Origin of the sequence: Corynebacterium sp. HMSC055D05, from assembly GCF_001810365.1 — a bacterium.
Lineage (GTDB): Bacteria > Actinomycetota > Actinomycetes > Mycobacteriales > Mycobacteriaceae > Corynebacterium > Corynebacterium coyleae.
Window position 1 is genome coordinate 1 of sequence record NZ_KV801024.1, and the last position, 55510, is coordinate 55510.

Consider the following 55510-nt stretch of genomic DNA (forward strand, 5'->3'; position numbering starts at 1 on the left):
GCCGATAGCAGACACACTTTTTGAGCCTTAACCCTCGAAAGTTCATCTAAGAAACTTGGACACGAGAAAGGCCCCACACAGTTTGTGCAGGGCCTTCCCAAAATTGGTGCGCCCGGAGGGATTCGAACCCCCAACCTTCTGATCCGTAGTCAGATGCTCTATCCGTTGAGCTACGGGCGCAGTGCCTGTTGGCAACGAAGAAGAACATTACACCCGGCAAGGCGCACCACCAAAACGGCAGTTCAGGACACCATTACAGGCCAAGGACACTCTTGGCGATGAGGAAGTAAATGACCAAACCGGTCGCGTCGCAGAAGGTAGAGATGAACGGGTTGGAGAACACCGCCGGGTCGGCGCCGACTGCGCGAGCGATGATCGGCATGATGCCGCCGACGGTCGCGGACATGGCGCACACACAAAAAAGTGTGGAACCGATCACAATGCCTATTTCTTGCCCGAAAACGGCCCACGCGATACCCAAACCGAGGATGCCAAGCACCGAACCAAGGGTCGCGCCGACGCGCAGTTCGCGCCACATGACTTTAAAGATGTCGCCCTTGGTCACGTCGTGAAGCGCTAGCGCACGCGTCACCGTTGTCGCGGCCTGGTTACCGGTGTTGCCGCCGGTGCCGGTCAGCAGCGGAATAAATAGGGACAGCACGGTCACTTGGGCGAGCGTGTCCTCAAAGATGCCGAGCACCTGCACGGTCAGAATCGCGGAAACCGCCAACACGAGCAGCCACACGATGCGGGAGCGCACCAGGTTGAGCACCGGCGTGGACAGATACGGCTGCTTCAGCGACTCGGAACCACCCTGACGTGCGGAGTCCTCGCTGTCGGCGAACTCGACGATGTCCTGGGCCTCGTCGTAAGTAAAAATGCCCACAAGGTGCTGGCCGTTATCCACCACCGGGTACGCGAGGTGACCAGACGCGAGCAGGCGACGCGCCGCATACTCGGCGTCTTCGCTCTCCACGACGGTGGGGGTTTCGCGCATGATGGTGCCCACCTCGTCATCCGCACGCGCCTTGAACAGGTCCTTCAGGCTGAGTACGCCGGTGACGTGGTGCATGTCGTCGATAACTGGCACGGTGTAGATCGTCTCCAGGTCATCAACATGCGCGCGCAGCTTATCGACGACCTCCTGCGCCGTCTCCGTCGCACCAACCGCCTCCACATTCGGCGACATGACACGGCCGACCGACCCCTTCTCGTAGGCGAGAATCAGGTCTGTGTAGGCGCGGTCGTCCTCATCCAACTCGTTGAGAACCCGCTCCGCCACCTCCGGATCCATGTGATCGAGCAGCATGACCAAGTCCTCGGTGCCGAGGGCATCGAACAGGCCGGGGATCTGATGATCACCTAAGGCTTCGACGATTTCGGCCTGGTGGGCGGGCGCGAGGGCGTCGAAAAGCACAGCGGCTCGAGGCGCTGGCAGCAGTCGCACCAGCTCCGCACCGCGTCTCGACGGCTGCCGCTCCACCAAACGGACGATGTCACGCAAGTCCATCCCCGCGAGTTTGTGCTGCATAGCAGCCAAATCGCGCGGGGATAGACGGCGGCGCCGCAACTTCCGTTCAATATTGGCCAAATCAGCCGTTTGCATAGCTCTCACACCGCGAGCGTACCTGGCTTCATATTCACCCGAGCGGGGGCTATTCCCAGATAGCTATTCCGCATTTATTACGCATGTGTAAAACTTTACGAACGTTTTGCGATACATCTCGCGGAAACACCCAGGAATCGGCGTTATCGCCCAGACCCAAGGAGCCCCCATGGCAAAAACTGTACGTTCCCGACGCGTATCCATCGCGGCGGGCGCGCTCTCCCTGGCGCTGGTGGCGCCATTCGTATCCCCCGTCAGCATCACCCCGGTGGCGGCAGCTGTCGACGCCAGCGCGTTCGACACCACCTACACCACCACTAACTTCTGGGACGTCGACGAAGCAGTCGTGGAAGGGCTTGTGCTTGAGCCCGGCGACAAGGTCGAAGCAACGGCACTCCTTCTCGCCCGCAATAAATGGCGCTTCCGCACCAGCGGCTGCAACCTGATTCTCATCCGTCCAGAGGCTGCGATCTCCTTCGGGAAGGGCAACCAGAACATTGCGATCAAGGTAACCAAGGCCGACGGCTCTTCCTTCGACACCACGCTGAAGGTCAACGTCGTGGATAAGAAGGCCGAGGGAAACACGTTCACCGAGCCTGCCGACGCCTGCCCGACCCCTGAGGAGCCAACGCCTGAGGCTCCTACCTCGGAGGAGCCGACACCTGAGGCCCCAACGTCTGAGGCCCCAACCTCGGAGGAGCCCGCTCCGACCACGACCGCTCCTGCAGAAGAGCCCACCTCTGAGCCGGCTCCGACGACGGCTACCCCGCCGGCGGAGGAGTCGTCGACAAGCAATGCTCCGAAGACAACCGCAAACGCCTTCAACGGTCGCTTCAACACCGCCAACTTCTGGAACAAGAAGGAAGCAGTGGTCGAAGGCCTGAAACTGCAGCCGGGTGACACCGTCGCACCGACGACGAACACGATCTTCAACTGGAACTTCCGTAACGACAACGGCACCCTCACCGTGATTCGCCCGCAGTCCGCGACTGCTTTTGGTACCGGCAACAAGGACATCGCTGTGAAGGTGACCCCCGCCGAGGGCGAGGCGTTCACGACCACGCTGCGTCTGAACGTTATCGACGAGCGCCCCGTCGGCGATTGGGAAAAGGAGCTGGAGAAGACCTACCCGGTCGACTTTGAGAAGTCCACCTCCGCCAAGACGCTGGATGCGCTCAAGCTGCCGAAGGGCGTGACCCTGAGCAAGGGTGGCGTGAGCCTGCCGACCGGCTGGAGCGTCACCACCGACGCCGACGGCGTCCGCATCACCCCGCCGGCCACCTTCACGGAAGGCGACATTGAACTGCCTGTCTCCGTCGAGCAGGTCCACGCCGACGGCACGAAGGACACGTTCAAGGCAACGCTGAAGATTGCTGCGAAGAACCCGTCCAAGACCCCGGCTGAAGTAGCAGGTACCGCAGCAGACATTCTCGGCCCGCTGCTCGGAAGCATCATCGGCGGTGCGACCGGTGGCACCGGCCTGGGCAGCCTCATTGGCAACCTGATCGGTGGCGGCAAGGGCGAAGGCTCCGAAGGCGGCAGCGGCGGTAACGGCAGCGGCGCCGGCGGCCTCCTCGGCAACCTTCTCGGCGGTCTGCTCGGTGGCGGTAAGGACGGCAAGAGCCCGCTGGAGGGCATCGTCAAGGTTGAGGTGCAGCCGAGCGGCATCATCGTCACCGGCAACGCGAACCCGACGGTGGAGATCCGTGACAACGGCTCCAACAATGGTTCCGGCAACTCGGTCGTCGTGACGAACAATGCGAACCCGACGGTGGACATTCGCGACAACGGCTCCAACAACTCGGTTGTTGTGACCGGCAACGCCAACCCGACGGTGGACATCCGCGACAACTTCAACAACAACGGCAACCCGTCCGTTGTCATTACGGATAACCTGAACCCGGTTATCACCGGCAACATGAACGACAACGGGTCCAACAACGGCTCGAACAACTCCGTTGTGGTCACCAACAACGCGAACCCTGTTGTCACCGGCAACGCGAACAACAACGGTTCTGGTAACTCGGTCGTCGTCACGGACAATGCAAACCCGCGCGACAACCTGAACAACAACGGTTCCAACAACTCGGTCGTGGCGACCAACAACGCCAACCCGACCGTTGTCATCACCGGCAACGCGAACGACAACGGCTCGAACAACTCCGTTGTGGTCACGAACAACGCCAACCCGGACATCCGCGACAACGCCAACGGTGGTCTGTTCGGCAGCTCGGGTGGCTCCTCGAAGAAGGGTGGCAACGGCGACCAGCAGGGCGGCGACAAGCTCGTCGGCGCCAAGGTCAACGCCACCGGTGGGTCCTCCGACCCGCGCTGCATCGCTTCCCTCGTCGGCCTTGGCGTGCCGCTGGTCCTGATGCTGCCGCTCGCGCTGGCTAACCAGGCGGGCCTCCCGGGCCTGGGTCAGGCAAACGGCCAGGCTGGCGACATCTTCACCGCGGCCGCCCGCAACGCTGGCCTCGATCCTGCCCAGGCGATGGCAATCGGCGGCGGTATCGTCGGCCTGGTTTCCGCGCTGCTGATCGCTACCGCGGTACGCACCTGTGTCCCGGACGTGCAGAGCGTTGACATCAACGTCAACGGCTCGTCCCGCAAGGATAAGGAGGAGGCGCCGACTACGGTTGCGCCGGTCGTCGAGACGCAGTAGCCCCTCAATGCGAAAACCCCCGCTGAGCGGGGGTTTTTCTTGTGCGCCCGGAGGGATTCGAACCCCCAACCTTCTGATCCGTAGTCAGATGCTCTATCCGTTGAGCTACGGGCGCAATGGCGGAGATGACAGGATTTGAACCTGCGGCCCCCGTCAAGGGGGCAACTCCTTAGCAGGGAGCCCCATTCGGCCACTCTGGCACATCTCCAGCGCTGCGTACACATTACCTGTATCCGGGCGAGCAGCCAAATATCACCGAAATCCGTCCGTATACTCGGCCGCATGAAAATCCACACGTGGCTCAATTCCGGACTGGCAGCACGCGACAATTCCGGCGACACCGCGGATTACCTCGTCTGGTTCCCCGCGGCGCTGGACACCCTCGGCACCGGTCCGCTCACCGGCTCGCTGCACTTCACGCCGAAAACATCGGTGCTGCGCGACGCGCCCGAAGGCACTGTGCTGCTCGGCATCCCAGCGGGCGATCTTCAGGGCATTCTGCCTATCGACGACACCACCACCCCCGTACACCTCACCAACCCCCTCCCCCTCGAGCAGATCCAGGTCGTCGCCGGCCAGAACCGCCCGGACACCAAGCGCGCCATCGAAATCCTGCGTGACGTTCCCGGCGAACGCCAGTTCCACACCATGCCGGAACTCTTCCCATAAGAAGTAATTGGCGGAGACGAGGGGATTTGAACCCCTGGAGGGATAAACCTCGCCGGTTTTCAAGACCGGTGCATTCGGCCGCTCTGCCACGTCTCCTCGTCGCAAAGCAAGTGCGACGCACATACTCTACAACACGTCGCGCGTCGCTCAATCTCGGTAGCCTAGCCGCATGAAAGCGATCACACTTATCGACGACACCAACCCCCGCTCCCTCGAACTCACCGAAGTGGACACCCCGCAACTGCAGGACGGGGAGGTGCTGGTCAGGGTCACGGCGGCGGGCGTGAACCGTGGCGACATCGTGCAGGCCGAAGGCAAGTATCCACCACCGAGGGGCGAGTCGGAAATTATTGGCCTGGAGTGCGCCGGCGTGATCGAGGACCCGGGCACCACCGGCCGCGAAAAGGGCGAAGAGGTCGGCTGCCTGCTGGCGGGCGGTGGCTACGCCGAGTACGTCGCAGTGCCGGAAGGGCAGCTCACGCCGAAGCCTGCGAACCTCACGTTGGAGGAAACCGCCGGTGTGGTGGAGGCGGCCTGCACGGTGTGGTCGAACCTGGGCATGCTCGCCGGCATCCAAAAGGGCGACAACGTGCTCATCCACGGCGGCGCGGGCGGCATCGGCTCGTTTGCCATCCAACTGTGCAAGGCGCTGGGCTGCACCGTCGCCGTCACCGCGGGCAGCCAGGAGAAGCTCGACTACTGCAAGGGCCTCGGCGCGGACGTCCTTATTAACTACAAGGAGCAGGACTTCGACGAGGAACTCAAGGCCTGGGCGGACGTGATCCTCGACGTGGTTGGTGGACCGTACCTGGAGCAGAACATCAAAACGCTGAACACCGACGGCCGCCTCGTGGTCATCGCGGTGCAGGGCGGGCCGAAGGGCACGCTATCCCTTGGCCGGATGATGCCGCGGCGCCTGTCGGTCCACGCCACCACCCTGCGTGCCCGTCCGCGTCCGATGAAGGCGGAGATTGTCGCCTCGACGGTGAAGAACGTCTGGCCGCTCATCGAATCGGGCCAGATCAAGCCCAACATCACCGCCACGTTCCCCCTCGCCGACGCCGCCAAGGCCCACGACCACATGGATTCCGGCGACAACACCGGAAAAATCCTTTTGATCGCGTAACCGAGCGCAGCGAGGCTACGCCAGTGAGGCGACTGTGCGCACCAACTGCTCGATGTCGTTCTGGGTATTAAAGGGCGACATGGCGATGGTGACGGCGCCGCCCATGTCGGCGACGCCCATGTCGTCGAGAAGCTGTGTCTGCGTCGTCTGAGCAGCCACAATACCGTGCGCCACCAGACGGTCCAGCACGGTCTCCGACGGCACGCCTCGCACACCGAACGCCAGGCGCGGGATGCGCTCCACACGCGCGTCCTCCGCCGCCTCGCCCGTCACACCAACAATGTGCACCGCAGGCAGCGTGCCCAAAAACGTATGCAGATCATCCCGCAGCCCGTTCAGGTACGCGGTGGTCTCCCCCATCGAGTACTTCAAGCGATTGCGTCTCGACGACCTCCCCGCCGCCCCCTCAACCAACGACGCATAATGCTCCACCACAGCCGGCACACCACCAGCAAGACCAGGCGACACCTCCAACTCGAGAGCCTCACGGTCCAAACGCTTAAACATCGCCGCGTCACGGAAAATCAGGGCCGCGATCTCCGGGCCGCCGAACTGGGCCATGTCCACCGCAGCGATATCGGCACCCCACGCATCCAAATCCAACGGACGGTACGGGGCGTACGCCGACGCATCCACAAGCACCCACGCCCGGGACTTCTCACGCACCGCCTCCACAATGTCCGCAACGCCCACAACGTTGCCCAACTCCGGATGCGCCGCCGGCACCGACACCAAACGCGTCGACCCGTCCGCAATGTCGCGGTACTGCCACGCCGGCAAATCGCCGGTAGCCAGATCGGCCTGCGCCCAAGTCGTCGCTACGCCAGCGCGCTGCAAACGCCCCGACAACACCGGACGATCCACCGGATTCAGCACCATCGACGAGTTATGCCGCAACATCGGACGCATCGCCGACACCAACGCCGAATACAACGCCGGAACACTCGGCCCCAACACCACCTGCTCCGGCATCACCCCAGCCAAATCCGCAATAGCGACCCGCGCCGCCATCGGATACTCCGCCCCCTCCGGCAAACCAACATCCGACCGCGAATGCGACCCCAACACCGGCTCCGGCGGCGGCACCGACGCAGCATTACGGAAACTGCGCGCAACCGCCCCCGCAACCTTCTCCGGCACCTGCGGCGACACATGCGCATTCAGATACGTCCAACCGCCACCCAACGACCCGTACAGCCCACGGACCCCCCACACGTCATAAGCCACGGCAGACCTCCTTCACGCAAGAACGCCCCTAATTATGCACGTGCGTCCGACACAGCGCACACCACCAGCTCGGGAGCACGAAACATGTGCACTAGGGTGAACTGCGTGCATAACGTAGAACAACTGCGCGATGACGTCGCCCGGATGACCAGCGCCCCTGGCGAAAACACCCCGCCGTCAACATCTAAAACATTCCGGCGGGCATTCGACGACCTCATCCGCGGCTGGGGCCAACACGAGCTCTGGCTCCAACTCGGCTGGCAGGACATCAAACAGCGCTACCGACGCTCCACGCTCGGCCCCCTCTGGATCACCATCGCCACCGGCGTCATGTCGCTCGCCCTCGGCCTGCTGTACTCCATGCTGTTCCAAATCGACGTCGCCGAATTCCTCCCCCACGTCACCGTCGGCTTCATCGTCTGGGGCTTCATCTCCGGCTGCATCAAAGACGGCGCGAACGTCTTCATCGAAAACGAAGGCCTGATCAAACAGCTCCCCTCCGCCCTGTCGGTCCACATCTACCGGCTCGTGTGGCGCCAAACCCTGTTCCTGGCCCACAACATGGTCATCTGGGTGCTGCTCGCCCTGATCTTCCGCATCCCCATCACCCTGAACACACTCCTGTTCATCCCGGGTATGGCCCTGCTGCTGGTCAACGGCGTGTGGGTCGCCATGTTCTTCGGCATGGTGGCCACCCGCTTCCGCGACGTCGCCCCACTGCTCGAAGCCCTCGTCCAACTCCTCTTCTACGTCACCCCGATCGTATGGACGACGAGGACGCTGAAGGACCAGGGTGGTGTCGTCGAAAAGCGTGCAATGCTCGCTGAGATCAACCCCCTGTTCCACTACCTCGAAATCGTCAGAGCACCGCTTATCGACGACCCCGTCGCCACCTACCACTGGCTCATCGTCATCGCCTGCACCATCGTCGGCGTACTCATCACCCTGCTGGCCATGAAACAGTGGCGCTTCCGCGTGCCGTACTGGGTCTAGGAGTTACACATGGTTTCCATCGACACCTACAACGCCTGCGTCGACTTCCCCATCTTCGACGCCAAATCCCGCTCCCTGAAGAAGGCCGTGATGTCCTCGGCCGGCGGCAAAATCGGCCAGAACGCCTCCAACACCGTCGTCGTCGAAGCACTCCGCGACATCAACCTCCACCTGCGGGAAGGCGACCGCGTCGGCCTCGTCGGCCACAACGGCGCAGGTAAAACCACCCTGCTGCGACTGCTGTCCGGCATCTACGAACCGACCCGCGGCGTCGCCGACGTGCGCGGCCGCGTCGCCCCCGTCTTCGACCTCGGCGTCGGCATGGACCCCGAAATCTCCGGCTACGAAAACATCATCATCCGCGGCCTCTTCCTCGGACAGAGCCGCAAACAAATGAAAACCAAAATGGACGACATCGCCGAATTCTCCGAGCTCGGCGACTACCTCTCCATGCCGCTTCGCACCTACTCCACCGGCATGCGCGTCCGCCTGGCGTTGGGCGTGGTCACCTCCATCGAACCCGAGATCCTGCTACTCGACGAAGGCATCGGCGCCGTCGACGCCGCCTTCATGTCCAAAGCCCGCGTGAGGTTGGCCGAAATGGTCGAGCGCTCCGGCATCCTCGTGTTCGCCTCCCACTCCAACGACTTCCTGGCGCAGCTCTGCAACACCGCGCTGTGGGTGGACAAGGGCGAAATTAGGGAGGCCGGCCTGGTTGCCGACGTCGTCCGCGCCTACGAAGGCCCCGAAGCCGGCGACCACGTCGCAGAACTGGTGCAGCGCTTCCACGGGTAGGTGTTGGTTGGGCCCTCCAGCCTCCCGCTCGGCCGGTCGGCTGACAAAGTCCGGCGGAATCTGTCAGTCAGCCGCATACTTGCAGGTCAGAAATCGCCCCTGACAGATTTTGTAAAATTTGTCAGGGACGTCCGTCTCCAGATCCCTCAACGCCCGGCGAGCACCTCAGTGATCAACGCCGTCAGTAGGTCAACGAATTTGTGCACGTTGGCGGAGGTGAACCGGAGCACCCTCCAACCGGCGATGGTGAGCCCCGAGTTGATGTCAGCATCCTTGTGCCATTGAGTGGCGGAGTTGTGGTGGGCCCCGTCGTACATAATGCCGATCTTCAGCTCTGGAATGGCCAGGTCAAACCTCGTGAGGATCTTCTTACCCCTGTAGACAGCCACCTGTTCTTCTAGCTCGAGCCCCAGCTTGGAACACACCATTTGGGCAAGTAGGCGGATTTCGGTTTCCTTCGGAGAATCCGCCAGACTGCTTGATTCCGCTAGGGCCCGCGCAACCCACCTTTGGTCGATGATTCCAGGGCTGGCTTGGAGGATCGATAGTGGTTCAACACCGAGGTAACGCTGCACGCAGTCGAGGAGCGTGATTGCTTCAACTATGTCGAGGCTGTGCCCGGCTAACGTCCTCGGCTGCTGCGCCTTAGCCATTTTGCGAATCTCTTTCAGCGCCTGGACTGTGGCAGCCGCGGGGCTGGCAACGCGTAGCGGATAGCTGCCGTTTTTGACGTCCCACACTTCAGTTTTTCTACATCCGCGTCGGACGATTGAGGGGCGGTGGATGTTGCCTTGTCGGTTGCGTTCGGCGGAAGGGTTCATTAGCACGGTGTCTTTCCCTTCGACCAGGTAGGGCAGCCCATATAGGGCCAACGCGCTGTATCCAAGCACCACCGAGCTTGGGTTCTCGATTCCATGGGCAGCCGCGCGGTAAGCAATGGGTGTTTGATAAATGATGCCTTTAGGGTGGCGGCGGGCGTCGGATTGAGCGGTGTCGAATGGGCGTTGGAGGCCGGCTTGGATGTGGAAGTGTTGGCTGATGCGGACGGTTTTCAGCCCTTGTGGGAGGTGTGCCACGTAGAAGAGGCCGTGGGTTGGTCCGACACTCATGCCGTTTCGTAGGTTGGTCATGGTTATTAGACGCAAGAACGACGGTTTGGGATCCCTCGGGCACAATAAATGTATGACTGCCTTGAATCGCAACGGTACGACTGCTGCCGTGATTGTGACCCATAAGCGTGTTGACCTGCTGCGGCACTCGTTGGAGCAGGTGGTGTCGCAGACGCATCCGGTGGATTGGGTCATTGTGGTGGATAACGGTGATGAGGATGCGGTGCGTGTGCTTGTCGACGAGCTCGCCAACGACAAGGGCATCTACCTACCAAGCAAGACCAATCTGGGCGGGGCGGGCGGCTTCGCGTATGGGTTCTTGCACGCACTGGCTTTGGGGGCGGATGCGATTTGGTGCGCGGATGATGATGGTCGCCCGCGGGATCACACCGTCCTCGAAGAGCTCTACCGAACCGCAGAGAAGCATCAGTTGTCGGAGGTGTCGCCGGTGGTGGCGAACATCAACGACCCGGAGAAGCTGGCGTTTCCGCTGCGGCAGGGCACGACGTGGCACCGGCGTGTTGATGAGCTGCAGGGCGATTTTTTGCCGCAGTACGCCAGTCTGTTTAATGGCGCGTTGATTTCGGCGAAGGCAATGGAACGCATTGGCGTGCCGGATTACCGTCTGTTTATCAGGGGCGATGAGGTGGAGTACCACCGTCGTCTGGCGCAGTCGGGCCTGAAGTATGGCACGGCGTTGACGGCGTTTTATCTGCACCCGGATGGGTCGGACGAGTTCCATCCGATTATGGGCGGGCGGGCGCACGCGCAATTCCCGGATAATGAGACGAAGCGGTATTTCACGTACCGCAACCGTGGCTACATCATCAATCAGCGCGGCATGAGGAAAATGCAGTTGCAGGAGGTTGTCCGGTTCGGGTGGTTCTTCCTGGTGGAGAAGAAGGATCCGAAGGGCTTCCTCGATTGGCTGAAGTTGCTTAGGCGGGGGGCACGAGAGGACTTTCGCCGCCCTTAGCGCCTTTAAAGATCCAGTAGCGCTGGAGGAGGAAGTTGGTAGTCGTCGCTACGCCTTGTGCGATGACGAAGGACACGGCGTTCTTCCACGAATCTTGCAAGCCTAGCGACGACAACGGCTCGTCCGTCACCCTCCACAGCAGCATCTGCACCGCGAAGGTGGTGGCGTAGAGGATGAACACGGCGCTGGCTTTTTTGGCGTCGATTTTGGCGTTGAAGGCGAACTTGGAGTTCAGCACGTAGGCGGAGATGGTGCCGAAGACCCAGCCCACGGCCTTGGCAAGGTCGCGCTGGACGTCGAGGGCTTGGTCGAGGGTGTTGGTGATGCCGAAGTCGATGACAGCGCAGCCGATACCGATGACCAAAAACGGGATGAGCTGCTGTTTTAGGGAAGCGTTCGAGGACACGGGCGTTTACCCTACTAGGCTCGTGTGCCATGAGGAAGCATTACAAAGGTGATGACCCGGACGCGATCCACGAGGCAGCACAGCGTGTCGACGTCCCCCTGTCCGACTTCATGGTGCGGCTGATGGCCGAGGAGCTGCCGTTTGTGGACTCCAAAGGCCGCACACGTATCTATGAGATTCTTCGCGAACACGACGGACCTGTGATTTCGAGCCAAGAAGAACTGCCCGCGGAGATTCGTAGCATTATGGATCTCTAGTCCGGCGGTAGGGTTGTGGGCATGGAACTGACAACCCAATCCCTCTACGGATGGGGCCGTACCGCCCCGTCCACCGCCCAGGTCCTGTCCACCCCTGACGTGGACACGATTGCGGAGGCAGTCAAGCGGGTCGCGGATGAGAACGCGGACCTGCCCGAGCACAAGCGCCGCGGCATCATCGCCCGCGGCCTGGGCCGCTCCTATGGTGACCCCGCCCAGAATGGTGGCGGTTTGGTCGTCGATATGACGCCGCTGAACCGGATCCACTCCATCGACCCGGATTCCGGCATTGTCGACGTCGACGCCGGCGTAAGCCTCGACCAACTCATGAAGGCCGCCCTGCCGTATGGCCTGTGGGTTCCGGTGCTGCCGGGTACCCGCCAGGTCACCATCGGTGGCGCGATCGGCCCGGATATTCACGGTAAGAACCACCACTCGGCGGGTTCCTTTGGCAACCACGTGTTGTCCATGGAGCTGCTGGTGGCGGACGGTCGCGTGCTGCACTTGGAGCCGACCGGCGAGACCGCCGAGCTGTTCTGGGCCACTGTTGGCGGCATGGGCCTGACCGGCATCATCCTGCGCGCCCGGATCCAGATGACCAAGACGGAGACCGCCTACTTCATCGCAGACACCGACCGCACCAACACGCTCGACGAGACGATCGCGGTGCACTCCGACGGCTCCGAGGTGAACTACACCTACTCGTCTGCCTGGTTCGACGCGATCTCCGCTCCGCCGAAGACGGGCCGCTCCACCATCTCCCGCGGCTCGCTGGCCACCTTGGATCAGTTGAAGGAGTTCGCCCCGAAGCTGGCTAAGGACCCGTTGAAGTTCAACGCCCCGCAGTTGATGACGGTGCCGGACATTTTCCCGTCCTGGACCATGAACAAGCTCTCCCTGATGGCGATCGGCGAGGCGTACTACATGATGGGCTCCCCCGCCCGGAACCAGGTGCTGAACCTGACGCAGTTTTACCAGCCGCTGGACCTCATCGGGAAGTGGAACCGCGGCTACGGCAAGGCTGGCTTCCTGCAGTACCAGTTCGTCGTCCCGACCGACGCTGTGGAGCCGTTCAAGGACATCATTTACGACATCCAGTCCTCCGGCCACTACACCGCCCTGAACGTGTTCAAGCTGTTCGGCGAAGGCAACCAGGCACCGTTGTCCTACCCGATGAAGGGCTGGAACGTGTGCGTGGACTTCCCAATCCGTCCGGGCCTCAACGAGTTCCTCGACCGCCTGGATGACCAGGTCATGCAGTTCGGCGGCCGCCTCTACCTGGCTAAGGAATCGCGCACGAGCGCAGAGAAGTTCCACAAGATGTATCCGGAACTGCCAGGCTGGTTGAAGACCCGCCGCGACATCGACCCGACCGGCGTGTTCGCATCCGACATGTCCCGCCGTCTTGAGCTCAACTAAGGAGTACCCATGCTGAACGCAGTAGGCCAAGCCCAACACATCCTCCTCCTCGGCGGCACGAGTGAGATCGGGCTCGCGATTGTCAGCGAGCTCGTCTCCCGCGGCGGCAGCCCCACCGTCACCCTGTGTGCGCGCAAGAACTCCCCGCGTATCGACGACGCCATCGCCCAAGTCCAGAACGCCGGCGCAGGCCACGTACGCCTGGTCGATTTCGACGCCCTGGATTTCGCCTCCCACCCTGCCGTGATCGATGCGGCGTTTGAGGACGGCGAGGTCGACGTCGCTGTCGTCGCCTTCGGCACGCTCGGCGACCAGGAGCAGCTCTGGCAGGACCAGGCTGCCGCCGTCGCTTCGGCGCAGACCAACTTCACCGCCCCGATGTCGGTCGGTGTGCTGTTGGGCCAGGAGATGAAGCGTCAGGGCCGCGGCAACATCATCGCCCTGTCGTCCGTGGCGGGCCAGCGCGTGCGCCGTTCCAACTTTGTCTACGGTGCTGCAAAGGCCGGCATCGACGGCTTCTACCTGCAGCTCGGTGAAGCTTTGAAGGACAGCGGCGTGAAGGTCACCGTGGTCCGCCCGGGCCAGGTGCGCACCAAGATGACCGATGGTCTCGACGAGGCCCCGCTGACCGTGAACAAGGAGGACGTCGCCGAGGCTGCCGTGGAGGCCGCCCTGGCCGGCAAGTCCTCCGTGTTCGTGCACAAGCTCTTCGGGCCGATCTCCCTGGTGCTGAAGGCGATCCCGGCGCCGATCATGAGCAAGCTGAACTTCTAGCGCCAAAATAGTTCCCAGCCGGGGAACTTTCTTCAAAAACGACCTGCAAATGATTCACTCCCTGCAGGTCGTTTTCGTCTTGGTGGAAGATAGTTCACACCCCGGGAACTATTTTCTAGTCCTTGGCGCGGCCCATCCCCATCAGCACCTGTTCGCGCAGCCGGCCGGTCCCCACCACCGCCAGGACACAACCAACCAGCGCGACGGCGACGAGGGCGCCGAACAGAGCCACCTTGTCCAGCACGTTGACGTGGAACAAGACCATGACGGTGCCCATCAGGCCACCCATGCCGAACCCCAGCAGGGCCACCACGAGCATGGGAATCCCAACCTCGCGCACGGCCACTTTGGTGTGAAAGGCGGCGGGAGCTCCGATGAAGTAGAGCGATTTGGTCAGTTGCTTCTGCTCCACCACGGAAAGTGCCTGGGTGAGCAGGGTGGACGAGACCAGGAGGACTGCCGCGAAGACGGCGGTGATAGCCACACCGGGGGGAGTATCACCCGTGATCATCTTCAGGACGGGCTCTTCCTCGACTTCCGGTACTGCGGAGATCCAGGCGCCAATACCGCCAATGAACGCCACGAAGTACAGGGCGGTCACTCGCTTCCAGGTGGTTTTCGCGCCTCGGCCGACCCGACGCGTGGCAACGTAGTTTGCGGCCCCGGGGACCCGGTAGCTCAGGCGTGCGAGGAGTTGGATCACGCCGACGGCGATCAGTGCGTTGACGTTGAGAATGCCGCCGGCTACGACCAGCACCACCACGAACTCCAACGCGTCTGCCTGCGGAGCGATGCTCAGCGAGCTTAGGTAGCGGTACAGCACCACCGCACCAACCAGTGAGAGCACCAGCGTGATCATGTTCTGTCCCTTTGGTGGGATTTTCTTGGTGACGCCGAGTGGGGTGACGGAGACTCGTCGCAAAGCAAGCCACACTGAGCACGCAGCCAACACCAGCACGACGATCCAGGCGATGGGGATGACCCACCAGGTGAGCATTTCCCAGGTGTCGACGCGCTTTTCCTGGAAAGTCAGCAGCGACCACGCGGGACTCGTGACCACATAGAGCACCGACCCGAGCACCAACCCGACAAGCGCCTGGCGCAGCGACTCCAGGATCATCATTCCGCGCACCTCGCCGGCGGTCGCGCCGATGAGGCGAAGCACCGCCAGGTGCTCCTCGCGCCCGCCGAGGTTCGCCCGCGCGGCTTGGGTGAGCAGCCCCAACAGGCTTGGCACGAGGAGCACGCACGCGAATAGCGCGAGGAAGATATACGCGATGGAGATCGGCCCGCCCATCGACTCTGCGATTTCCACCAGCGCCTCGTGCGGGTGCAGGTCACGCGCGAGGAACATCCAGGTGCCGCCCATGAGGGTGCACAGCATCCATGTCGCCACCGTCACCGCGACCAGCGACAGCGCGCGGACCCAGCGTTCGCCGATCTGCCGTTGCGAGCGCCCTTCGCTTGTCTGCGACACCGCCGAGCGCATCAACGTCACCGCACTCATCGCGCCACCTCCGAGTGGATCAGGCCGTCGCGGATTTCGACGCGGCGGCTGCACCAGTCGGCGATCTTCGGGTCGTGCGTAACCAGCACCAGGGTCACACCAAACTTCTGCGCGATTGCCACGATCTGCTGCATGACCTCGTGCCCGGTGGCCTGGTCCAACGCCGCCGTCGGTTCGTCGGCAAACACCACCGATGGCGGCCCGGCCAAGGCGCGGGCGATGGCCACGCGCTGCACCTGGCCGCCGGAGAGTTGCCCCGGGTACCGGTCCACAAAGGCACCCAAACCCAACCGGGTGAGCATGTCCACGGCCTCCTTGTGTGCCTCCGCACGCGGCACCCCGCGCATGATCTGTGGCAGGGCGACGTTTTCGGTGGCGGTCAGTTCCGGCAGCAGCTGGCCGTCTTGGAAGATGAAGCCAAAGTTTTCCAGGCGCAGGCGAGACCTTTCGGCGTCGCTCATTGCGGCCACATCGCGGCCGTCGAAAAGCACCTGGCCGTCGTCGGGCACGAGCACGCCAGACATGCAGTGCAGCAGGGTCGATTTGCCAGAGCCAGAGGGTCCCATGATCGCGACGGATTCGCCGCCGCCAACCGTCAGGCTGATGCCTTCGAGGACCCGTTGTTGGGTGAAGGACTTCGTGATGTCGTTGAGTTCAAGCATGGTTTCTATTCCACAGGTGGTCGTCGATAAGCACTATGGCCCTGGGTCCCGAATATGGGTAGTGCTAGCTCTACCTGGCTACGCTCGGGGCCATGCGGCGACATAAACACGAGGAGCGCGCGGCCGCCAAAATCCACCAGCTGACGGTTTCGCGGCGCAGGATCGCGGAGGCATATGAGGTGGAGCGGCTGCGCATCGAGCGAGACCTGCACGACGGCGCGCAGCAATATTTTGTGGCTGCCGCGATGAAGTTGGGCGAGGCAAGGTTGGACATTGCATCGCAGCTTCTCGACGACGCCGCCCGCGACCTCCACAACGGCCTCGACGCACTCAGAAGAACCGTACGGGGCATCCACCCGCGGGAACTATCGGACCACGGGCTGGTTGCCGCGATCGAGACCGCCGCCGCACAGCACGGCCCGCATGTCACGGTCCGTGCCCCGCACGAGCTGCCGCGTATCGACGCCTCCGTCACCGCCGCCGCCTACTTCTTCACCACCGAAGCCTTAACCAACGCCGCGAAGCACGCACCACATGTACCGGTCAGCGTGCTGGTCACCTGCGACCACACCCTGAATGTTTCCGTCACTGACCAGGGCGGCGGCAACGCTCGCATCACGCCCGGCGGCGGGCTGGAGGGTATGCGAGAACGCATCGCGGCGTTCGGCGGTGAGATGGAGCTGCACTCGCCGGACGGTGGCCCGACCACTGTCACCGCACGTATTCCGTTGCTGTTGTTCCGAGGAGAAAGTGGGATTGCGCCATGAGGATCGTTATCGCGGACGACTCCGCGCTGCTGCGGGAGGGTGTTGCAGGGTTGCTCACCCGGCGCGGCCACGAGGTTGTGGCGCAGGTGGAGTGTGCGGATGGGTTGCTGGGGGTCGTCGATAAGTATGGGCCCGACCTGGTGATCACGGACGTGCGCATGCCGCCGAACATGCGTGACGACGGCCTCCAAGCCGCCCTGGAACTACGCAAACGCGGCCCGGTGAATGTGCTGGTGCTGTCGCAATACGTCGCGCCTGCTTATGCCCGTGAGTTGTTTGCGGACGGCGACGGCGGCACCGGCTACCTGCTCAAGGACCGCGTCGCTGAGGTGAAGGACTTCATCCAGGCCTGCGAAACCGTGGCAGGCGGCGGCGTGGTCATCGACCCGGACGTGGCAGGCGCACTCATGGCGGCGAGCTCACGCTGGCTAACCACACTTACCCCTCGCGAGGTGGAGGTGCTCGAACTTATGGCAGAAGGCCTGTCCAACAGTGAGATCGCGGGCAAGCTCTACCTCTCCGGCGCGGCGGTGGCGAAGCACGTGTCCAGCATTTTCTCCAAACTGGGGCTCACCCCAGACGAGGACAACCGTCGCGTCCGCGCCATCCTCATGTACCTGGCGGAACGAGGCGTGGGGTGAGTGTCGGCAGCGTATGCGACACTATTACGCATGACTACCGCTTATCATCCCGACGAGCTGTCACCGGGGCAGGCAGCCGTCCGTACCGTCGCGGCGGGGCTCGCAGGCGGCATTCTCGCGCTTGCTGCGTGGTTTGTGCTGCACCAGATCTCGCTGCCGGCGTTCAATACCTCCATGGTGACCAGGTCGTTGGCCACCGGTGTGTCGTTCGTCCTGTTGGGCATTGCTGCTGTGTTGGCGGTGCTGTGGACGCGCGGGAAGCAGCACTGGATTATTTCTGCGGTGATGGCGTTGGTGCCGGCGGGGTTGGTCGTCGCAACGCTTGGCATTCCGCTGTCTGCCACCAAGCTGTATCTCGACGGCATCCAGGTTGACCAGGGGTTTAGGACGCAGTTCCTGTCCCGCATGACTGAAAACCTGGGCCACGCGGACATGGCCTACAAGGACCTGCCCACCTTCTACCCGATGGGTTGGTTCTGGGTCGGCGGACGCGTGGCCAACGTGCTGGGTATGGACGGTTGGGAGGTGTACCAGCCGTACGCGATTGCCACCCTGGCGGCGGGTGCGGCGATGCTGACGCCGATCTGGCGCAGGCTCGTCGGTTCCCTGCCGGTTGCTACCGCGATTGCCGTGGTGACCACCGCGATCGTGCTGACGGAAGTCCCAGAGGAGCCTTACGCGGCAATCGTGGCGATGTTCCTCCCGGCCGCGGCGGTGTGGGCCCACAGGGCGCTGAGTGGCTCGTGGGCAGCCACCGCCGCGTTGACGATCTACCTGGGCATTTCCGCGTCGTTCTACACGCTGTTCACCGCCATTGGCGCGCTGACGGTCGTGGTGATCGCGGTGGTGATGTTCTTCACCGGCGAGCGCACCTTGACCCCGCTGAAGCACCTGTTCATCGTCGGGTTCGCCTCCATGGCCATCGCTGCGATCTCGTGGGGTCCGTACATCTGGCGTGTAGTCACCGGTGACGAGGCGCTGAAATCTACCGCGAACCACTTCCTGCCCATCGAGGGCACCTACTTCGCCCTCCCGTTCCTGTCGTTGTCCCTGGTAGGCCTGCTGTGCCTGTTCGGCCTCATTGGACTTATCGTGCGGTTCCGCGACCCGGAGATCGCCTCCCTGGGCGCGGCGATTGGCGTGAGCTACGTGTGGGCGCTCGCCTCCATGGCAATCACGCTGCTGGGTACCTCCCTGCTGGGCTTCCGCCTCGAGGTGCTGGTTGTGTTGCTGTTTGCCACCCTCGGCGTGATTGCGGTAGCGAACTTCCGCCTGACCTGGCTGGAGCAGCAGGTGAAGAACAAGACCGCCCTGAACGTGGTGGCGATCGTTTTTGTGGCTGTGGCGTCGCTGCAGATGGTGCAGCACATTGCGGTGAAGAACGAGGCGTACATCGACCAGGCCTACGCCGATACCGACGGCTACGGCGAGCGCGCGGACCGCTTCCCGCCGGATGCGGGCCAGTACTACAACGAGATCGCCGACTACATCGAAGAGCACGGCCACATGAAGAACGACGCGGTGATCTACACCGACGAGATCAACTTCATGGCCTTCCAGCCATTCTTCGGCTTCAACGCGTTTACCAGCCACTACGCTAACCCGCTCGGCGAGTTCGAGCAGCGCAACGGTGAGCTGGAGTCGTGGTCGCAGATTTCTTACGACGACCCGAAGAAGTTCACGGAGGCTATCGACAACAGTCAGTGGGAGCCGCCGACTGCCTTCATTTTCCGCGGCAGTGAGGATTCTGACTTTAAGACCCACATCGCCCACGACATTTACCCAAGCCAGCCAAACGTGCGCTACCAGGGGTTGTTCTTCAACCCGGAGGCGTTTGACAAGGCGAATTGGGACGTGAAGTTCATCGGACCGTTTGCTGTCGCGGTGAGGAAGTAAGGTGACCGGAGTGAAAACTGGATCTACTCGTCTTATTGCGACCGTTTCTGGTCTCATCGCGTTTGTGCTTCTGCTGCTCACCCCGTTTTTGCCGGTGAAGCAGACGGAGGCGAGCGTGTCGTGGCCGCAGAACGACACGGTTGGTTCGATCAACGCGCCGCTGATTTCGTTGGCTCCGCAGGACCTTGAGGTCACGGTGCCGGCCAACAGCGTCGGCGAACTGCGTGAGGGCCAGAGTCTGATCTTCGGTACGTTGCCGGAGTCGTCGAATAAGGCGACGGACCGTGGCCTGTTCATCACCGCTCCCGACGGCGGTTTGGTGGTGACTTCCCTCAACGACGTCCTTTTCGAGCTCACCCCAGCCGAAGTCCGCAACCTCCCCGACGATGCGAAGCTGCACGTCAGCGTGACGCACGAGGAGACCACGGTTGAGATCCCGGGCACGTCCCACTCGGAGACCAGCGAGGATGATTACCGCCCGCAGGTCACGGGTATGTACACGGAGTTGGAAAATAAGCAGTCGCTTATCGACGACGGCCTTGCCGCCCACATGAACATCAACTCCCGCTTCACGTCCTCCCCGACGCTGATCAAAAACATTGCGATGTGGGGCGGCCTGCTGAGCGCCCTGGTCAGTTTGTGGGCGTTGAGGAAGTTGGATGGTCCGGCGCGCTATCGTCGTCGTCAAGCAAAGGGCTTGAAGCCTCTCGACGGCGTCGTGGCCGGTGTCCTTGGCTTTTGGCACATCTTCGGCGCGAACACCTCCGATGATGGCTTCCTGCTGACCATGGCGCGCGTGGCCGCGAACACGGACTACATGGCCAACTACTACCGCTGGTACGGCGTGCCGGAGGCCCCGTTCGGCTCCCCGTTCTACGACGTGTTGTCGTTGCTGTCGGAGGTCACCACCGCCTCGATGTGGATGCGCCTGCCGGCCCTGTTTGCAGCGCTTGGCACGTGGTGGTTGCTGTCGCGCGAGATCCTGCCGAAGTTGGGCCCGGAGGTCGCCGAGCGCAGGGTCGCCCACTGGACGGCGGCGTTTGTGTTCCTGGCGTTCTGGCTGCCGTACAACAACGGCACCCGCCCCGAGCCGATTATTGCGGTTGGCCTGATGGCTACCTGGGCGCTGTTCGAGCGCGCGATTGCCACGAACCGTCTCACCCCGGCAGCGTGGGGCACCGTGACCGCCGCCTTCACCCTGGCGTGCGGCCCAACCGGCCTCGCCGCCGTTGGTGTGTTCCTGATTTCGCTGCCTGCGGTGCTGCGCATGATCGGTTCGCGCCCGCAGCCCCGAATTTCTTACGTCGCGCCGTTTATGGGCGCGGGCCTGGCCGTGCTGGTGCCGGTGTTCCACGACCAAACCCTGGCCACCGTGCTGGAGGCGACGAAGGTGCGCTCCGAGGTCGGCCCGGCGTTGAGCTGGTTTGAGGAGTGGACCCGTTACGCAACGCTTCTCGAGCAGACCGTCGACGGCTCCATGTCGCGCCGCTTCCCCATGTTCGTGCTGCTGCTGTGCACCGGCCTGATCCTGTGGGCGCTGGCGAAGGGCGACAAGACGACCGGCACGACCAAGCGCATGATGCTGATCCTGGGCATGGCGACGTTCTTCCTGCTGTTCACCCCGACGAAGTGGACGCACCACTTCGGCATCTACGCGGGCCTCGGCGGCGCGATTGCGGCTGTGGGTGCGGTGGTGCTCTCTCGGATTGCGATGAAGTCGGACCGCAACCGCACGTTCGCTATGGCTGCGGTGCTGTTCCTCATGGCGTTTACCTTGGCGGGTTGGAACGCGTGGTGGTACGTGTCCTCGTTCGCGGTGCCGTGGTGGGACCGCACTGTGCAGTTCAAGGCCATCGAGGCCAACACCGTGGTGCTTGCGATTGCCCTGGTGGTGTTCGCAATTGGTGTGGTGCAGTCGATGCGCGGCCCGCGCGCGATCAGCACCCGTTGGTCGGGCGTGATGGCTGCGCCGATCGCCGTGTTTGCGATCCTCATGGTGACGTTCTCGTGCCTGACGTTTGTGAAGTCGTTCGTCTCCCAGGCCCCGGCGTATTCGGTGGGTATGGGCAACGTGAAGTCGTTCAAGGGCGACGTGTGTGCCCTCGGCGGCGACGTGCTTCTGGAGGACGACACGAACGAGTCCTTCCTCACCCCCGTCGGCGGCGTTCCACTGGGCAAGTCCCTGGATGCGGGCAAGAACATCGGCTTCACTCCGGACGGCGTGCCGGCGTTCATCGCTTCGGAGACGGCCGATACTTCGGACCGCACGCTGAGCGACACACAGTCTGACGACGACACCGCCGACGTCGATCCCGCTTCCGACGAAGCCCAGTCCACCTCTCGTGTGAACACCCAGGGCAACCGTCCGAAGTCGATGCGCGGCGTGAACGGCTCGACCGTGCGCCTGCCGTTCGGCCTGGACTACAACCGCATTCCGGTTGCCGGCACCTTCGATGATGAGCCGAAGCAGTCCGCGTCGCTCGAGACCACGTGGTACGAGTTGCCGCAGCTTAGCGACGACCGCCCTCTCCTGGTCACCTCCGTCGCCGGCCGCATCGCCCACCACGACATCAATGGCGTGGAGCAGGAAGGCACCGAGCTGAAGCTGGAGTACGGCACCAACAAGGACGGTGTGGTGCGCAAGCTCGGCGAGGTAGAGATGCTGGACCAGGGCCCAACCCCGCTGTGGCGTAACCTGCGCTTCCCGCTGGCGGACCTGCCGGAGGAGGCGAACGTGGTGCGTCTCGTCGGCGAGGACACCTCCCTTGCGGAGAAGGACTGGCTGGCGGTCACGCCACTGCGCAACCCGAAGCTGATCCCACTGTCTGAGCGTTTCGATTCCGACACCCCGGGCCTGCTCGACTGGACCGTCGCGTTCCAATACCCCTGCCAGCGCCCGTTCTTCCACGCCAACGGTGTCACCGAGATTCCGGAGTTCCGCGTCATGCCGGACGGCCCGGGCAAGCAGCAGCTCTCTGGCTTCATGGACTTCCTCGGCGGCGGCGCGCTCGCCCCTGCGGAGGCCGTGAACACCTCGTATGAGATCCCGGGCTACCTCAAGGACGATTGGCAGCGCGACTGGGGTTCGGTGGCGCAGTACGAGCCGCGCCGTAATTCTGCGGGCGACGTTCCCGAGTTGGCGCACGTGGATACCGAGGTGACCACGCGTTCCGGCCTGTATACCCCCGGGCCGATGAAGGTGCGAAACCCTGACGAGCAGGGTTAGGATGCACATGTCATGAAACTCAGAAATGTTCTCGCAGCCTGCGTCGCTGCCCTTAGCGTCATCGCCACCGCAACCACCACTGCGGAAGCACAGCCCTTCAAGCAGCAGGGGTGCTCCGCGCATTACCTGGTTGCGGTGCCGGGCGGGGCGAACACCGCTGAGGGGATCCCGGATTACGTGCCGCACGGTGGCAACGTGTTCATGACGGGCGTCCTGACCAAGCTCGGCACTGCCGGCGAGATCGATCCGGTCTGGGTTTCGTACCGCTCCACCCCGTTCGCGGCTACCCCGTACAAGCAGGCGTCCGCCACTGGCTACAACAAGGCGCGTGCAACTGTCACCCGCCTAGCCAATGCGTGCCCGGACGCCCGCTTCTCCTTCACCGGTTACTCCCTCGGCGCCGACATCGCCGCCCGCCTGACCAGTGATATTGCGCACGGTCGCGGCCCGATCGCGCCGGAGAAGGTCTCGGGTGTGGCACTGTTTGCCAACCCGTACCAGGGTGACAACGGTGCGGTGCTGTCCCACGGCACCTCCCCCCACGCACGCGGGTCCCTCGGCCCGCTCCCGGAGGGCTACGGCGAGCTCGGCCCCCGCGTGCTGGAGATCTGCAACGCCGGTGACCTGGTGTGCAACATGAACGAGGCACACCGCGGACTCGTCTCCCCGGCGATGCGCACCAACCTGGCGGCGGGCCAGATCCCGTTTGCGGAGTTCAATAACCTATTCCGCTCCCTTGGGCTGGGTACGTTCACCGTGTTCCACGACATCCGCCTGCACGGCAGCTACACCCTCGACCAGCAGCGGGAAGCTTCAAACTGGATTATTGAGCAATCTTTGGCCCCGATCCAGGTGCCAATTCCGTAGCATGGTGGCATGCATGACCTCTTTGAAGTAGTAAACGGCGAATGGGTCGCCAACCACGAAATCCCCGCTGACCGCGGCATTGACGGCGCGTTTTACGCCCTGCGCGATAAGGCGGAGGAAGATGTCCACGCCATTCTTGCGGACGGCAACGCCCTCTACACCTCCTTTATGGACGTGGATGCGGTCAACGCTGCAGGCATCGACGCCCTCAACGCCGACTTGGAGTTGATTGAGGTGGCGAGCGTTGAGGAGTTCGTCGAAAAGTTAGGGCTCTTGGAGCGCACAGGCATTGGCGCACCGCTGACCTACTGGGTGGAGAAGGATTCCCAGGGCGAGGATTCCGTCCCGTACCTCGTGCAATCGGGGCTTGGGCTTCCCGACGAGGCCTACTACCACGAGAAACAACACGCACAGACGCTCGCGGACTATGAGAACCACGTCGCGCGCATGCTCGAGTTCCTCGCCCCGAAGTACCTGCTGGGCCTGAGCCCGGAGATCGCCGCACAGCGCATTATCAACGTGGAGAAGGCGCTGGCAGACTCCCACTGGGATGTGGTGAAGTCGCGCGACGCGATCGCCACCTACAACCCGACCGAACTTTCCGAGGTACCGCCGCTGGTGCAGAAGATGCTTCGCGCCTCCGGCCTCCCCGACGGCCGCGTCATCGACATGATGCCCTCCTACACCGCGGATCTGGATGCAATGCTGCGCCGCGAAACGCTCGCCGACTGGCAGCTGTGGGCTGCGTGGAGCATCCTGCGTTCCCGCGCCGGCGTGCTCAGCGAGGAGATCGGAAAAGCAAACTTCGAGTTCTACGGCAAGAAGCTTTCCGGCGCGACCCAGCAGCGCGACCGCTGGAAGCGCGGCGTGGCCCTCGCAGAATCTCTCATCGGCGAGGACATCGGACGCGAATACGTCAAGCGCCACTTCCCGCCGCAGTCCAAGGAGCAGATGCTGGAATTGGTGCAGTACCTTATCGACGCCTACCGCACCCGCATCGCCGACCTCCCCTGGATGAGCGAAGAAACCAAGAAGAAGGCCGCGGAGAAGCTTTCCCAGTTCAACTCCAAGATCGGCTACCCCGACAAGTGGCGCAGCTACGAAGGCCTGGAGTTCACGGACAACCTTGTCGAGAACGTGCGCCGCGGTGCCGCGTTTGAGCACGACTACCAGCTGGGCAAGATCGGCAAGCCATCCGACCGCGACGAGTGGGTGTCCAGCCCGCAGACCGTCAACGCGTTCTACAACCCGGTAGTCAACGACATCACCTTCCCGGCCGCGATCCTGCAGCCGCCGTTCTTCGACCCCGATGCCGACGCCGCCCAGAACTTCGGCGCGATCGGCGCGGTGATCGGCCACGAGATCGGCCACGGTTTCGACGACCAGGGCTCGCGTTACGACGGCCAGGGCAACCTCAACTCCTGGTGGACCGAACAGGACCGCGCCAACTTCGAGAAACTCACCTCCAAACTGGTCGATCAGTTCAACGGTCTCGTCCCGTCCGTCTTGGAGGGCACCGACACCTCTGGAGTGAAGGGCGAGTTCACCCTCGGCGAGAACATCGGTGACCTTGGCGGACTCGGCATCGCCGTCGTGGCGTACAAGAAATACCTCGCCGACAAGGGCCTCGAAGAAACCCGCGAAGGCTTCCAGAACCTGTTCTACGCGTGGGCTCGCGTGTGGCGTTCCAAGGCCCGTCCGGAGATGGCGGCACAGCTGCTGGCCATTGACCCGCACGCCCCGAACGAGTTCCGCTGCAACGTCATCGCTGCGAATATCGACGAGTTCTACGACGCCTTCGACGTAGAGAAGGGCTCCAAGATGTGGATCGAGCCCGAGGACAGGGTGACGATTTGGTAGAGGAATACCCGCTCAACGAACAGGGTGACCCGAACTTCAACGTCGGTGGCGTCAAGCGCGACCTGCCGCCGGAACTGCAGTTGGAGCAGCTCGCCTCCTACATCGAGGCGACCTACGAGGACGGCCCGAACTACCTGGCACTCCTTCCAGACAGGATCACACACGCCGCCATGCTCATGCTTGGCAGTGCGGTGGATCATGCGATGCCGGCGACGAAGTGGTCGGGTGAGGTGGTCGTCGAGAAGCATGAGCTCGGTGTTGTGTTCAAACCGAGCAACCCGACCGGCGCGTGGGCCGTCTCCGTGTGGGACGGGCCCGACAATGCCAAAGAGATGCTGTGGCGCCCCGACGTGGCCGCCGCCGCTGAACTCTCCGGCACGACGATCCTCGACGTCGACCGCGCAGAAGACGCCCAACGCGCCGTCGACCAACTGCCCGGCCCCGTCACCGCCTGGGTGCTTGGGGATACCCCAGCCCCCACCGCCGACGACTACGTCTTCACCTTCCCCACCACCAACCGAGAGGGATTCGTGCAGGTGCCGGCAGGTTCAGGGCTCGAAGGCACCGAGTACTACGCCAAGGGGTTCATTTCCACACCGGCAGAAATCCGCCGTCGAGTGCAGGATGTCGCGGAGCATCTCCGTCGTTGACCTGGTTGATACCCACGTTGGTATCCACCGTGTTTTCATAGGCGGTGCCGTACGTCAGTGCGGCCACCGCCCACGTTTCCTTGCCGATCTCACCCCAGGACACCGAGCCCGTCGCACTCTCCCGGTCGTCTGACCAACCCATCTTCGAGCCCTTCACCCGCTTCAGGCGTGCCGTGCCAAAACCTTGGATGAACCCGTCCGACGCCACCGCGGTCTGCTTCTCCATACCCGCGAACAGGGGTTTTGCTGCCGGATCCCACACAATCGACGCGATAAACGTGGCCAAATCACGCGCCGAAGTTTGCGACTTCCCCCACGACACACCCCGTGCCGTCTGCTTCAGGTCAAAGTCCTTGGCAATCTCATCAATCGCCTCCGGATACTTCGCGTCCAGCCGGCTAGCAATCCCGTCGTCGGACGACGCGATCATCTCCTCCACCTGCTTCTTCTCAGCCTTCGTGCCGTTGTACAGCACGTAGTAGCCCAGGTAGAGCTTCGCCAACGACAACGCCGGCCGGGCCTCCTCCGCCTTCGGCGAAATGGACACGCGCCCGTCCGGATGCACCACCGCAAGCCCCGTCCGATCCCTGTTATACGACGGGTCCACGTGGTACGCACTCAGCGGAAAACTTAACGACGCCACCAGCAACGCCGCCCCTACACGTTTCACAGCACAGAGTCCGCTTCGCTGATCTCCTCGAACGTCGGTGCTTCCACCTCAACGATGAAGCACTGCGCCCCATTCGGGTCCGCAATGCCCGCCATCAGCCCAAACGCGCCCTGGCCAGGCCCGACGAGCACCGTGCCGCCGTGCGCCTCCACCGCCTTGCAGGCCGCCTCGAGGTCTTCCACACCGAAGTAACTCACCCACGACGCCGCCTCGCCGACGTACATGCCCAAGAACGGCGCACCGTCCTCAAACGCCAGGAAGTAACCGTCTTCCTCACGGATCTCCCAGTCGAACAGGTCGCCGTAGAAATCGATGGTGGCCTGGTCCGTGGTCACCAACTCGTACCACACCGGCACCCCCGGCTCACCGGCCGCAACGAAGCGTTCCTCCGGATCCATCAGGCCAAACAGACCGCCGGACGGGTCCTCACACAGCGTCAACTCCTCGTCGGCGCTCAGGACACGGCCACCGAGCTTCTCCACCTCGCCGCCGCCCATAAACGACGTCACCCAGCCATCAGCCTTACCCGACACCAGACCCGCCACCGGCAACCCATCCTTGCGAGCAGTGCCGTCAACGATCTCCCAGCCGAACACGTTGCTGTAGAAGTGCGTGGACTTCAACACATTCGTGGTCATCAGGTCTTGCCAAAACGGCATCCCGTCTTTGCCTTCGAATGCAGGCATTACATGTTCCTCCACTTCTCCGGGTCGAAATCATCGTTGGCGGTGCGTTCGTCGAAGTAATCGTCACCGTCCGAGTCCGCCATCACTGTTGCGGAGGCGTCGCCGATCGAGACGGTGTCTTCGTCGTAAAGCAAATGCCCCCTCGAGGTGACCACATCACCGTTGACCAGCACGTCTCCCCCAGCGATCGCTTCCTTCGCGTGACCACCGGATTCCACCAGGTTGGCCAGTTTCAAGAACTGCCCGAGCTTGATTGATTCGCCCGATATCGACACGTCCATATGCATGTAGGGCAGTCTAGCGGTCTGCCTGGTCGACCGGCATGATGCTCATCGTGTCGATGTTCACCCGCTTCGGCAGACTCGCCACCCACCGCACCGCTTCCGCAATGTCCTCTGCAGTCAGGTTGACGTTGCCCTCGTAGACCTTCCGCGCACGTTCCTCGTCGCCGCCGAACCTGTTGAGCGCGAAGTCCGTCTCCACCCGGCCCGGGTCAAGCTCACACACGCGGATGTTGTTTTCCGCCTCCTCCCTGCGCATCGCCCTGGTCATACCCCGCAGGCCGTACTTCGCCGCGTTGTAGCCGGACCCGCCCTTGTACGCGTCCGTGCCCGCGACCGATCCAATGTTGACCACCAGCCCCTCCGATGCCTTGAGCTGCGGATACAGCGCACGAGTGACGCGCATGGTGCCCATCACGTTGGTTTGGAACATCCACTCCCAGTCCGCGTCGTCCGCGTCGCGCAGGTAGTCAGTCTCCTTCGCGCCACCCGCGTTGTTGACCAGCAAGTCCACGCGCTCAAGGCGCGCAAGCTTATCGACGCTCCCCGGGTCCGTCACGTCCAACTCCACCGCAACGCCGCCGATGTCGTCGGCAATCGCCTGGCACTTCTCCAGACGCCGAGCCGCCACGATGACCTTCCAGCCGTCGGCGGCAAGGGCCCGACACGTCGCCTCGCCGATACCCGCGGAACCACCTGTAACTACTGCAACCTTTTGTTCGCTCATGTGCCGAAGTGTAGGCCCTCCCACAGCATCCATGTGGCCAGAAGGATAAAGATGATGCCCGTGACCACGTCGATCCACCTGCCGTAACGCTCAATCTTGGACGCCATCGCACGGACTGCCAGTGCGAACCCGACGAACCAGATGATGCCCGTGACAACCAGCAGCGGCACCGCCCACCAACCCACGTGCGCGAACTGGGCGAAGATCGCTCCGAAGAACAGGACGGCCTTCGGGTTGGACAGGTTCGTCGCCACACCGGTGAGGAACGGTCTGCTCACCTGCTGCGCTTCCGGCAACTCCGGGTCGCTCGCCCGAATCGCGCCTATGCCCATCCACAACAAGTAGGCGCCACCGACGATCTGCAGCACCGACAGGATCTCCGGGAACGCTTGAATCAACGCACTCAGACCCGCCAGCGACGCGACGATCCACACCGTGTTGCCCAGCATGATGCCGAGCGCGCACAGGATGCCATCCCGTCGATTCTTCGCGCCAACCCGGATGATCTGAAACAGGTCCGGACCTGGGCTGACGATTGCCGCGAACCAGACTCCAAGCAGTGCGATCATCACTTCTCCATCTGTCGCATAGTGATGTTGAGTCTTCCTTCTAGCAGCGTCGACGTCCCCTTCTTTGCCCCCAGCACGCCGTGTCTCGCGCGGCGGGCTGGGCCACCGAACACGAGGGCATCCCCGGACATCAGGAGAATATCGTGCCCCTCGATGCGGAACACACAGTCCTGACCGAACGACAGGCTGACCACCGCGTTCTCAGATGCCTCTTCTGCATCCACATGCATGCCAATTCCTTTGCCCGGCGGGTAGAAATTCACTAACGCCGTTTCCACACGTGGAGTCTCACCAGCCCGCGGGTCGATCTCACGTGCCCGATCCATCACCTCCCCTGCGATCCGCTGGAAATTCTCCGGCACCGGCGGTACCGGGTATCCATCAACTTCTTGCAGCATGCGGTACGGGTTCGTCGCCCAGAACCACCCGAGCGACAGCATCCACGCTTCCATCTGCCCTTTGCCTACCCGTGGTTGGCGCATTGCCACCGGCGTGCCGGCAACCGACCTCGCTAATTCGCGCGCTTGTTCGATAATTTCCCGCTGCTCATCAGAGGTGAAAAACGCAGGTAAATACACCACGCCAGGCATCACCTGGTGTGGCTTGCGCGGGATCACGGTGGCGTCGAAAAGCAATTGCTCCACCTTGCGTGTCGCGGTCGTTTTATATGATTTTCACACAATAACCCAAAGTGTTCGAATGGGCAACCGTATTATTTTTTATTTCTGCTGGCTACTCCGTTGTCGCTCGTTCGTGAGTTCGATATTGCTATTGACGACCCTGCAAAGGGGGCCATGACCACGGCAATCGAACCGATGTTTCGCAACCAACGCACTAACGACCCGCACGCAAGCGGCGCCCAAGCGATCCGCGACATCTACTGGGGAATGTTCCGCATGTACGCGTTCGAAGGACACGTTGAAGACGACTTTTACATGATCTACCTCGACTGTCACTTTCTTGACGTAGCCGCGGCTTGCGGATTGGCAGAATGCGGACTGCACAGGCTTCGTGGCTGTAGTGGTCGTCTTCTTCGTGACTTCTAGCTGACGCCAAGAGCCTTTTTCCAGACAGCGAAAGTACTCCGCCGAAACAATTAGCTCAGTTCAGGAGAGCTATAAGTTCCGCCCTAGAGCTACAGTCCATTTTTTTCAGAAGAGAAGACACTATTTTCTTTATATAGGATTCAGAATAAAATAACTCTTTTGCTATTTGTCTATTGCTGTTTCCTCGGCGCAACAATTCCATGACAGCTTCCTCATTATCGGTTAATGAAGCGTGTGCCATTCGTTCGACAAACCGCCCCCACGGGGATTGAGCTACCAGCCGTTTCACACATTGGGGTGAGAGACTGGTCCCTCCCTTAAGCGCATCTCTGAGCGCCTGAATAATTACCTGCGGAGGTTGTCCTTTAATGACGTACCCGGACGCCCCACGCGCAAGAGAAGTAATCATCGTGTCGTCAGTGTCGTAAGCTGTCATCACAACAAAAACAGGTGGTTCATCGAAACTGTTCGTCTGTTTCAGTAATTCGACTCCATCCATATCGGGCATGCGGACATCGGACAACACAACGTCACAGGTATGACTATCGAGCCATGTCAGCGCGCAGCGCCCGTTCGCGGCGGTGGCGACAACCTCTAGGTCTGGGGTTTTAGAGAAGTAAAGCGGAAAGGATTCCCGGATTACGGGATCATCATCAACAAGGAGGATCCTGGCGCTCATTTACTACACCAAGGATGGGTTTGACCTTTACTGCACCCCAGCCAGTCCTTAATAATCTGGTATGTATGAGTCACCGGTTTCCTCTCAGCGGGAGGTACCTCGACTGTTACGGGGGATCCTGCCACAAGGCTAACGGTAAGCATAAGAGAGATCACGGAATTCATATTTACGACGAAACCTTTCAGACGGGGACATGGAAAGTAATCGACCAACGGGCATCAGCGCTATCCAGTGTCATGCTTCCGCCTACGGCGGCAATCGTTCGCTGCATAGATACTAAACCAAAATGGCTGGAACCAGCTCGCCCACGCCCCGGTCTATAAGTGTTAGCGAGAGTCACAATGATTTGTTTGGCATCTGCAGTTGCAGTCATTCTCACCATGGAATCAGGTACGGCATACTTGATGATATTGGCACTGGCCTCAGACAAACATCGACTGAGCGCCTTGTCGATAGACTCAGTGCCGGGATCCACGCTGATATTCGCGGTGGATTCAACATGAAATCCGGCCTCCTGAAGCGCGCGATTAGTTTGTATCAGTGTCGTGGTTAGCGCTGGCACAGTCGCTTGCTGATGATTGATCGCCTGGGCATTGAGCTCGTCCACTAACGCGCGAATACCGCCTATTGACTTACGCGCTGTGGTAGCACACTTCTGTAGAGCTTGCTCTATCTCCGGCGTGGCGATCGCCAATGCTTCAAGCCTAACTATCAGCGCAGTTAGATCAGCAGCTACCGTGTCATGGAGAAGCCCAGCTACTTCTGCCTTACGTTGGCGTATCTGGAGATGGCGTTGCCTTTCTTTTGTATTCACCGTGTTGATAAACCACCCAACGGCAAATGCGCAAACCATCATGAGGCTAAAGATGGTCACAGACTGCGAATCCACACTAAACGACTTTTTATCCGGGGAGTAAAACCCAAGTAGTGTCGTAAAAACTGCAAGGACTACTCCAGTCTTATACCTGCGTTGCGCAGTAACTACAGTAACCATCAGAACGGACGTCAACGTCACCAAATCTGGAGAACGAGCGGAAAAACTTGCGACCGCAAACAGCGCAAGATGCCCCAGAGCGGCGACAGTAGGCCGATATGCCGCCAGAGGCAATGTAGCTGCTAGCAAGAAGAAAAGCACCCCAGTGCCAATGTCGACAGGTGCGACTACCGAAACGCGCAAGCCCCACAGAGTAAGAGCCAGCAAGCACAACACCAGCGCTATTACTACGCGGCCAGAATGAAACGCCTTAATAAACACATTAAGCACCCAGAGTTGCATCGATGGAAACCATAGAAGAACAGTGAAGCATGAAAGTTACGGTTCGTCCCGCCACCCAGCAATCGAATTTTCAACTATCAACTTATCGACGTTGAATCAAAAGCGATGCCAGAACCGGCCGATCAGAACCCCCGATATCCAATCGAAAAGCGAGGCGATAGCACTTCAAACTAGAGCACCTTTAGGCTTTGTTCCGCGACCCAAAGTACCTTTCCACTCTGAAGTGCCCCGAGTTTTGTTCCTAGGCATTTGCCTTGATTTCTATTTTTGCTTGGGGCGCTGTCCATGTTTTATCTGTTTGGCACCATCCCAGAGCCTCAACAAAAAGGGGGACAACGACCAGCAGTACCCGAACCAGGGAATTTGCCAGCTTCGGGGTAAAACTTTCCCAAGATAAGCAAACTAGATAGGGTCGCATTTTCCATTTTTAGCATCTCGTTTCTGCAGCTCAACAATTGATTCAGTGAGCGAGAAGTCCGGATTGTCTTGTCGGAACTGCTTGATTGCAGACGCTGAGGGGATGGGTAGGCTCGAATCGATTTCTTGGGCCTTCGAGAGGTTTCTGTTTGGCTTTAGTCCCCACACTCCGATGATTGCGAGAACAAGCGCTAAGACGAACTGCCCCGTAACGATGGCCACTACTGCCGCCCCAATTGACAAACAAGACCCTATGTACTCTAGTTTTTCGAGCATATCTTCCTCTTGTGCAACTATTGCTACATGCGTGCGCTAGTCGAAGCACTTTTCCTGCACGCCAGCGATTCCTACGAGCTCCGCCGCGAGTGCACCGACAGCTCCACCGAGAGCTTGCAGCTTCTCGTAGCTGAAGCTCGCCCCCCACATGACGCGAACGGCTTCCGCCACTCCTCCAAGTTCTTTGATATAGCGCTTTATCTTGAGAAGTTTGGCGGCTCCAACCAAATTACCTGCGATCATCCCCGTAATTGCCCCAGTACACCCAAGAACACTGGCGTAAGTAGTTACCCCCGGTGTCCCTGTCACAAGGTTTTGCTGGACCCATGTTTGAGTAGCAGCATCGCCTTGAAGGAGGACTTCATCTGGAATAGACATGATGGTTTTCAGGTCGGCTTCCATTTGCTGTGCCTGTTCGGCAAATGCAGGGTCAAATTCAGTGCTGGTGCCCGCTGCATGCTTCGTGGAAATCCCTTTACTATTGCTCTTTTGAGTGCTGATAGAGGGGGCGTCGGTGGGTGACGGAGTAGCGTACGCGGCTGACACTGACGCGACCGAGCATGCAATGGTCAGCGTGACTGCCCCTGCGAGGACACGATTACGGTGAAAAAACATAGTACCTCTCTAGTGGTGGACTGGATTGGAGACACTTTTGAAACTAACCGCCTACCTGCAGAAAGGGCAATAGTTCAGATCACTTCTGGAACTTTAGTATCCACAGTGGTTCCAAAGGTTGCACTCCTTTTTGGAGCGCCTTAATCTTTTCGGCTCAAAAACAACTTGACGCTGTCGCCGTTGGCGCCCCAGGGAGTGGTGGGAAATAGATCAGTGGTTAAAGAATTCGCCCAGAACCAGCCGAACGACAGCATCCACGCATCCATCTTCCCTTTGCCTACCCGTGGTTGGCGCATCGCCACCGGCGTGCCGGCAACCGACCTCACTAATTCGCTCGCTTGTTCGATAATTTCCCGCCGCTCATCAGAGGTGAAAAACGCAGGTAAATGCACCACCCCAGGCATGACGCGGTTGGGTTCGCGTGGGATCACGGTGGCGTCGAAAAGCATCTGCTCAACATACCGTGTCGTGGCCGTTTTATATGATCTTCAAAATAGCCACCCAGGATGTTCGAACACCTGAACTCTTTATTCTTCATTGTTCCGTTATACCCCCTTGCGTATCGCTTGTTTGTTCGATACTATAGCACCATAGACGAAAGGGGGGACCATGACAACGGCAACCGCACCACCGAAAATTTTCCGCAGTCAGCGACCAGATGATCCAGACAGCCGAAACGCTCAAATGATTCGCGATATTTACTGGACAATGTTCGGCGAGTACGCATATCCGGGCCTCGAGGTGGATGATTTCGACCTCACTGTTGAGAAGGTGCAAACGGCCACCAGTTGGAACAAAGGGTTTGTAAAGAACGCGATCCTCGGACATGCAGTCCTACAAGAACTTCCACGGCTTCGCGCGCTACAGAGCAACACACGGGTGATGGACATCGGCCACCTGACCGCTGCATATACCGCGATCGAGGAGCTCGGCCCAGATCCAGACGAGGAAGCACTCGCGCTTATCGACGAGATCCTGGTTGACACCTTCACCCCCAAGCGCAACAACCAGCAGGTTCCGCAACGCAAGACGGTCACCGACCGCATCCGCGCTGCAATTAAACGCCTGGACAAGTCGCGCGGGTACAACGCAAAGAAGCGCGATGAACGCGAAAAGGACACTAGCGACACGTTCCGGATCGACTGCTTCTCATTCGGTGGAGAGGACCGCGCGTCGATAGAGATATTCACCAACCCAATCGCCGCAGGTCGCGTCGGCGCAAGTGTGAAGGCTGTCGCCCGCGAACATGGCATCAGCATGCCCGAAGCCGCTTTGAAGTTGCTGTGTGGTGAAATCGCCGGCACATCCGTCACACCGGTGCTCAACGTGTACAGCCCGAAAGACCGCGAGGAAGGCGACCCGGTTTTTCTGCCAGGTTTGGGTTGGACCGATGCTGAAACCACCGCAGCCTTCGAAGACTGGTTGGCGTCCACCGACCACGTCGAACGCGACCTCGACGCAGCAGCCGTACAGAAACTAGGTGGCTACGCCCCGAACGAGGCGATGCGTCACGCTGTCATCGCCCGTGACGGCACCTGCATTTACCCTGGCTGTAACCGCGCCGCTCAGCAGTGCCAGCTCGACCACCGCATCCCTTACGGCGAAGGTGGCGAAACCGCAGTGGAGAACCTGTTTGCACTATGCCAGCACCACCACAATCTGAAAACGGATCGTCGCGGGTTCTACATTCCCGATCCGGTCACCGGTGACATCGTCTGGCTTTTCGAGGACGGAACATACGAAATCTGCACGCCGGAAGGCCTCCTCCACGAGCAAGTCACTCCGACGAACCCGCGGTGGAAGTCCAGCCTGGCCAACGTACGGAAAAACCGTGCCCGGGCAGCGGAGTTCTACGCCAAAGGTCACCGAATCCTGGACATTTTCGACGACACCCTCGACGAAGAAGCAGCCACCACCGCGATCGAAGAACTCGAGCAGGAATACAACATGGAATTCCCATTCGCACCCGAAATGCCGTGGGAAGAGCCACTCCCTCCAGAACCGGACGACGAGGAACTGCCGTTCCCAGACCCGGAAGACTACTACCCAGAGGAAAACCCGTTCCACGAACAACCAAAGATTGATCTGCCTTACTTCGCTCGCAGATTCAGATTTGATGACCTTAAAAACCTGGTGCTTGATATCGATGGGGACAACTTTGGGCTGGCAACGTAGATCACCGCAGGTAGAACTTGTCCACCACGTCGTATTTCGGCCCGCCACTTCTCCCCTTGCCCAGGTGGGACTCGAGCAGGAGCACTTCGTCGACGGCGAATTCTGGTCCGGTGTAGATGGCGAGGGCGTGGGCGTGGTCGTCGAGAAGCAATGGGTCCCTGGTGCGGGTGCCGGTGCGGGCGACGGTGAGATGCGCACGTTGGCGTCGGCGCGCATCTGGGTCGAGTTGGCAGTCCGCCATGAGATCTTTCAGGGGTGCTTTGTCACCGCCGACGCCGATCCACATGGTGCGGCGTTCGAAGCAGCCGGCGCCGCGAAGGTGGAGCCGCAAGGGTCTAGTGAAGGCGGTGGCTTGGGAGAGATGGTCCGTGACCAGGGCAGCATCGTTGGGCTGGTTGCCGTAAAACGCCAGCGTGATGTGCCAATTGTCGGGGTCAGACCAGCGCACTTCGGTGCCGGAGAAGTCCCGGATGGGGCGCAGGGCGGTGATGAGGTGTTCGCGGACTTCGTCGGGTGGGACGATCGCTGCGAAGAGGCGTCTCATGGCCCACACGCTACCCTGGATTGCCATGTTCGACCTGGCGAAAATCGGCCGCGACCTTCCGGTGTCGCAAGTCGTGGACAAAATCCCCCACCGCGGCCCCCTTGTGGTGGAAGCGCCGCCGGGTACGGGCAAGACGACGTTGATCCCGCCGGCGATCGCAAACATTGCAGGACAGACGCTGGTCACGGCGCCAAGGAGGGTCGCAGTGCGGTCGGCGGCGAGGAGGCTTGCGTTTCTCGACGGCACGCCTCTCGGCACCAAAGTCGGCTACTCCATCCGCGGGGAGCACAAGGATGGCTCCGAGGTGGAGTTCGTAACCCCCGGGGTGTTGCTGAATCGCCTGCTCAAGGACCCCGGCCTGGAAGGGGTTGGCGCCGTGGTGATCGACGAGGTCCACGAGCGCCAGCTGGACACGGATCTGGTGTTGGCGATGTGCATGGAGGTGGCGTTGCTTCGCGACGACCTCTACCTGGCCGCCATGTCCGCCACCCTGGACGCGCAGAAGTTTGCCGACCATATGGGCGCGCAGGTCCTCTCCACGGAAGCGGTGACGCACCCACTGGACATCATGTATGCGCCGCATCCGGACAGGATCCGGGGAACGCGCGAGTTCTACAAACACGTGGCGCAACAGACGCACGGCACGGAGCGGACCTTGGTATTTGTGCCGGGTGTTCGCGAGGTGGATTTGGTGTGCGGGTTCCTGGACGATGCGGTCCCCCTCCATGGGAGGCAGAGCAGCAAGGAGCAGGATGAGGCGCTAAATGGGCCGGCGAGGGTGGTTGTGGCGACGTCGGTGGCGGAGTCGTCGATAACTGTGCCGGGCGTGCGCAAGGTGGTGGACGCAGGCCTGTCCAGGGTGCCAAAGAGAGATAACAGGGGCATGACGGGCCTGGTCACGGTGTCGGAGGCGAAGACGAGTGCGGATCAGCGTGCTGGCCGTGCGGCCAGGCTCGGTCCGGGCGAGGTTGTGCGGGTGTTTTCGCGCGACGATTACGCCAACTTCCAGGCGGACATCACACCCGAGATCCTCACCGCGGATCTGACGGGTGCGTTGTTGACGATGAAGGCGTGGGCGTCGCCGGACCTGCCGCTGTTGGATCAGCCGAAGGACCTCAGCGAGGCGGAGCAGAATCTGGAGGCGATTGGGGCGCTAAGCAACGGAAAGATCACCGATTTTGGCAAAAGGTTGGCCAGTTTCCCGCTGGATCCGCGGCTGGGTGCGGCGCTGTTGACGTTCGGTTCGCAGGCAGCGGGCACGATCGCGCGGCTTGCTGGCGAAGTGGATGCGAAGCGGCTGCGCAGGCTTGTCGACGACAAAGGCCCGGCGAACCCCGGCGAGGTGATTGCGGCGGCGTTTCCGCAATGGATTGCGAAGAAGGTCGGCGAGGGCGAGTACCTGTTGGCGTCGGGGACGCGCGCGAAGTTCAACTCGCATAGTGAGTGGATCGCGGCAGCGGAGATCCAGCGCACACCGACACAGGTGATCATCCGAGATGCCGAACCGATCGCGTTTCCGCAGGACAGGGTGACCGAAACCAAGAAAGCAATGCTTGTCGACGACAAGGTGCGCGGCCGGCTCGTCACCTCCGTCGGTGCGATTGAGCTCTCCTCCACCCCGATCAAACTGACTCCCGACGAGGCAGCGGAAGCGCTCACCCACCTGCGGTTTGAGGACTTCCCGCTCAACGACAAGGAGCAGCACCTGAAGGAACGGCTGGACTTCCTGCACGCCACCCTTGGGTGGCCGGATGTGAGCGAAGGGGACTATTCGGTTGAGGTTTCCGAGGTGGCGAGGGGGTCGTCGATAGGCAATTGCGATATGCGGGCGGCGATGTTGCGGCAACTGGATTGGAAGCAGGTCGCGGAGTTGGACCAGGTGGCGCCGAAGGAGTTTGAGTACGCTTCTGGCAGGCCGGTGAAGCGGGTGAAACTGCAGCATATGTTTGGCAAACACGGCCAAACAGTCGCGGGCGTGAAGGTGCTGTACCACCTGCTGTCGCCTGCGGGTAGGCCGCTTGCGGTGACGGATGACCTGGACAGTTTTTGGGCGGGGCCGTACCAGCAGGTGCGCAAGGAGATGCGGGGCCGCTACCCCAAGCACGCGTGGCCGGAGGACCCTACTTCACACACTGGGAAATAATCGCGCCTGCGCCAGCGAGGCCTGCGACGGCGAGGATGGCGGCGATGCCGAGGTCAACGTCGCGGGAGTTGAGGTCCCGAAGTTTCAGATCGACGCTCAGGGCGTTCTCGACGACCAGGTTGAGGTCGTTCTGACGCGCGACCAGCGGCAGGCTCATCTGGGAGGCGAACCCAAGCGGCAGTAGCACGAGCAGTGGCAGGCCGACGCCGATGGCGGTGGCGGAGCACTTCGGGGAGACCTCGGGGGCGTATTCGACGAGCGCGTCGATGATCGCGCCTTCCTGGTTGAGTTCCGACGAAGCGTCCTTGCTGATGGTGACGCGGACGGAGAAGACTCGCTCGGTCTCGTCGGCAAGCACTGCGCGGACGGGCCACTCGTACACACCGGGGGTAACCCCCTCCCCCGGCGTGAGGTGGATGGAACCGTCGGGGTTCAAGGTTGCCCAACGCGGTAAGTCTTCGGCTTCGTACCAGGCTTCGCCGATGGGCAGGGGTGCCTCGATGGTGGCGGTCAGGCCCGGCACGACTGCTGTTTGTTTGTATCCGTCATCGGCATACGCTGGGGAAACGGTTGCCAACGACAGTGCAATGGCACATGTCATTGCCGCAATTTTCTTGCGCATTTGCCGCCTCCCTCAGTTGTTTATGCTTTAAACGTTCTATATCGATTGATGATTGTAGTAGACAACCCCTGGGGTAGTGTTAGTCGCCATGACAAAGCGCACCGTTTCGGTCTGGACGCTGGTCTCCCTCATCATCGGATCGACCATTGGTTCCGGCATTTTCGCGCTCCCCCAAAACATCGGCTCGGTCGCGAGCCCCGGAGCGATGCTTGTTGGTTGGGCAATTGCCGGCGTCGGCATGTTGTCCATTGCTTTCGTGTTCCAGATCCTGGCGGTGAGGAAACCCCACCTGGACTCCGGCGTGTACGCCTACGTGCGCGCCGGCTTGGGTGACTTCATCGGATTTACCGCAGGTTGGGGCTACTGGCTCGGCTCGGTGATGGCCCAGGTTGGGTATGCCACCTTGTTCTTCGGCACACTGAGCCACTATGTGCCGGTGCTGCAGAACCGCTGGGTGTTGGCAATCGCGGTGTCCGCAATGAGCTGGCTGATCCTGTGGGGGCTGACGCGCGGCCTGAAGCAGGCGGCGGTGATGAACGTGGTCACCACCGTGGCAAAACTCGTACCCATCCTGGCGTTTATTGTGCTGGTGGCGTTCCTAGGCTTCTCGTGGGACCGCTTCACCACCGACTTCTGGGGCAACGCCAACAGCGCACCGTTTAGCGCTCAGTTGAAGGGCATCATGCTGTACACGGTGTGGGTGTTCATCGGTATCGAGGGCGCGTCGGTGTACTCCAAGCAGGCTCGCCGCCGCAGCGATGTGGGCCGTGCGACCATCATCGGCTTCCTGTCGGTGTTGGCCCTGCTCGTGGCGGTGTCCACCCTGTCCTACGGTGTGCTCAGCCAGGAAGAGTTGGCGGCGCTGCCGGACAACTCGATGGGTGCCGTGCTTGAGGCAGTTGTCGGCCCGTGGGGTGGCGCGCTGGTCTCTATCGGTCTGTGCTTGTCGGTGCTGGGTGCGTACGTGTCGTGGCAGATGCTGTGCGCCGAGCCGATTGTGATGATGGCCCGCGATGGGTTGTTGCCCAAGCGATTGGCGACGACGAAGAACGCCCAGGTCCTGTCCACCATTGTGATCCAGTTGTTCGTGGTTGTGTTCTTTGTCTCGGCGGCGTCGTACAACGGCATGGTGCAGTTGGCCACGATCATGTACCTGCTGCCCTACATCTTCTCCTCCATCTACCTGGTGCTCATCGCGCGTGATCATCACGTTCACTTGGTGGTGGGGTTGATCGGTTCGGTGTACTCGCTATGGCTGATTTACGCGGCGGACCCGGTATACGTGCTGTTGGGCGCGCTGGCGGTGGTGCCGGGCATGGTGCCGTACGTGGCTACCCGGCGCGCCAACAACGAGCGTTCCTTCAACACCTTTGAGTGGTTCGTTGTGGCGTTGGTGCTGGTCGGCGCGGTTGCGGCCATTTATGGCCTAGCCAATGGCTCCCTGGTCCTTGAGTAGTTTCACGCACAGCACCACCACGAGGATGAGCAGGGCGATGCGCACCAGTTTGGAGCCGCCCTTGAGTACTGTTCTTGTGCCGATCTGTGCGCCGATCACGTTGGCCACCGCCAAGATCAGCGCCAGTTTCCAATCGATGTAGCCACCCAGCCCAAAGACAATCAGCGCGCCGAGGTTGGTGGCGGTGTTGACCACCTTTGCCATCGCCGCGGATTGGAGGAACTGCTGCGTGAAAATGGCGGTGAACGCCATGATCAAAAACATGCCGGTGCCTGGGCCGAAGATGCCGTCGTAGGCGCCGATCAGCGCCGCTGCTGCGACTCCCAGAGCAATTCTTATCGACGACACCCTTCTCTCCCCGGTCGTCCCAAACGTCGGTTTGACCACCACGAAGATGCCGACGGCGATCAGGAGGGTGATGATGATCGGGTTGGCGATGGAGTCGTCGATAAGCGAAACTGCAGTCGCTCCAAGCGCGGCGGTAATGCCTGCGATGAGGGCATAAATCCACGTGAACTTGGGCACCCCGACGCGGCGCACGAGCGAAACCGCGGCCGAGGCGGTGCCGCTGATCGCCGCGACCTTGTTGGTGGCGAGCACGGATGCGGCGGGCATGCCGGTCGTCGCCATGAGGATTGGGATGAGCACGAGGCCGCCGCCCCCGATCACTGCATCGATCCAGCCAGCGAACGCAGAGGCAGCGATAAGGAAGGCGAGCATACGACTACTATGCACCACATGAACCGTTGGATCGTCGCTGCTCCGCTGTCGGTGCTGTGCGGTCTCGTGTTCACCTACCTGCACGTGCCGGCTGCGTGGATTCTCGCTGGCATCGTTGGTGCTGGAACGGTCGCGATTGTCACTGAGCGTGACCTGCGGATCAACGAGCACCTGTTCACCCTTGCCCGCGGTGTGATTGGCGTGGTGGCGGCGCTGCCGCTGGTAGGAATTCCACCGGGTGATTTGCTGCCGTTCTTGGTCCCTGGCCTCATCGCGGCGGTGTTGGTGATTGCAGTGGCGTTCTTCGGTGGTTTGGTGTTGGCGAACCATGGCGTTTCCAGGAAGACGGGAGTGCTGTCGCTGCTGCCTGGTGGGGCGTCGCTGATGCCGGCGCTCGCGCGAGACCTAGGGGCGGACATGCGCTACGTCAGCCTGAGCCAGTACCTGCGGTTGCTGACGGTGTCGATAACACTGCCGGTGGTGGTGTCATTTTTGGATGCGCCCGCCGCCGGCGAAGTCATGCACCTCAAGCCCTACTGGTGGATGTGGCTGCTGGTCCCAGCACTGATTGTGGTGGGGATTCCACTCGGCAAGGTTTCTCGGCTGCCCAACCCGTCCATTTTCGGGCCGATGCTGGTCACGGTACTGGTTGGGTCGTTCGCGGACTTCACCATTGTTCCCCCGGAACCACTGAGCATTACGGCATTCCTGGCGCTTGGCTGGATGTGCGGCGGCGGCCTGTCCGTGCCGGCGTTGAAGGCGTTTTCCAAACTGCTGCCGGCGACGATGGCCTACATCGTCGGCCTCATGGTGTTCTGTGCGGGCATCGGGTGGGTCGTAGCCAAGTGGCTGGGTCTGACCCTCTACGAGGGCTACCTCGCCACCACACCCGGCGCGCTCGAGACCGCGCTGGCACTGTCCGCCGAGGGTGGAGCCGGACCCGCCGTGGTGGCACTGCAGCTCATCCGGCTGATCTGCGTGTTGATCTTCGCCGGGTTCGTCCCCCGAATCCTGAAACGAATCGAGCGAGACGACTAGTGCAGGATCGCGTGGGCCAGGATATCCATCGGCATTGAGCCCAGGCTCAGCGCCTTCGTGTGGAACTCGTCCTGGGTCATGCCGCGGCTGAGGGCCTGGTCGCGCAGGTCGATCCAGTCCTTGAAACCCAGGGCATACGACGGGGCTTGGCCCGGCCAGCCCATGTAACGGTCCAGCTCGAAGGCCAGGTTGGCTTCCGCCATGGCGGTGTTGTCGCGCAGGAAGGCCTTGGCGTACTGGGCGTCCCACACGCCGGTGCCTTCCGGAGTGGTCTTCTTCAGGTGCACGCCGATGTCCACCATCACGCGCGCGAGACGGAGACGCATGGAGTCGAGTAGGCCCATGCGGTAGCCGAGGTCTTCGCGGTAGCCATCCATGAGGTGCTCGGCGTAGAGCGCCCAACCTTCGCCGTGGGCGGAGTTCCAGCAGACGGAGCGTCGCCAAATGTTCAGTTCACCGCGGTTGAGCAGGGCGTAGGCGTGCTGCAGGTGGTGGCCCGGGATGCCCTCGTGGAACACGGTGGTCAACTCCTGCCAGGTGTGGAACGTCTCCTGGCCTTCTGGGACGGACCACCACATGGTGCCGGGGCGGATCATGTCGTCGCTTGGCGGGGTGTAGAAGATACCGCCGGAGCCGGCGCGGTCGATGGCGCACTCCACCGGGGGCATGCCCTCGGGGATCGGGAACACGTTGGCCACGTCTTCGTTGACGCTGTTCATCCAGGCGAGGAGGTTGTCGGTGCCGTGGATGGTGTAGCGCTCGTCCTGGTTCAGGTGGCGGTATGCGGCGGCGACGGAGTCGTCGTCGTAAAGCTTGCGCGCGATCTGCTTCTGCTTATCGACGGTGCGCTTCAGTTCCTCCTGCGCCCAGGCGTAGCCCTCGTCGAGGTCCACATTGCGGCCGTGGAAAAGTTCGGCGAACAGTTCGTAGCGCTCGCGGCCCACGGCGTCGTCGTGGGGGGACTTGGGTCCGAGTTCGGTGGAGAGCCAGTCGGCCATCTGTGTGAACGCGGCCTTCGCCTCTTCGACGATCTTGGACTCCGGCGGGAGGCCCAGTTCGTCGAGTTGGGAGTCGCTTTCGCCCAGCGCCTCGCACTGGTTGATCACGGTGTCAATCTGGCGGTGGGATGCCACATCGCCGGCAGAGGCAGCCTCTGCCAGGGATTCGCGGTAGCCGGCGAGCGCTGCCGGGATGCGGGACATGCGGGAGGCGATGGCGTCGAAGTCCTGCTCCGTCACGCGCGGCATCAGCGCGAACGAGTCGCGGATCTCCTGAATCGGTGAGGCAATGTTGTTCAGCTGGCGCAGGAGCTCGCCGCGGTGGTGAAGCTCGAGCTTCATACACAGGCGGTCGCGCAGGATGGCGGCTGTGAGGTTGTCTACGTCGTCGAAGTCGTCTTCGTCGTCGGAGTCATCGGTGGAGTCGTTCAATGCGTCAACGTCGGCGATGAGGTCGCGCATGCGGTCTGCGACCCGGTCCCAGTACTCGGGGGAAAAGTCCTGCAATTCGCCGTCGTGGCCATCGATGCCAATTTGGGTTGCCAGCGTGGGAGAGATGGCTGCGAGGTCGTAAACGAAATCCTCGCAGGTGGCGTCGAGAAGCGACGGCTCGCGCATGGGTTGGCTCATGCTGGGCGATTGTATAGGAGCTGGCCAAATGGACAATTCGTCGCACCATCCAGTAAATATATTCATTATGGCTTGGGCTTCGTTTTCTCGTCCTCGTACCCCCGCGGCGAAATGCCTGCACCTCATTCGCCTGCAGGAACTCACCTCCCGCAGCGAGCTCGTCCGCGCGACCGGCCTGTCTCAGCCCACTGTCACCCGCGCAATCGCGGCGCTTGTCGACGCCGGATACGTCACCGAACGCAACGACCTCACCCAATCCCAAGGCCGCGGACGGCCCACCATCCCCCTCGAACTCGCCGAAACCACCGAAACGCACGCGGGTGTGTCCGTGGGCACCGACTCCACCTACATCGCCCTGTTCGACCTCAAGGGCCGCACCCTGCGCAGCGTGGACGTGGACCTGCCGGTCTCGCGTATGAGCGAGGACGACTTCATCCAGCACATCATGGCCGGCCTGAACAAACTGACCACCAGCGTCGGCCGCCCGCTCGCCACCGTGGGCGTGACCACATCCGGCACGGTGCGCGGCAGCGGCGACGTCTACGCCCCCAACCTGGGGTGGGACGGGGTAAACATCGGCGATCAGATGCGCGAGCAGTTCTCCGTGCCGGTGCAGGTCACCTCGATTTCCAGCGCGATTGTCGGCTCTGAGATGCAATCCACCGCGGACCTGGACACCCCGTCGGTGATGGCGCTGTTTGCCGACGACTCCCTCGCCTGCGCCATCTCCAGCCCCGAAGGGGTCAACCCCATCGAGGTCGAGCAGGGCGAGCTGACCACCCAGGGCCTGCTGGACGCCATCGATGTGCCCACGATCCGCACCCTGCGCCAGGCGGTGGAGGACGCCGGGGAGGCAACCCGTTCCGCGCTCGACAGCCGCGCCCGCGGCCTGGGCACGCTCGTGGCTGGGCTGTGCTCCGACCACTGCCCCAACACGGTGGTTGTCGCAGGCAGTGCGTTTATCGACGACCCCCTCGCCTCCGCCCCATTCGCCCGCACCGTCCGCGAACACATCTCCGGGCCCATCGATCTGCGCCTGATCCCTAGCCACAAGGATGTGGTGCGCGACATCGCCCGCGCCGTGGCGTTGGATTACGTGCTTCGCGAGCCCCTGGCGGTTGCGGGGGCGTAATGCGCAAGGTCGCCTGGGTTGCCGTGCTACTGCTGGCCGGCTGCTCCGCAGAGGCTCCCGTTAAGCCGCTGCAGACCGAGGCAGCACCGACGCATTCGCAGGAGCAGTATGAGGGCCTTGAGGGGGTCGTCGCAAAGATTGAGGAGGCGACAAACACCGAGGTGGGCGTCGCTCTTTACGACGGCACCACCCTCACCCAAGCCGGCTCCCTGGACACCCTGCCGGCCTGGTCCACCATCAAAATCCCCATCGCACGCGCCGCCGAACGGCACTGCGAATACGACCACGCCACCATCGCGGACTTCACCCAGGCCTCCATCGAATGGTCCGACAACGACTCCGCCCGCGCCCTATGGGACTGCATGGGCGACGACCTCGAAGCCGCCAAACTCGTCGGCGAGGAAATCGAAAAAGCCGGGCCGCACGTCAACGTGCGCGGCGCGTTTGGCACCACCAGCTGGACGTTCGCCGACCAGGCGAAATACGCCCACTACTTAAGCACCCGCGACCAATCCCAACCCGTCCTGGCGGACATGCGCAACATCACCGAAGACCAGGCCTACGGGCTCGGCCAGTTGGGGGTTCCGTTCAAAGGCGGCTGGTCAGACGTGGAGGAAGACGGCTCCTGGCACACCCGCCAACTCGGCTGGATCAAAAACGTTGGGGTAGCCATCGGCGCGCGCAGCGCCGACGGCAGCTACGAGGACACCATGGATGCCCTCGACCAAGTCGCCGAGGCTATCGCCCCATAAACTTATCGGCGATCGGGCGCAGGTATGGCTCGATGAACTTCACAATTGCAGCCAGGATCGATAGCACCGTCAACACAATGCCCACGGTCCGGCGCACGTCGTCCGGCGACTTATCGCCGACACCCGCGAAGACCAACTTCTTCGGCGTGGTGTTCGGGGTTTCGTTGCCATCCGCCGGACGGTGCAGAACCACCTTCTGGGAACCCTGCGGCATGGATTCCACGTCGGTCGGCTTGTATCCCACCACCGCAGCCGATGCCTCGCCCTCAGCGGTGACCGCACCGGCGAAACCGACACGAGTCACGGTGGGGTTCAGGAACGTGTGCAGGTGGCCGGTCATGCTGTTCTTGTCGTCGGACCACTTGCCGTTCAGACGCTTCAGGTCCGCCAGCTCGCCATAGCCCCACCCCTGCATGGCGCGGCTCATGTTAGCCGTGCTGTGCAAGTTCGCGCCCCAGCCTCCTTTGCCGCCGATGGTGGCGGTGTCCTCCGGGCCGCAGTTGTCCGTACACGTTGCGTTGAACGGGCGGACGTGCGCGAACTTCTTCGCCGCCTCCACCGCACGCTGCAGTGCGATCAGGTTGTAGCCGGTGTCCAGTTGCACCGCGTTGACGTACTTCTCGCGGGTATCCAGGCCCTGTTCTGCAGCAACCGTGCGGAGCGTTTTTCCGTCGTATGGCACGTTCTGGTCCCACATGTCGCCGCGGAGCTTGCGCAGTTCACTGATGCCGGTTTCCGCATCGTTGGTCAGGTTGAACTTCGTCTCAAGCGCGATGACCTGGTCGGCGGGCTGGTTGAGTTCCACGCCGGTAACGGGGGCCGGGTCGGCGGAGGCTGCTGGGGCGAGGACGAGTGCTGTGGCTGCCGCGGTCGCTGCGGCGTATAAACGGATGCGCATAACCCGAGGGTAGCGCGTACCACGCCATAAAGAGCACTGGCACGGCAATGTAAAGGAACTGCGGGGCGCCAGGCCAGAGCACCACCGAAGCGTACGGGGCCATCAGCACCATGAGCGCCACCGAGCCGTAGCGTTCGAAGACGAACACGCCAAGCGGCACGATCCATACCCAGTGGTGGTACCAGGAAAACGGACTAACCAGGCACGCGGTCAGGCCGATGAAGGAGACGGCGAGGGGTGCGGGGGCTCGTCGACAAGCAAGAAGCGCAAGGATGGTCACGGCGGCACACAGCGTGAGCCACAGCAGCGTCGAATCCATCCCGGCGCGGGCCAGCACTTGGCGTATGGACTGCGCCCCCGGATTCTCGTCCACCCCAATCCGTTGCGTGCTGAAGATCGCGCGCGTCCAAAAGTTCGGCGCGTCCACCACATTCATCCCGCTCGCCGCAGTGCACACAAACGTGAACGCGGCAACGAATGTTGCTCCCCACCTGCGCTGATAGATCAACAACACAATGAAAAACGCGGGCGTGAGCTTGATCCCCGCAGCCAGGCCCGTCCCGATGCCCGGCAGCCTGTTCTTCGGCAGGAAATCCAGGCACACCAGCCCCATGAGCAGCAGGTTCACCTGCCCGAAGTACAGCGTGCCCTGCACCGGCTCCGTGCACAGCACGAAAAAGGCCACCAGCGGCACCACGTGCTTCTTGCTTATCGACGACCCCCACACCACCCCGGCCAACACCACCACACTGGCCAGCTTCCAGGCGACGCCGAACCACTCCTCGGTCGGCAGCCACGAAAACACCACGCCCGCAAACGGCGGATACGTAAACGGCAAGCCCGGCAACAGGTCGTGCGCATAGAGCGGCAGGTGGTCCTTCACCTGCTGCCCGCCCAGCACGTAGACGTGGAGATCACTTGGGTAGGCGGTGGAAAACGCAGTCTCCAACGGCGTAGTGACGTAACGATAAACCGCTACTGCAACAACAATGAGCAGGAGAATCACAAGTCGAGCCCGTCCAGGATCGCATCCATGGCGTCAGCGACGTCAGTGCGCCACAGCGTGTCCACCTTCGTATCCGCACGCCCCGGCCCGCCATTGATCACAGCGGTAGGTTTGCCCTGCTTCTTCGCATCCAGGATGAACTTGTAGCCGCTCATCACCGCAAGCGACGTGCCAATCGCAACCACCCCCGTCGACTCCGCCAGCCACTGGTCGGCCAGTGTTCGCGTGGCCTTTGGCACGTTCTCACCGAAGTAGACCACGCTAGGCTTCAGGCGCTCCGAACCACAGTTCGGGCACGTGATCATGCGGAAGCGCTCCACGTCCTCTTGGCGCAGTTCCACGTCGCCGTCCGGGTTGATCATCGTCCCGACCACCTCGACAGAATTGAAGTAGTTGGGGTTGGCGGCGGTGAGGAGGTCGTCGATAAGCGATCGCTCATGCAACACATTGCAGTCCAGGCACACCACATGCTCCATATCGCCATGCAACGCAATCACGTTTCGCGAGCCCGCCTGTGTGTGCAGTCCATCGACGTTTTGCGTGACAATGCCACGAATCAGGCCGGCCTGCTCGAACTCCGCAAGCGCAAAATGCGTCCGGTTTGGCCGCGCCGCCCGCATGAACTGCATACCGACGAACGCACGCGCCCAATACCGACGCACCTGACGCGGCGAATGCGCGAACTCCTGAAACGTCATCGGACGGCCCTTGGTCAAACGGCCGGTTTCGGAGCGATAGTCGGGAATGCCCGAATCCGTCGACACACCCGCGCCCGTGATGACCAGCGTTTTTGGGTTCCTTAACTGTTCTATGACGCGTTGCTGCGCGTTCGGGGTCGGCGTTGCCGTTTCCTTGACCACCCGCTCAATCGAACGCACAGCGGACCGATGCGCCATCGCAATCGCGGGGTCGTCGAAGAAAGTTTCCATCGCCAGGCAGTGTACAAACCACCTAGGATTTCCTGCATGGGGGAATGGAAAACCGAAATCAGAACCAACCTTGTCGACGTCCGGGGGCAGACATATCTCAGCAGCGACCTGCTTCGCCTATCCACGTCACACGCGCTGGCGCGCCGCTCGTACGACGCCTTGAAGGTCCACCAGCAGCACTGGGCCCGGGCCTACTGCGCGGGCCTTGCCGTCCACGCCGCCGTGATCACCGGTCGCGCCTCCGCGTACCTCAACGACATGTGGGTCGTGAACACGCCGCTAGACCAGGTCGCGCTGGTGTTGCCGTCGGTGCCGCGGCGCTCAACATGGCCCGCCGGCGTACGCTACGTGCAACGCACACTCCCCGCCTCCCGGATCCGCCGCGGGGAAGCCATGTCCACTACGTCACCATTGCAAACCTTTCTGGACATTGCCCGCCTCGACGGCTTCACCCACGCACTCGTCGCCGCAGACTGGCTCGTCCAACGCGGTGGCTTCACACCGGCCCAGCTTCAGCACCTCGTCGAAACTGAGCCGCGCTTCCCAGGCAAACCCGCCGCCCGCCTGGCCGCGCAGCACGCGTCGACCCTGTCCGAATCCGCACCCGAGGCCTACGCGCGCGCTTTGCTCATCGAAGCCGGCATCACCGACGTCCGCGCCAACGTCACACTCACCCGGTGGAGGTACCGCGTTGACCTGCTGATTAACGGGTGGTTGGGAGTTGAGATCGATGGGCGCGTGAAGTACGACGACACCACCTTCGGCCCTGCGCACAAGGCACTTCTCGACGAGAAAACGCGCGCCGACCGCCTCGGCAACGCCGGCCATCCCCTGCTCCGGTACGCGCCGCGCTACCTGGAGGAGCACCCCGAGGAGTTCGTCGGGGCGGTGCGGGCGCGCCTCGAACTTGGCCGTTAGGTGTGCGGGGTTTTGTTCATATGCAGGGCTCGATATGCGTAAGTGCAGGTCAGCGCGTTTTCAGAAATTTCGGCCAATTTTCCGCAAAACGCCGTGACCAGGGGTTACGCATATCGAGCCCTGCATATGAAGCGCGAAGGGCCTACCGGAACGGGACCTCACCGATCGTGCGGCGCAGCTTCCGGGTCCGGAGACGTTCGGGGCGCCGGGCAAGCTTCTCCATCGCACGCACGGCACACATGACGTGGGCTTCCTTCGAGTTGGAGTAGAACGCCTGGGCGCCGGCGGGCAGTTTCGGCACAGCGTGCAACGGCAGGTCGGACACCGCGAGCAGGGTGCCGTAGGGGACGCGGTAACGGTAGCCGTTGGCGGCGATGGTGCAGGACTCCATGTCTACGGCTGCGGCGGTGGATCCCCGGAGCCATTCCCACAGGTCCTGCGGGTCTTTCCACTCCCAGTTCCGGTCGCCGGTGGACAGGACGGTGCCGGTGCGCATCAACGACGTGTCGTCGCCGTAGACCTTGGTCACGGCCTTTTCCAGGGTGCGTTGCACTTCGGGGACGGCGGGGATGGGCAGTTCGCGGCGCAGGTAGTCGTCGAGAACGTGGTCGTGGCGTTCGTAGGCGTTGCCGAGGATGAGGTCGCCGATGCGCATGCGGGCGTCCAGGCCGGCGCAGTGGCCGATCATGATCCACGCTTCCGGACGCAGAACGGCCAGCGAGTCGGTGATGGTTTTGGCGTTGGAGGGGCCGACGCCGATGTTGATCATGGTGATGCCGTCGCCGTTTTCGGTGATCAGGTCGTAGCGCGGCATCTGGAACTTCGACCCCAGCTCCAGGTCTTCGAGCGCGACGGTGTCGGAAACTGTTTCGCCGGAGGGGAGGACGAGGCGGGTGTAGCGCGAGTCGGGGTCGGAAAGTTCACGCAGGCCGAAGCGCACGAATTCGGTGACGTGCATGGCGTAGTTGGTGAACAGGATGTAGCGCTGCAGGGTGTCTACGTCGATGCCGGTGTAGTGCTCGAGTCGCGCGATGGCGAGGTCGAAGCGTTGCGGGCCGAAGTGGAACAGGGGTTTTTCCGGACCGTGGAAGGCGTCCCAGTGGCCGTCGACGATGGCGTCGTGGACGTCGTCGAGGGCGGGTCGGGGCAGGTTGCGTGTTTCGTCGATAGGCGGTGTGCCCTTGATGTAGGCGGGCGGGATGACGATATCGGAGTACTCCACACGCATGGAGCACGGATAGTTCGAGGTCAGCGCCTCGAGTTGGGCGATGAGGTAGTCCTCGAGCAGGTCGGGGCGGGAGAGGACGGCGGAGTAGGTGCCGGCTTCGTCGACGTAGCCGAAGGTTTTGGAGCGGTCGATGGGGCGCCATTCGCGGACTTCGACGGTGAGTTTGGGGTAGCGCACTTCCCCGTAGCGTTCGAAGTCTCCGGCGCGTGCGATGTCGCACGACGCGTTGTACAGGGCTTTTAGCTTTTCGACGACCTCACGTACCTGGTTCATACCCCGCCAGGCTACTCACGAATGAGCACGCGGCGCACGGCTTCGGCGCGGCGACCAAACTCCTCTACGGGAACGCCTTCGCGGATGCACTGCTCAATGAGTTGCTGCATGCCTGCGATGTAGAACCGGGCCATGTCATCGATGAGTTCGTCGGTCACACCGCCCTTCCAGTCGCGGGTGCGCGGCAGGAGCTGTTCGCGCATGGTGGGCAGCATGACCTCGTAGACCTGGTTGTCCAGGAGGCTGTGGATCGGCGAGTCGATGATGCGCACGGCGGCGGTGTAGTGACCAGCGGTCGCCTGCGCCAGTGCAGTGACCGACGCTTCAAAGTTCTTGTCAATGCTGAATCGTTCCGCGAAACTGCCGTAGGCCGCCAAGACCCACTGCGCTGCGGTGGCGAGCACGAGGGCGTCGCGGTCCTCAAAGTGCTGGTAAAACACCTGACGGCTCACGCCTGCTTCTTTCACGATTTGCGAGACATTCAGATCAGCGACCTCGTAGTCGTTGAGAAGGCGCATGGTGGCGTCGATTAGCGCCTTGCGAGTGCGCAGCGCGCGCGGGTCTTGGCTGTCCGAGCGGCGGCCCGGGAGGGTAGTTTCAGTCATCCCATGTCTCCAAAAGATTTCCGACATTAGTGTTATGTGGTATGAGCCTAACCGATGACACTCTGGAACTGTTACATGCCCTTATTAGAAATGGATGCGTCAACAACCTAACGGCAGATTCTGGACACGAGGAAAGAAACGCCCGCACGCTGCAGGAATTCTTCGGGGATACCCGTGTAAACGTCGAACGCTTCGAACCCCATCCGGGTCGAGTTTCCGTAGCGTTTTCCATCGAAGGCACCGACCCCAACGCCGAGCCACTCACCCTTTTGGGCCACACCGATGTCGTGCCCGTCGACGAGGACAAATGGACAGTTGACCCGTTCGGGGGTGAGATCAAAAACGGCCGCATGTACGGGCGCGGCGCCACCGACATGCTCTACATCACCGCAGCGATGGCGGCGGCTGTGCGCGACGTTGCCCTCTCCGGCACGCAACCCAAAGGCACCCTGACCTTCGTGGGATGCGCCGACGAGGAGGCCCGCGGTGGCCTCGGCGCGGCGTGGCTTTCGGAGAACGCGTCGTTCCCTTGGGCGAACTGCCTGTCCGAGGAGGGCGGCTCCCACCTGCCTGTGTCCGACGGCTCCGACGCGCTCGTGATCGTCGTCGGCGAGAAGGGCGCCGCACAGCGCCGCTTGACCGTGCATGGCGACGCCGGCCACGGCTCCGCGCCGTTCGGCCGCGACATGGCGGTAACCAAGATCGGTGAGGTCGCGCGCCGCATCGCCACCATCACGCCCGAAGTGCGTAGCGACGACATCTGGGAGGGCTACGTCCGCGCCTGGAAATTCGACCCCGACACCGAAAAGGCGTTGCTTCGGGGCGAAGGCTACGAGACGTTCGGTCAGCTGCAGAGCTACTCCCACGCCATGAGCCACCTCACCATCTCCCCCACCGTGCTGCGTGCCGGCGAGGCGATCAACGTGTTGCCGTCCGTCGCCTGGATGGAGCTCGACATCCGGCCCTTGCCTGGCCAAACGCAAGAAGAGATCGACGATCTGCTGCGGGAAGCGCTCGGCGACCTTGCCGACGAGGTGGAGATCACCCACCTCATCACCGAACCCGGCACCGTCTCCCCCACCTCGGGCCCGCTTTACGACGCCATCGTGGACACCTTCCACGAATTCTTCCCCGACGTCCCCGTCGTCCCGACGATCGCGGCGGGTGGATCCGACCTGCGCTTTGCTCGTCGTAAAGGTGGCGTCGGCTACGGATTCGCCCTCCACGGGCGCGGCGAAACGCTGGGGTCTGTTCTAGGTGAGCTCCACAGCCACGACGAATCCGTCTCCCTTGAAGACGTCGACCTCACGGTCCGGGCGTACCGTTCCCTGATCCGCCGCTTCGTCGGGGCGTAGTTCCGCCATTTCGGTTCATATGCAGGGCTCGATATGCGTAACCGCTGGTCACCGCGTTTTCCGAATTTCGGCCACAATTTCACGAAAACCTCTTGACCTGGGATTACGCATATCGAGACCTGCATATGAATGAAAGGTGTTCACGTGGGATGCTTAACGCATGAAGAAAACTCTCGTAGCGGCGCTTGTCGCCAGCGCCGTCACTGCCGGAACGTTAACAGCACCCGCAGTCGAAGCCGTGGAACCAAGCACTACCGCGACAGCCACCCCAGTCACGACTACTGCAAATCCCGAGCAGAACCCCGCCATCGAAGAGGAATACACCCCGCTTGAGATCGCGCTTGGACTTGCTGGCGCCATTGCCGTGTACGGAGCGATCGCTGCTGGCACATGCTGGGCGATGAAAGAGGGATTCATTCCGAACCCTGCACCGAAGTACATCCCTTGCCACGCGAAACCGAAGCCCGCTCCGAAGAAGCCCGCCCCAAAGCCAGCACCGAAGCCCGCTCCGAAGCCTGCACCCAAACCTGCACCGCGGCCCGCTCCAGCCCCTACTCCGAAGCCGGTGCAACGGCCGGCGCCTGCCCCGGCACCCGCGCCGTCGAGGACATACCCGAACTGCCGCGCCGTTTGGAGCGACTTGGGACGCCCCATTCGAAGCAATGACCCGGGCTACGGCTCCCACCTAGACCGCGATGGCGACGGGATTGGATGCGAAAGGCGCCCGAAGTAGCTCTTCCCACCTGTCACATCTGCCCCATCCGTGACATACTGTCCCGCATGAAGTTTCGTACTCTCGCTATGACCGCGGCGCTGGCCGGCACGATCGCCGCCGCGCCGACCGCCCAGGCTGACGCCATCGACGACACCCTGGCGAAGCTGCCCGCGGGTCCGATCTCCTGCGACCAGGCCTCCCGCTACTGGACCAATGACGCCGACTACCAGCAGAAAGTCCGCCAGGCGCGCACGATCGCGATGTTCGACCGTCGCGGCCCGCAGATCCTGGATGCGCTTTCGCGTGTCGACGAAGCCGCCAACCGCTGCGGCCTCAAAGGCACCACCGGCGGCAACAACACCAACTCCAACAACGCCAACAACGCTGCGCCGAAGCAAAACGCGCCCGCGCAGCAGCCAGCACCTGCCCAGCAACCAGCCCCGCAGCCAAAGCAGCAGCCGAAGCTGAACATCCAGCCGCAGTTCCCGGAGCGTGTGAACCTCACGCCGGCGGGCATGCCGTCGTTTGATGTGCCGGTTGCTGGCGTAACCACGCTGCAGCTGCCAGACCTGCTGAAGATGCTGCAGGACGCGTTGGCGCAGATCCTGGCTTACTTCAACATCCAGCTGTAGAGCTCTTCACCATCGGCGTGGATGCGCACGCCGGGCGTGGGGGCAAGCCACAGGTCAGTCTGGAGGGTGTGTTCGCCGTCGGTGCAGGTAAACGAGATCGTTTCGTTGGTTTTGTCCAGCACCTCAACGCGTGCGCGTGTGAGCCATGCGTTGCGGCGACGCACCCCAATCAGCTTCTGATACTCCGCATAAATCCACCCACCCAGTGGTGAGAGTTCGGCCGGGGTGGTTGGCAGGGCGGGGCGGACGGCGTCGTCGGCAGACCAGCCCTCGCCGCGGGTGCCGGTGAAGCCTTGTTCATCGCCGTAGTAGATCGACGGCATGCCGGGCACGGTCATGAGAATCGCGGCGGCGAGGATCAGTTTGTCGGGTCCGACTGTGGAGGCGATCCTGTCCACATCGTGGTTGCCGATGAACGTGTTGGTCAACAGGTCGGCGGGGTGGCGTTCGAGGGCGTGGGCGAGTTCCCAAAAGTTGGCGTCGGCAAGCGATGACCAGGTGGCTTTCCACAGTTCATACTGGGTGACTGCGTCGAGCGTGCCGGCCGCAGCGATCTCTGCGTAGTCGCCGTGGATGACCTCCCCGAGGAACATTGCGTCAGGGAACTCCTCGCGAACGCGGGAGAGCACGTCGCGCCAGAATTCGGACGGGACGGCGTAGGCGACGTCGAGGCGCCACCCCGCGATGCCGCGGCGCAGCCAGTGGCACATGATGTCGACGACCGCATCCCGGATCTCTCGCTCGTCGTGGTGGAGTGCGGCCAGTTCGTTGTGACCCTCCCAGTCCGTGTCGCCGGCAAGACCTTGCTCAACCCAAGGGTGGGTGCGGGCCACGTGGTTAAAGACCCCGTCGAGCATTATGTTGATGCCACGGGTTGCGCAGGCGTTGATAAGCCAGTCGATGTCGGTGTCGTCGCCAAGCCTTGCGTCAATGCGCAGGTGGTCGAGGGTGTCGTAGCCATGGGTGACCGACTCGAAAATGGGACCGAGCAGCAGGCCATTGCAGCCGAGTTCGACCAGGTAGTCCAGCCACGCCTCGAGTCCGCGTAGGCGGTGTGCGGCATCTTTAGTGTCGCGGATCGGCGCGCCGAGCGCGGCGAGCGGGTAGACGTGCCACCAGATTGTGCGATCCAACATGTGCCCGAGCCTACGCACCGAGCAGCGCCAGCGGTACGACCGCGATTCCGTCGGGGCGGCGGTAGGCGCGGGTGCCGGTGGTGAGGATCACCGCGTCCACAACATCGTCCGGGAGTTTCTCGCGCAACCAAAGCAGGTGCTTGACGTCGTCGTCACCCACGTTGGCGGCCAGTTTGACCTCCAATGCCACGATCGCACCGTCTTGGTCCTGCGCAATGAGGTCGACCTCTCGATCCCCTTTGACCGTGCGGAAGTGGCCGACGGT

Annotated in this window: 53 protein-coding genes and 4 tRNA genes (1 of these 57 cut by a window edge); 27 read left to right on the plus strand and 30 right to left on the minus strand. The window is 62.1% G+C overall.

Going from position 1 to position 55510, the window contains the following annotated elements:
• Positions 1 to 104 precede the first annotated feature (104 nt).
• Both HMPREF2734_RS00010 and mgtE read right to left on the minus strand, forming a co-directional pair.
• Positions 105 to 180: transfer RNA gene (locus HMPREF2734_RS00010), tRNA-Arg, on the minus strand.
• Positions 181 to 253: 73 nt separating this feature from the next.
• Entirely contained in the window at positions 254 to 1606 is a 1353-nt protein-coding gene (mgtE, locus tag HMPREF2734_RS00015; protein WP_070422014.1) for a magnesium transporter, read from the minus strand.
• A gap of 169 nt (positions 1607 to 1775) precedes the next feature.
• Between mgtE and HMPREF2734_RS00020 the strand changes: the two genes are divergently transcribed.
• Entirely contained in the window at positions 1776 to 4271 is a 2496-nt protein-coding gene (locus HMPREF2734_RS00020; RefSeq protein ID WP_070568039.1) for a hypothetical protein, read from the plus strand.
• Between the two features lie 42 nt (positions 4272 to 4313).
• Here HMPREF2734_RS00020 and HMPREF2734_RS00025 read toward each other — a convergent pair.
• A tRNA-Arg gene (locus HMPREF2734_RS00025) sits at positions 4314 to 4386 on the minus strand.
• A gap of 2 nt (positions 4387 to 4388) precedes the next feature.
• Positions 4389 to 4479 (minus strand) — tRNA-Ser (locus HMPREF2734_RS00030).
• Positions 4480 to 4553: 74 nt separating this feature from the next.
• Here HMPREF2734_RS00030 and HMPREF2734_RS00035 point away from each other — a divergent pair.
• Entirely contained in the window at positions 4554 to 4940 is a 387-nt protein-coding gene (locus HMPREF2734_RS00035; protein ID WP_070568042.1) for a hypothetical protein, read from the plus strand.
• An 8-nt stretch (positions 4941 to 4948) separates the two neighbouring features.
• On the opposite strand, the gene HMPREF2734_RS00040 is transcribed toward HMPREF2734_RS00035, so the two are convergent.
• Positions 4949 to 5036, minus strand: a tRNA-Ser gene (locus HMPREF2734_RS00040).
• 73 nt (positions 5037 to 5109) lie between these two features.
• Between HMPREF2734_RS00040 and HMPREF2734_RS00045 the strand changes: the two genes are divergently transcribed.
• Entirely contained in the window at positions 5110 to 6066 is a 957-nt protein-coding gene (locus HMPREF2734_RS00045; protein WP_070568044.1) for an NAD(P)H-quinone oxidoreductase, read from the plus strand.
• Between the two features lie 15 nt (positions 6067 to 6081).
• On the opposite strand, the gene HMPREF2734_RS00050 is transcribed toward HMPREF2734_RS00045, so the two are convergent.
• Positions 6082 to 7293 (minus strand): aminotransferase class V-fold PLP-dependent enzyme, encoded by a 1212-nt coding sequence (locus tag HMPREF2734_RS00050; protein WP_070568046.1) that lies wholly within the window; start codon positions 7291 to 7293, stop codon positions 6082 to 6084.
• Between the two features lie 84 nt (positions 7294 to 7377).
• Here HMPREF2734_RS00050 and HMPREF2734_RS00055 point away from each other — a divergent pair, with 84 nt between their 5' ends.
• Both HMPREF2734_RS00055 and HMPREF2734_RS00060 read left to right on the plus strand, forming a co-directional pair.
• Positions 7378 to 8286, plus strand: coding sequence for a galactan export ABC transporter permease subunit Wzm/RfbD (locus HMPREF2734_RS00055; protein ID WP_070568049.1), 909 nt, complete (start codon positions 7378 to 7380; stop codon positions 8284 to 8286).
• A gap of 9 nt (positions 8287 to 8295) precedes the next feature.
• The gene (locus HMPREF2734_RS00060) at positions 8296 to 9081 is read left to right on the plus strand and encodes a galactan export ABC transporter ATP-binding subunit Wzt/RfbE (RefSeq protein WP_070568051.1); all 786 of its coding nucleotides are present in this window, start codon (positions 8296 to 8298) and stop codon (positions 9079 to 9081) included.
• Positions 9082 to 9227: 146 nt separating this feature from the next.
• Here the strand turns inward: HMPREF2734_RS00060 and HMPREF2734_RS00065 are convergent, their stop codons facing one another.
• Positions 9228 to 10190 carry a DUF559 domain-containing protein gene (locus HMPREF2734_RS00065; protein WP_070484965.1) on the minus strand — a complete coding sequence of 321 codons (963 nt, stop codon included), beginning with the start codon at positions 10188 to 10190 and terminating at the stop codon, positions 9228 to 9230.
• 73 nt (positions 10191 to 10263) lie between these two features.
• Here HMPREF2734_RS00065 and HMPREF2734_RS00070 point away from each other — a divergent pair, with 73 nt between their 5' ends.
• A complete protein-coding gene (locus tag HMPREF2734_RS00070) occupies positions 10264 to 11166 on the plus strand; it encodes a galactofuranosyltransferase GlfT1 (RefSeq protein ID WP_070568052.1) in 903 nt (300 codons plus the stop codon).
• Here HMPREF2734_RS00070 and HMPREF2734_RS00075 read toward each other — a convergent pair.
• Positions 11129 to 11572 (minus strand): GtrA family protein, encoded by a 444-nt coding sequence (locus HMPREF2734_RS00075; RefSeq protein WP_070568054.1) that lies wholly within the window; start codon positions 11570 to 11572, stop codon positions 11129 to 11131. The genes HMPREF2734_RS00070 and HMPREF2734_RS00075 overlap by 38 nt on opposite strands.
• A gap of 29 nt (positions 11573 to 11601) precedes the next feature.
• Between HMPREF2734_RS00075 and HMPREF2734_RS00080 the strand changes: the two genes are divergently transcribed.
• Genes HMPREF2734_RS00080 through HMPREF2734_RS00090 form a run of 3 tightly spaced genes read left to right on the plus strand, consistent with a single transcriptional unit; the run spans position 11602 to position 14022 of the window.
• Entirely contained in the window at positions 11602 to 11829 is a 228-nt protein-coding gene (locus HMPREF2734_RS00080; protein ID WP_070422004.1) for a hypothetical protein, read from the plus strand.
• A 21-nt stretch (positions 11830 to 11850) separates the two neighbouring features.
• Complete coding sequence (locus tag HMPREF2734_RS00085) at positions 11851 to 13248, plus strand: decaprenylphosphoryl-beta-D-ribose oxidase (RefSeq protein ID WP_070422003.1); 1398 nt, start codon at positions 11851 to 11853, stop codon at positions 13246 to 13248.
• Between the two features lie 9 nt (positions 13249 to 13257).
• Positions 13258 to 14022, plus strand: a complete 765-nt coding sequence (locus HMPREF2734_RS00090) for a decaprenylphospho-beta-D-erythro-pentofuranosid-2-ulose 2-reductase (protein ID WP_070568057.1) — start codon at positions 13258 to 13260, stop codon at positions 14020 to 14022.
• Positions 14023 to 14137: 115 nt separating this feature from the next.
• On the opposite strand, the gene HMPREF2734_RS00095 is transcribed toward HMPREF2734_RS00090, so the two are convergent.
• Together HMPREF2734_RS00095 and HMPREF2734_RS00100 are read right to left on the minus strand one after the other, a co-directional pair.
• Positions 14138 to 15529, minus strand: a complete 1392-nt coding sequence (locus HMPREF2734_RS00095) for an FtsX-like permease family protein (protein ID WP_070568060.1) — start codon at positions 15527 to 15529, stop codon at positions 14138 to 14140.
• Entirely contained in the window at positions 15526 to 16191 is a 666-nt protein-coding gene (locus HMPREF2734_RS00100) for an ABC transporter ATP-binding protein (protein ID WP_070568065.1), read from the minus strand. The genes HMPREF2734_RS00095 and HMPREF2734_RS00100 overlap by 4 nt, the downstream gene beginning before the upstream one ends.
• Before the next feature lie 92 nt (positions 16192 to 16283).
• Here HMPREF2734_RS00100 and HMPREF2734_RS00105 point away from each other — a divergent pair, with 92 nt between their 5' ends.
• The 7 genes from HMPREF2734_RS00105 to HMPREF2734_RS00135 are packed head-to-tail and all read left to right on the plus strand — an operon-like array spanning position 16284 to position 26098.
• Positions 16284 to 16958: a sensor histidine kinase gene (locus tag HMPREF2734_RS00105; protein WP_070568067.1), complete on the plus strand. Its 675-nt coding sequence runs from the start codon at positions 16284 to 16286 to the stop codon at positions 16956 to 16958.
• The gene (locus tag HMPREF2734_RS00110; RefSeq protein ID WP_070421998.1) at positions 16955 to 17599 is read left to right on the plus strand and encodes a response regulator transcription factor; all 645 of its coding nucleotides are present in this window, start codon (positions 16955 to 16957) and stop codon (positions 17597 to 17599) included. Before HMPREF2734_RS00105 ends, HMPREF2734_RS00110 begins: the two co-directional genes overlap by 4 nt.
• Before the next feature lie 30 nt (positions 17600 to 17629).
• A complete protein-coding gene (locus tag HMPREF2734_RS00115; protein WP_070568070.1) occupies positions 17630 to 19495 on the plus strand; it encodes a galactan 5-O-arabinofuranosyltransferase in 1866 nt (621 codons plus the stop codon).
• Between the two features lie 10 nt (positions 19496 to 19505).
• Positions 19506 to 22721 carry an arabinosyltransferase domain-containing protein gene (locus tag HMPREF2734_RS00120; protein WP_246816746.1) on the plus strand — a complete coding sequence of 1072 codons (3216 nt, stop codon included), beginning with the start codon at positions 19506 to 19508 and terminating at the stop codon, positions 22719 to 22721.
• Between the two features lie 12 nt (positions 22722 to 22733).
• Positions 22734 to 23588: a cutinase family protein gene (locus HMPREF2734_RS00125; RefSeq protein WP_070568075.1), complete on the plus strand. Its 855-nt coding sequence runs from the start codon at positions 22734 to 22736 to the stop codon at positions 23586 to 23588.
• Between the two features lie 9 nt (positions 23589 to 23597).
• Positions 23598 to 25448 (plus strand): M13 family metallopeptidase, encoded by a 1851-nt coding sequence (locus HMPREF2734_RS00130; RefSeq protein WP_070568078.1) that lies wholly within the window; start codon positions 23598 to 23600, stop codon positions 25446 to 25448.
• A complete protein-coding gene (locus tag HMPREF2734_RS00135) occupies positions 25442 to 26098 on the plus strand; it encodes a hypothetical protein (RefSeq protein WP_070484952.1) in 657 nt (218 codons plus the stop codon). The genes HMPREF2734_RS00130 and HMPREF2734_RS00135 overlap by 7 nt, the downstream gene beginning before the upstream one ends.
• Here the strand turns inward: HMPREF2734_RS00135 and HMPREF2734_RS00140 are convergent.
• The 6 genes from HMPREF2734_RS00140 to HMPREF2734_RS00165 are packed head-to-tail and all read right to left on the minus strand — an operon-like array spanning position 26034 to position 29675.
• Positions 26034 to 26768 (minus strand): hypothetical protein, encoded by a 735-nt coding sequence (locus HMPREF2734_RS00140; protein ID WP_141750375.1) that lies wholly within the window; start codon positions 26766 to 26768, stop codon positions 26034 to 26036. The two genes, HMPREF2734_RS00135 and HMPREF2734_RS00140, sit on opposite strands and share 65 nt — an antisense overlap.
• Positions 26765 to 27454: a VOC family protein gene (locus tag HMPREF2734_RS00145; RefSeq protein ID WP_070568084.1), complete on the minus strand. Its 690-nt coding sequence runs from the start codon at positions 27452 to 27454 to the stop codon at positions 26765 to 26767. Before HMPREF2734_RS00145 ends, HMPREF2734_RS00140 begins: the two co-directional genes overlap by 4 nt.
• Positions 27454 to 27741, minus strand: coding sequence for an RNA-binding S4 domain-containing protein (locus HMPREF2734_RS00150; RefSeq protein WP_070568088.1), 288 nt, complete (start codon positions 27739 to 27741; stop codon positions 27454 to 27456). The genes HMPREF2734_RS00145 and HMPREF2734_RS00150 overlap by 1 nt, the downstream gene beginning before the upstream one ends.
• 10 nt (positions 27742 to 27751) lie before the next feature.
• The gene (locus HMPREF2734_RS00155; protein ID WP_070568091.1) at positions 27752 to 28462 is read right to left on the minus strand and encodes an SDR family oxidoreductase; all 711 of its coding nucleotides are present in this window, start codon (positions 28460 to 28462) and stop codon (positions 27752 to 27754) included.
• A complete protein-coding gene (locus tag HMPREF2734_RS00160; protein WP_070421988.1) occupies positions 28459 to 29031 on the minus strand; it encodes a LysE family translocator in 573 nt (190 codons plus the stop codon). The genes HMPREF2734_RS00155 and HMPREF2734_RS00160 overlap by 4 nt, the downstream gene beginning before the upstream one ends.
• On the minus strand, positions 29031 to 29675 hold the full coding sequence (locus HMPREF2734_RS00165; RefSeq protein WP_371440399.1) for an alpha-ketoglutarate-dependent dioxygenase AlkB: 645 nt from the start codon (positions 29673 to 29675) through the stop codon (positions 29031 to 29033). The genes HMPREF2734_RS00160 and HMPREF2734_RS00165 overlap by 1 nt, the downstream gene beginning before the upstream one ends.
• Before the next feature lie 150 nt (positions 29676 to 29825).
• Here HMPREF2734_RS00165 and HMPREF2734_RS00170 point away from each other — a divergent pair, with 150 nt between their 5' ends.
• The gene (locus HMPREF2734_RS00170; RefSeq protein WP_070568093.1) at positions 29826 to 30077 is read left to right on the plus strand and encodes a hypothetical protein; all 252 of its coding nucleotides are present in this window, start codon (positions 29826 to 29828) and stop codon (positions 30075 to 30077) included.
• Between the two features lie 55 nt (positions 30078 to 30132).
• On the opposite strand, the gene HMPREF2734_RS00175 is transcribed toward HMPREF2734_RS00170, so the two are convergent.
• The 4 genes from HMPREF2734_RS00175 to HMPREF2734_RS00195 form a co-directional block, all read right to left on the minus strand.
• Positions 30133 to 30756, minus strand: coding sequence for a response regulator (locus HMPREF2734_RS00175; RefSeq protein ID WP_070421986.1), 624 nt, complete (start codon positions 30754 to 30756; stop codon positions 30133 to 30135).
• A 181-nt stretch (positions 30757 to 30937) separates the two neighbouring features.
• Complete coding sequence (locus tag HMPREF2734_RS00180; RefSeq protein ID WP_070421985.1) at positions 30938 to 32032, minus strand: sensor histidine kinase; 1095 nt, start codon at positions 32030 to 32032, stop codon at positions 30938 to 30940.
• 729 nt (positions 32033 to 32761) lie between these two features.
• Positions 32762 to 33340, minus strand: coding sequence for a hypothetical protein (locus HMPREF2734_RS00190; protein ID WP_070568096.1), 579 nt, complete (start codon positions 33338 to 33340; stop codon positions 32762 to 32764).
• A gap of 140 nt (positions 33341 to 33480) precedes the next feature.
• On the minus strand, positions 33481 to 33789 hold the full coding sequence (locus HMPREF2734_RS00195) for a hypothetical protein (protein WP_070568099.1): 309 nt from the start codon (positions 33787 to 33789) through the stop codon (positions 33481 to 33483).
• A gap of 235 nt (positions 33790 to 34024) precedes the next feature.
• On the opposite strand from HMPREF2734_RS00195, the gene HMPREF2734_RS00200 reads away from it, so the two are divergent.
• Positions 34025 to 35515 (plus strand): HNH endonuclease signature motif containing protein, encoded by a 1491-nt coding sequence (locus tag HMPREF2734_RS00200; RefSeq protein WP_070568103.1) that lies wholly within the window; start codon positions 34025 to 34027, stop codon positions 35513 to 35515.
• Between the two features lies 1 nt (position 35516).
• Here the strand turns inward: HMPREF2734_RS00200 and thpR are convergent, their stop codons facing one another.
• Positions 35517 to 36059, minus strand: coding sequence for an RNA 2',3'-cyclic phosphodiesterase (gene thpR / locus HMPREF2734_RS00205; protein WP_070568106.1), 543 nt, complete (start codon positions 36057 to 36059; stop codon positions 35517 to 35519).
• A gap of 25 nt (positions 36060 to 36084) precedes the next feature.
• Between thpR and HMPREF2734_RS00210 the strand changes: the two genes are divergently transcribed.
• Positions 36085 to 38202, plus strand: coding sequence for an ATP-dependent RNA helicase (locus HMPREF2734_RS00210; RefSeq protein WP_070568456.1), 2118 nt, complete (start codon positions 36085 to 36087; stop codon positions 38200 to 38202).
• Here the strand turns inward: HMPREF2734_RS00210 and HMPREF2734_RS00215 are convergent.
• Complete coding sequence (locus tag HMPREF2734_RS00215) at positions 38180 to 38824, minus strand: Rib/alpha-like domain-containing protein (RefSeq protein WP_070568109.1); 645 nt, start codon at positions 38822 to 38824, stop codon at positions 38180 to 38182. The genes HMPREF2734_RS00210 and HMPREF2734_RS00215 overlap by 23 nt on opposite strands.
• 88 nt (positions 38825 to 38912) lie before the next feature.
• Here HMPREF2734_RS00215 and HMPREF2734_RS00220 point away from each other — a divergent pair, with 88 nt between their 5' ends.
• On the plus strand, positions 38913 to 40280 hold the full coding sequence (locus tag HMPREF2734_RS00220; RefSeq protein ID WP_070484943.1) for a basic amino acid/polyamine antiporter: 1368 nt from the start codon (positions 38913 to 38915) through the stop codon (positions 40278 to 40280).
• On the opposite strand, the gene HMPREF2734_RS00225 is transcribed toward HMPREF2734_RS00220, so the two are convergent.
• On the minus strand, positions 40251 to 41000 hold the full coding sequence (locus HMPREF2734_RS00225) for a TSUP family transporter (protein ID WP_070568113.1): 750 nt from the start codon (positions 40998 to 41000) through the stop codon (positions 40251 to 40253). The two genes, HMPREF2734_RS00220 and HMPREF2734_RS00225, sit on opposite strands and share 30 nt — an antisense overlap.
• Positions 41001 to 41018: 18 nt before the next feature.
• On the opposite strand from HMPREF2734_RS00225, the gene HMPREF2734_RS00230 reads away from it, so the two are divergent.
• Positions 41019 to 42038, plus strand: coding sequence for an AbrB family transcriptional regulator (locus HMPREF2734_RS00230; RefSeq protein ID WP_092102902.1), 1020 nt, complete (start codon positions 41019 to 41021; stop codon positions 42036 to 42038).
• Here HMPREF2734_RS00230 and HMPREF2734_RS00235 read toward each other — a convergent pair.
• Positions 42035 to 43666 (minus strand): DUF885 domain-containing protein, encoded by a 1632-nt coding sequence (locus HMPREF2734_RS00235; RefSeq protein ID WP_246816747.1) that lies wholly within the window; start codon positions 43664 to 43666, stop codon positions 42035 to 42037. The two genes, HMPREF2734_RS00230 and HMPREF2734_RS00235, sit on opposite strands and share 4 nt — an antisense overlap.
• A gap of 67 nt (positions 43667 to 43733) precedes the next feature.
• Between HMPREF2734_RS00235 and HMPREF2734_RS00240 the strand changes: the two genes are divergently transcribed.
• Both HMPREF2734_RS00240 and HMPREF2734_RS00245 read left to right on the plus strand, forming a co-directional pair.
• Positions 43734 to 44798, plus strand: coding sequence for an ROK family transcriptional regulator (locus HMPREF2734_RS00240; RefSeq protein ID WP_070568119.1), 1065 nt, complete (start codon positions 43734 to 43736; stop codon positions 44796 to 44798).
• A complete protein-coding gene (locus tag HMPREF2734_RS00245; protein WP_083307988.1) occupies positions 44798 to 45550 on the plus strand; it encodes a hypothetical protein in 753 nt (250 codons plus the stop codon). Before HMPREF2734_RS00240 ends, HMPREF2734_RS00245 begins: the two co-directional genes overlap by 1 nt.
• 764 nt (positions 45551 to 46314) lie before the next feature.
• On the opposite strand, the gene HMPREF2734_RS00255 is transcribed toward HMPREF2734_RS00245, so the two are convergent.
• Together HMPREF2734_RS00255 and HMPREF2734_RS00260 are read right to left on the minus strand one after the other, a co-directional pair.
• Positions 46315 to 47454 carry a glycosyltransferase 87 family protein gene (locus HMPREF2734_RS00255; protein ID WP_070568122.1) on the minus strand — a complete coding sequence of 380 codons (1140 nt, stop codon included), beginning with the start codon at positions 47452 to 47454 and terminating at the stop codon, positions 46315 to 46317.
• Complete coding sequence (locus HMPREF2734_RS00260) at positions 47451 to 48383, minus strand: Sir2 family NAD-dependent protein deacetylase (RefSeq protein WP_070568125.1); 933 nt, start codon at positions 48381 to 48383, stop codon at positions 47451 to 47453. The genes HMPREF2734_RS00255 and HMPREF2734_RS00260 overlap by 4 nt, the downstream gene beginning before the upstream one ends.
• A 36-nt stretch (positions 48384 to 48419) precedes the next feature.
• On the opposite strand from HMPREF2734_RS00260, the gene HMPREF2734_RS00265 reads away from it, so the two are divergent.
• Positions 48420 to 49301, plus strand: coding sequence for a hypothetical protein (locus tag HMPREF2734_RS00265; protein WP_070568128.1), 882 nt, complete (start codon positions 48420 to 48422; stop codon positions 49299 to 49301).
• A gap of 142 nt (positions 49302 to 49443) precedes the next feature.
• On the opposite strand, the gene amn is transcribed toward HMPREF2734_RS00265, so the two are convergent.
• Together amn and HMPREF2734_RS00275 are read right to left on the minus strand one after the other, a co-directional pair.
• Entirely contained in the window at positions 49444 to 50802 is a 1359-nt protein-coding gene (amn, locus tag HMPREF2734_RS00270; protein ID WP_070568131.1) for an AMP nucleosidase, read from the minus strand.
• 11 nt (positions 50803 to 50813) lie between these two features.
• Positions 50814 to 51407 carry a TetR/AcrR family transcriptional regulator gene (locus HMPREF2734_RS00275; RefSeq protein WP_070568134.1) on the minus strand — a complete coding sequence of 198 codons (594 nt, stop codon included), beginning with the start codon at positions 51405 to 51407 and terminating at the stop codon, positions 50814 to 50816.
• Positions 51408 to 51448: 41 nt separating this feature from the next.
• Between HMPREF2734_RS00275 and HMPREF2734_RS00280 the strand changes: the two genes are divergently transcribed.
• The 3 genes from HMPREF2734_RS00280 (at position 51449) to HMPREF2734_RS00290 (ending at position 54109) form a co-directional block, all read left to right on the plus strand.
• Positions 51449 to 52762: a M20/M25/M40 family metallo-hydrolase gene (locus tag HMPREF2734_RS00280; RefSeq protein ID WP_070568137.1), complete on the plus strand. Its 1314-nt coding sequence runs from the start codon at positions 51449 to 51451 to the stop codon at positions 52760 to 52762.
• A 160-nt stretch (positions 52763 to 52922) separates the two neighbouring features.
• The gene (locus HMPREF2734_RS11430; protein ID WP_083307990.1) at positions 52923 to 53495 is read left to right on the plus strand and encodes an excalibur calcium-binding domain-containing protein; all 573 of its coding nucleotides are present in this window, start codon (positions 52923 to 52925) and stop codon (positions 53493 to 53495) included.
• Between the two features lie 47 nt (positions 53496 to 53542).
• On the plus strand, positions 53543 to 54109 hold the full coding sequence (locus HMPREF2734_RS00290) for a hypothetical protein (protein ID WP_070568143.1): 567 nt from the start codon (positions 53543 to 53545) through the stop codon (positions 54107 to 54109).
• Here the strand turns inward: HMPREF2734_RS00290 and HMPREF2734_RS00295 are convergent.
• Together HMPREF2734_RS00295 and HMPREF2734_RS00300 are read right to left on the minus strand one after the other, a co-directional pair.
• Positions 54088 to 55245, minus strand: coding sequence for an alpha-amylase family protein (locus HMPREF2734_RS00295; RefSeq protein WP_070568146.1), 1158 nt, complete (start codon positions 55243 to 55245; stop codon positions 54088 to 54090). The two genes, HMPREF2734_RS00290 and HMPREF2734_RS00295, sit on opposite strands and share 22 nt — an antisense overlap.
• Before the next feature lie 10 nt (positions 55246 to 55255).
• On the minus strand, positions 55256 to 55510 hold the 3' portion of the coding sequence (locus HMPREF2734_RS00300; RefSeq protein ID WP_070421966.1) for an ATP-binding protein. 990 nt of this gene lie beyond the right edge of the window; only the last 255 of its 1245 coding nucleotides appear in the window; its start codon lies beyond the right edge, outside the window; its stop codon occupies positions 55256 to 55258.

Bases quoted from the DNA above. Each gene is read 5' to 3' on its own strand.
- HMPREF2734_RS00020 (WP_070568039.1), top strand. From the start codon at position 1,776: ATGGCAAAAACTGTACGTTCCCGACGCGTATCCATCGCGGCGGGCGCG.
- HMPREF2734_RS00275 (WP_070568134.1), bottom strand. From the start codon at position 51,407: ATGACTGAAACTACCCTCCCGGGCCGCCGCTCGGACAGCCAAGACCCG.
- HMPREF2734_RS00150 (WP_070568088.1), bottom strand. From the start codon at position 27,741: ATGCATATGGACGTGTCGATATCGGGCGAATCAATCAAGCTCGGGCAG.
- HMPREF2734_RS00115 (WP_070568070.1), top strand. From the start codon at position 17,630: ATGACTACCGCTTATCATCCCGACGAGCTGTCACCGGGGCAGGCAGCC.
- HMPREF2734_RS00220 (WP_070484943.1), top strand. From the start codon at position 38,913: ATGACAAAGCGCACCGTTTCGGTCTGGACGCTGGTCTCCCTCATCATC.
- thpR (WP_070568106.1), bottom strand. From the start codon at position 36,059: ATGAGACGCCTCTTCGCAGCGATCGTCCCACCCGACGAAGTCCGCGAA.
- HMPREF2734_RS00245 (WP_083307988.1), top strand. From the start codon at position 44,798: ATGCGCAAGGTCGCCTGGGTTGCCGTGCTACTGCTGGCCGGCTGCTCC.
- HMPREF2734_RS00235 (WP_246816747.1), bottom strand. From the start codon at position 43,666: ATGAGCCAACCCATGCGCGAGCCGTCGCTTCTCGACGCCACCTGCGAG.
- HMPREF2734_RS00215 (WP_070568109.1), bottom strand. From the start codon at position 38,824: ATGCGCAAGAAAATTGCGGCAATGACATGTGCCATTGCACTGTCGTTG.
- amn (WP_070568131.1), bottom strand. From the start codon at position 50,802: ATGAACCAGGTACGTGAGGTCGTCGAAAAGCTAAAAGCCCTGTACAAC.
- HMPREF2734_RS00190 (WP_070568096.1), bottom strand. From the start codon at position 33,340: ATGTTTTTTCACCGTAATCGTGTCCTCGCAGGGGCAGTCACGCTGACC.
- HMPREF2734_RS00100 (WP_070568065.1), bottom strand. From the start codon at position 16,191: ATGCTTGAACTCAACGACATCACGAAGTCCTTCACCCAACAACGGGTC.
- HMPREF2734_RS00195 (WP_070568099.1), bottom strand. From the start codon at position 33,789: ATGCTTTTCGACGCCACCGTGATCCCACGCGAACCCAACCGCGTCATG.
- HMPREF2734_RS00060 (WP_070568051.1), top strand. From the start codon at position 8,296: ATGGTTTCCATCGACACCTACAACGCCTGCGTCGACTTCCCCATCTTC.
- HMPREF2734_RS00070 (WP_070568052.1), top strand. From the start codon at position 10,264: ATGACTGCCTTGAATCGCAACGGTACGACTGCTGCCGTGATTGTGACC.
- HMPREF2734_RS00080 (WP_070422004.1), top strand. From the start codon at position 11,602: ATGAGGAAGCATTACAAAGGTGATGACCCGGACGCGATCCACGAGGCA.
- HMPREF2734_RS00065 (WP_070484965.1), bottom strand. From the start codon at position 10,190: ATGAGTGTCGGACCAACCCACGGCCTCTTCTACGTGGCACACCTCCCA.
- HMPREF2734_RS00160 (WP_070421988.1), bottom strand. From the start codon at position 29,031: ATGATCGCACTGCTTGGAGTCTGGTTCGCGGCAATCGTCAGCCCAGGT.
- HMPREF2734_RS00200 (WP_070568103.1), top strand. From the start codon at position 34,025: ATGATTCGCGATATTTACTGGACAATGTTCGGCGAGTACGCATATCCG.
- HMPREF2734_RS00290 (WP_070568143.1), top strand. From the start codon at position 53,543: ATGAAGTTTCGTACTCTCGCTATGACCGCGGCGCTGGCCGGCACGATC.
- HMPREF2734_RS00230 (WP_092102902.1), top strand. From the start codon at position 41,019: ATGAACCGTTGGATCGTCGCTGCTCCGCTGTCGGTGCTGTGCGGTCTC.
- HMPREF2734_RS00265 (WP_070568128.1), top strand. From the start codon at position 48,420: ATGGGGGAATGGAAAACCGAAATCAGAACCAACCTTGTCGACGTCCGG.
- HMPREF2734_RS00170 (WP_070568093.1), top strand. From the start codon at position 29,826: ATGACCACGGCAATCGAACCGATGTTTCGCAACCAACGCACTAACGAC.
- HMPREF2734_RS00210 (WP_070568456.1), top strand. From the start codon at position 36,085: ATGTTCGACCTGGCGAAAATCGGCCGCGACCTTCCGGTGTCGCAAGTC.
- HMPREF2734_RS00055 (WP_070568049.1), top strand. From the start codon at position 7,378: ATGTGCACTAGGGTGAACTGCGTGCATAACGTAGAACAACTGCGCGAT.
- HMPREF2734_RS00175 (WP_070421986.1), bottom strand. From the start codon at position 30,756: ATGAGCGCCAGGATCCTCCTTGTTGATGATGATCCCGTAATCCGGGAA.
- HMPREF2734_RS00130 (WP_070568078.1), top strand. From the start codon at position 23,598: ATGCATGACCTCTTTGAAGTAGTAAACGGCGAATGGGTCGCCAACCAC.
- HMPREF2734_RS00180 (WP_070421985.1), bottom strand. From the start codon at position 32,032: ATGCAACTCTGGGTGCTTAATGTGTTTATTAAGGCGTTTCATTCTGGC.
- HMPREF2734_RS00095 (WP_070568060.1), bottom strand. From the start codon at position 15,529: ATGAGTGCGGTGACGTTGATGCGCTCGGCGGTGTCGCAGACAAGCGAA.
- HMPREF2734_RS00045 (WP_070568044.1), top strand. From the start codon at position 5,110: ATGAAAGCGATCACACTTATCGACGACACCAACCCCCGCTCCCTCGAA.
- HMPREF2734_RS00090 (WP_070568057.1), top strand. From the start codon at position 13,258: ATGCTGAACGCAGTAGGCCAAGCCCAACACATCCTCCTCCTCGGCGGC.
- HMPREF2734_RS00260 (WP_070568125.1), bottom strand. From the start codon at position 48,383: ATGGAAACTTTCTTCGACGACCCCGCGATTGCGATGGCGCATCGGTCC.
- HMPREF2734_RS00155 (WP_070568091.1), bottom strand. From the start codon at position 28,462: ATGAGCGAACAAAAGGTTGCAGTAGTTACAGGTGGTTCCGCGGGTATC.
- HMPREF2734_RS00240 (WP_070568119.1), top strand. From the start codon at position 43,734: ATGGCTTGGGCTTCGTTTTCTCGTCCTCGTACCCCCGCGGCGAAATGC.
- HMPREF2734_RS11430 (WP_083307990.1), top strand. From the start codon at position 52,923: ATGAAGAAAACTCTCGTAGCGGCGCTTGTCGCCAGCGCCGTCACTGCC.
- mgtE (WP_070422014.1), bottom strand. From the start codon at position 1,606: ATGCAAACGGCTGATTTGGCCAATATTGAACGGAAGTTGCGGCGCCGC.
- HMPREF2734_RS00105 (WP_070568067.1), top strand. From the start codon at position 16,284: ATGCGGCGACATAAACACGAGGAGCGCGCGGCCGCCAAAATCCACCAG.
- HMPREF2734_RS00225 (WP_070568113.1), bottom strand. From the start codon at position 41,000: ATGCTCGCCTTCCTTATCGCTGCCTCTGCGTTCGCTGGCTGGATCGAT.
- HMPREF2734_RS00280 (WP_070568137.1), top strand. From the start codon at position 51,449: ATGAGCCTAACCGATGACACTCTGGAACTGTTACATGCCCTTATTAGA.
- HMPREF2734_RS00110 (WP_070421998.1), top strand. From the start codon at position 16,955: ATGAGGATCGTTATCGCGGACGACTCCGCGCTGCTGCGGGAGGGTGTT.
- HMPREF2734_RS00145 (WP_070568084.1), bottom strand. From the start codon at position 27,454: ATGCCTGCATTCGAAGGCAAAGACGGGATGCCGTTTTGGCAAGACCTG.
- HMPREF2734_RS00035 (WP_070568042.1), top strand. From the start codon at position 4,554: ATGAAAATCCACACGTGGCTCAATTCCGGACTGGCAGCACGCGACAAT.
- HMPREF2734_RS00295 (WP_070568146.1), bottom strand. From the start codon at position 55,245: ATGTTGGATCGCACAATCTGGTGGCACGTCTACCCGCTCGCCGCGCTC.
- HMPREF2734_RS00085 (WP_070422003.1), top strand. From the start codon at position 11,851: ATGGAACTGACAACCCAATCCCTCTACGGATGGGGCCGTACCGCCCCG.
- HMPREF2734_RS00125 (WP_070568075.1), top strand. From the start codon at position 22,734: ATGAAACTCAGAAATGTTCTCGCAGCCTGCGTCGCTGCCCTTAGCGTC.